This window comes from Coprococcus sp. TM115-187 (genome assembly GCF_027679115.1).
Lineage (GTDB): Bacteria > Bacillota > Clostridia > Lachnospirales > Lachnospiraceae > Allocoprococcus > Allocoprococcus comes.
Window position 1 is genome coordinate 115,344 of record NZ_JAQEKS010000003.1, and the last position, 57,671, is coordinate 173,014.

Genomic DNA, 57,671 nt, shown 5'->3' on the forward strand with positions numbered 1-57,671 from the left:
CACATAAGGAGCTAATTTCTGAGAATAGAACAGTTTCTTCATGGTTTATGTATCCTCCTTCTTAAATTATAGAAAGGGCTGCGGCAGCTTTTGCACGCAACCCCTGAATATTACATTACCAGTTACTTAATTGTAACTTTTTTATTTGCCACCAAATTCATTTTCAAGAGTTTCCTGAGACTGTTCCAATGCCTCTTTAACATCCATTCCTTCTTCAAAAATGTTATTCAGTGTTGTTGTGCAGAACTCGTTATTGATAGATGGATATTTTTCGCTTGTGCAAGAAGCAAGTGAGCCAATGCCATCCTGGAGCTCTAATAATGTATCAAACGGTTTTGTCTTGAAGTATTTTACAAACTGGTTGTCCGGATTCTGAGTAAGATCTGTATCTGTCCATACTGCTGTATTAACAGGGTCAAATCCTAATACATTCCAAACTTCTTTGTTAGCGTCTTCAGACAGTTTGATGTAAGCGAATACTTCTGCTGCAAGTTCTGCGTTTTCAGAAGATTTAACAACTGCTGTACCGGTTCCGCCACCACCGATTGTCTTAACTGCATCGTTGTCACCAAATACCGGAGGTGCTGCAATAGCGATCTTGCCATCAAGGTCAGACATATAGTTTGTGAATCTTGATGTCTGCCAGAAAGGCATAATCTGTACTGCAAAGTTGCCACTGTTGTATTCCGGATAAGCTTCTTCGTTATCCGGCTGTCCACCAGCTACGGTTGCAAGTGCGCCTGCTTCCTGCATATCTTTGATATACTGAAGTACTTCTACTACTTTATCGTTTGTAAGATCAAGTTTTCCATCTTTGTCAAGGTAATCTGTACCTTTCTGAGCTAACATCAGGTTGATCATCCACTGAGCTGTTGTTTCAGCGCAGGCAAATTCTTTACCTGTAGCTTCATGGTATTTAACACCGGCTTCTTTAAAGTCATCCCATGTCTTGATCGTTGTGTAATCAATTCCTGCTTCTTTTAACAGATCATCGTTGTAGAATGCAACGGTTGTACCAACGTGTGTTGGGAAGCCATAATATTTTCCATCTTTCCCATAGATGTCAAGACGGGATTCTACTACATTATCTTTATATGGTTCGATCGCATCTGTCAGATCCATAAGTCCGATTTCACCACTTGTAAATGCCGGGAATTTTCCAAGCTCAATATCAACTACATCCGGAGCACCTTTTCCGGATTCCAGTGCAAGAGATAATTTGTTGTGCATATCATCATACTGCATATTAGAAAGTACTAATTTAACCTTCTTATCCGGATGTGCCTCATTCCACTTCTCTGCCATGTTGGTGTAGAATTCCTGGTGTAACTCGATGAATGTCCATACATTAAGAGTGGTTGCATCTCCATCAACTTCCATCTCTTTTGTTCCGCCTGATTCCCCTTTTGCTTTGCTGTCGGAGTCGCTCTTTTCGCTTCCTGCGCTACAGCCGAGCAACATTGTTGCTGTCATAGCTGCACAAAGAATCACTGACACTAATTTCTTTTTCATATTTCTTCCTCCTTTTGGGTATTTATTTCTCCACAGGGTTGTATGTCCCCTGATAGATTCTTTAATTAAAACATCTCTTTCATCCATACCAGCATCTCACCCGTCTTGCGGTTGTCCCAGCAATGATATGGAACTGCTTTCAGATTTACTTCCTCGAATGCCATTTCCCGGCTATCATATAACGCTCCGTCTTTCCACGTATCCACGTTCAGTTTCTTTCCCTTAAACCGAAGTGTTGTCACGCCTCCAAGAAGTTCCGGTTCAAACATTTCTCTGACTTCCTGTTTCGTATCCACGAAGATAGCCGGAAGATTCTCTCCATTGTCTGTTTCTTCAAGACAGTACACCAGAGGTCCTTTCACCAGTGCAGTTTTTCCCACATCTTCTCTGACATTCGGATTTGCTCTCACAAATCTTGCAGGTACTTCAAAATCAATTACGATCTCGGTCTGTTTGCTGATTCCACCGATCGTAAGATATGCCTGACAGATATCCTGATGCTCTAAAAGTGCCCCGTCTTTCCGGATGGTGTACGCTTTCACATAATCCGGAATTCTGATCGCCAGATTATTTGTGCTTCCTTCATCCGGTGTGACCTTTAATACGATGTGACCGGTATTGATCAGGTCGCTTTCTATCTGAATCTTTGTTGTTCCTTCATCCAGATCGATCTGTGCTTCATTGGAAATATATAAGTTTACATATACTGTGTTCTTATCTGTAAAATAGATGTATTGTCCCATAGATGCCAGTGTTCTCGCAATGTTCGGTGGACAACATGCTACTCCAAACCATTTCTGTCTGACCGGTTTTATATGTTCCTTAGAAGTACGTTCAATACAGTTATCCGGCCATACTTCCAGTGGATTTACATAGAAGAAGCTCTTTCCATCCTGCGCAATTCCCGACAACAGAGTATTGTAAAGTGCTCTTTCCACAACATCCATGTAAGACGCATCTTTTGTGATCTGTGCCATTCTTCTTCCGAAGAGCGCAAGTCCAATCGATGCACATGTTTCTGAGTAGTTACTGTTATTTGGAAGATCGTAATCCGTTGTAAACCGTTCCAGAAGTCCGGATGCCCCGATACTTCCTGTGATGTACATCTGGCGTTTCGTCATATCTTCCCACAATGTCTTACACGCTTCCATCAGCTCTTCATCCTGATACTCATATGCCAGATCTGCCATTGCACAATACATATACACAGCCCTTACTGCATGTCCCTCTGCCGTCTTCTGTTCTCTTACCGGCTGATGGGACTGTGAATATCTCGGATCATATTCGGCAAACTCCGGAAAGATCTGTTTATATTCCGGTTTCTTTTCCTCTTCTAAGAAATAATTTTCACCTACACCTCTGCGGTCGATGAAGTATTTTGCTGTCTCCAGATATTTCTTATTCCCGGTAACATGATACAGACGGATCAATGCAAGCTCGATCTCCTGATGTCCCGGATACCCGTGATTCTGACCTTCTTCCGGTCCAAATGTCCTGCAGATCAGATCTGCAAACTTTTTCATAATATCCAGAAATTCCGTCTTTCCGGTTGCTTTATAATATGCAACCGCTGCTTCTGTCATGTGCCCTGCTGTATATAACTCATGTCCCTCTTTCAAGTTCGTCCAACGCTTTGACGGATCTTTGATCGTAAAATATGTATTCAGATAACCATCTTCGCACTGGGCACGACCGATAAGGTTAATTGTTTTATCAGCAAGGTAAGATAAATGTTCATCCGGCTCTACTGCCAGAGAATATGCTACAGCTTCCAGCCACTTCGCTACATCTGTATCCTGGAATACTGCTCCTTCAAAATCGCCTTCCGCTTCTCCTGCCGCAATCCTGAAGTTTTCAATGCAATGACTGGTTTCCACATCCGGAAGCTTGTCATTTAAGATATCCCACTGATATGGAATCAGAACATCTTTCACAAGATGGGTGTATCTGTTCCAGAACCGATCTGAGATCTTAATCTTATTCAGCGGTACCGTTTTTAGTTTCTTGTCATCCATAATTTTTCCTCGGAATATTAAATACGATCTATATATACTTAATCGTTTAATATTCTTTTTTACAATTTTCCCGTTTTTCTTAAATATGCAATGCTGTTTTTGTTTTTCAGGCTCATATTTTTATTTTATTTACCTGTTTCTTGCTTGTTTTAATTATATACGCACTTTTATTATAAATGCAAGTAGAACTTAAACGTTTAATTTTGTGTATTTTGCACAATCACACAATAAAATAAGCACTTACAGAGCATTTTTCTCTTCTATAAGCGCTTATTTTTTTCTGATTTCTGTTATTTTTAGTGTAAATTCATGAATTTTCTGTAATATTTTCAACCGAGCTCCGCTCTAACATATGACATCCAACACGGTATATTCCTTCCGGCTCTTTTAATCTTTTTCCTTCTACCATACGCATGATCACCTCACTCGCCGTATAACCAATATCATGCAGAGGCAGGGAAATGGTGGTAAGTGGTGGTTTATAATATCCGGATAATTCACGGTTATCATAACCGGTTACTGCAATATCCTTCCCCGGAAGTATTCCGTTCTCTTCCAGACAGTCATATACTCCACCCGCCATCAGGTCATTCATACAACAGATTGCTGTTATCCCCTGTTTCAGAAGCTGCTTCGTTCCCTCATATCCACTTTTTCTTGTCCAATCTCCATAATATACTGCCTGAGGATTATATAATATCTGATTTTCAAAAAGAGCTCTCTGCATACCAAGAAGTCGTTCCTGCATATGGATACTGTCCGGCTTACCAGTAATAATTCCGATACGCCTGTGTCCGTTTGCAATCAGATAATCCACGATCTGATGCGCTCCATCTTCGTCATTCACTACCACTGACGGAATGTCTTTATTCGCTGTATATCCATATGCCATAACGACTGGTATCGGCAAATTCTCCGGAATACAGCGCATAATTCTCTCATGTGCCGTAACATAAATAATCCCCTCTACCTGTCTTGCGATCAGCTTGTCAATCTCCTCACCGACACGTCCATAATAATCATCTCTGTGATAGTAAAAATCATTGTATTTCTTGAACAGTCTCAGATTGATCAGTAGAATCTGATAACTGTTCTCCTCGCAATGCTCTGTAATACCATCTACAATATCCGGGATACTGAAGATCGTCATATCTTCAACAATAACCCCGATTGTTCTGGTATTCTTTGTCTTCAGATTTCTCGCCACAGTATTTGGCTTATAGTTCAGCTCTTTTATCTTATCCATCACGATCTTCCTGGTTTCATCACTTGCGCCAGGTTTGTGATTTAAAATATTTGATACTGTTGCTACAGAAACATTGCATTCCTTTGCAATCTCCTTGATCGTAACCATCTCTTTGCTTCCTTTTCTCCCTTTTTTATTCTTCCGGTCATTCTTCCCATTTATTTTTCTTCTTATTCTCTATCTTAGACTATCCATTTCCGCCTTGTCAATCAGTTAATTCTATGCTAAAATTAATAAAAATCCTTGTTTTCTTATAAATGCAATGCCAAAGGAGGATTTATGAAACAATCAATTACACTTCCTATGGCAGATAAATTCTATCACGATCAGCAGGATTCTGCTTATATACGATCCGTGAATGTCTCATGGGAGATCCCTGAAGAAAATCATTATTATCTCGAATACAGCTACAACCGCAAAGACTGGTACGCCCTTAACGGCGGATTTTCAATCATCCTTCCGTGCGAAGAACTTCCTGTATCCGACGCATTAGCCAATCAAGATCCAAACGGCGAAAAAATTGCTGTCTCCGGTCTCTTTTCTTTACAAAATAAATATGGGAAGCCAGAGCCAGTATGTATACAATCTGTCTCCAAAATGGACGATTCTTCCGCAACCGTACAGGTAACTTATACCAATAGAATGAAGGAACTGCGCAGAATCATCCGCAGCGAAGATGGTATTGGACATATTCAGGACAACGACTATGCAGCACCGATCATCAGCCACCGTGCAGACCCTTATATCTACAAGCACACGGATGGAAAATACTATTTTCTCGGCTCTCATACCGACGCAGGCCATAATTTGAATGGTACTTATCAGTATCTTTACATCATCCTGCGCAGCGCAGACACGCTCGAAGATCTGACTGACAATTCCGGGCGCTACACAGAAAAAATAATCTACGAAAGAAAACCTATCGGTCCTGATCGTGTAAGTCCTCACATCTGGGCTCCTGAGATCCATTATATTCAGGGTGGCTGGTATGTATATTATACCACGACTGTATCTGACCACTCTTCATGGCGGATCCGTCCACACTGCCTTGCCTGTACCGGTGATGACCCGATGACTGATCCATGGATCAGCAAAGGGCCGATCCAGACAACTGTAGAAAATGATATTGCTTTTACAGACTTTTCGCTGGATCACACTTTTTTCCATCACAACGATACAGATTACTTTGTATGGGCACAAAAGACAAACAATATTTCCGATATCTTTATTGCCAAATTATCCAATCCATGGACAATCTGTACTCCATCTGTTCTTCTGACACATCCGGAGTATAACTGGGAGCTCCACGGATTCGCTGTAAATGAAGGTCCCGCTGTGCTAAAGCATGACGGGCGGATCTTCCTTACCTTTTCAGCAAGTGGCACAGATGCTCTTTACAATATGGGACTTTTATATGCCAGCGAAGATTCTGATCTTCTGGACTCTTCTTCCTGGACAAAGCTCCCTTACCCGGTATTCCAGAGCAGTCGCACCACCGGCTTCTTCGGACCTGGACATAACAGCTTTACCCGTTCTACCGATGACACAGAAGATCTGATGGTCTATCACGCACGCCAGGAAGAACGTTATCTGGGTGAAGGAGACTATCAGCCACTTTATGATGCCGGAAGAAATGCTTATATCGGCAAAGTTTTCTGGGATGAAAATGGTATGCCGGACTTTTCCGTTCCAGGCGCTTCTCTTGCAATGCGTAAAGAAGACCTTATATTACCTGAATCCTGGTAAGTATTCATTTCATATATAAATATGCAAAAGAGCAGACATTCCTTGCGGCGGGAAGGCAATGTCTGCTCTTACTACATATTATTATTTCAATTTCTGATATTTCTTTATAACTTTATCTAATAAAATCTCTGCTTTTTTATACACACTTTCTTCCATCTGATTGTACGGGAAGATTGCACGGTCTTCAATTTCTACACCTCTGTGCTGCATCAATTTTTTAAACAGCAATGAGAAATTTGAATCCAGATCATAAAGTGGCATAAGCTCATGCGTCAATTCCGATAACGCCATAACTCTGTCAAAATCTTTTTCCTTTGTTGATTTTACAAGATCACTCCAGATCTCAGGGACAATATTGGAAAGTGCCCCGATACATCCTACTCCTCCGGATGTAAGATTATAAAGGAACTGATCATCAAATCCTGAGAACATCTCAAACTCATGTCCTTCTACTGCCAGCATCAGTTCATTTGTATGATTTGGTTCTGATACGGAGTCCTTTAAGCCTTTAATGTTAGCATTATTTTCCACCAGCTTTTTCAAGGTTTCCGGAGCGATGGAATGTCCACTTCTTGCCGGGAAATTGTAGATATAAAGATTTCCTTTTACCGCTTTTGCAAGCGTATCATAATATACAAAAATCTTTTCCTGATCCAGTGCATAATAGCATGGTCCGATAACCATTGCTCCTTCATAGCCCATTTCATTCACTTCATTTGACAACGCCACAGTATCTTCAAAATTAAGGCTTCCGGTTCCAGCATAAAGCTTTGTGCGCCCTGCAGTATAATCTGCATAGAATTTGAAGAAATCATGTTTCTCCTGTTTCGTAAGTCCTGTAAATTCACCGGACGATCCCAACACAAGAATTCCATCAACGCCTCCTTCAATCAGGAAATCAATTACCTTTTTATTCCCTTCATAATCCGGTTTTTCATTTTCATCAAAAACTGTAACAACTGGTGTAACGATTTTACACATATTTTCTACCTCTCTTCCTATCTTTATCCTAATTCACTTTCTTGTAAAAATCAGACAATATAATTCGTCAGCTGACCAATCCTGTCTATCTCACATGTAACTTTATCACCTTTCTTCAGGAACCTTGGTGGCGTAAATCCCATTCCAACACCTGCTGGTGTACCGGTTGCAATAATGTCACCAGCCTCCAGAGTAATTCCTTTGGACAATTCAGCAATCAGCCCCGGAACTTTTTTAATCAGATATTTTGTATTTGAATTCTGTCTGAGTTCACCATTCACATAACTTTTAATATCAAGTTCTAATGGCATCGGAAGCTCTGTACGGTCTACGATCACAGGTCCCATGATCGTATAATTATCCAGACTTTTTCCCATCAGCCACTGTCCATGTCTGGTCTGAAGATCTCTTGAAGAAAGATCATTAAATACGGAATATCCAAATACATATTCTTCTGCTTTTTCTTCCGTGATTCCTTTTCCTTCTTTTCCTATAATGACCGCTAATTCTGTTTCATAATCCACTTTTTCATCGATATCAAACCGTCCCTGGATCTCTTCATTTGCCCCAAGAATACGGTTTGTTCTTTTTGCAAAATACACGGTACCGGATACTTCATCCGACACAGCTCCTGCCAGATGTTCCTTTGTCTCTTCCAGATGATCTGTGTAATTGACTCCGACACAGAGGATATCGTGAACCGTATGTTCAATCGGTGTCAACATCTCCTGCTCTTCCATTCTATGTACCGATCCATCTGCAGCACAGATCATCTGTGCTGCTTTTTGCGGATCACCATTTACCATATGAACAAAATCTATCAACGTTTTCCCTTTTAATTCCGGGAATAATTCATCCAGAAAAAACACGGTTTCTTCCTTTTCGAAAGCTGCTAGATGAATTTCTCCATTTTTATCTTTTACTCTGGTATAGCGCAATTTTTTCACCTCATTTTTTACATATAGTTACAAACTCTCGCAATTGCCATTTCTGTATATCCAAGAGCTTCTGCTTTTGTCAGCTTGCCATCCGCAACTTCCTTGATTTCTTTCATCAGCTCATCACCAAGTTCTGTCATCGTCTTGGTTCCGTAAATATACGGGCTTGCATCAATATCAATATTATCGGACATATTTGCAAAAGTAACTTTATTACCGGTGATCTTAATTACCGGTGCAAGCGGATTTCCTGTCGGTGTACCACGTCCGGTAGAAAATACGACAATCTGACATCCACCGGCTACCATTGCCGCTACTGATGATGGGTCATTTCCCGGAGTATCCATAATAACAAGTCCCTGTTTTGGTTCTACCTGTTTTGCATAATCATATACTGCTGTTACTTCTGAATGACCACCTTTATGGATACATCCCAATGATTTTTCTTCCAATGTTGTAAGTCCTCCTTCTTTGTTTCCAGGAGAAGGATTTCCTTCACGGATATCATGTCCTACCAACTTAATCGCATGCTCATAGTCATGAACGATCTGGTAAATTCTGTCACTGATTTCTTTTGTCTTTCCACGTCGTGCCAGAATATGTTCTGCGCCAATAAATTCTGTTGTCTCAGAAAGAATCGAAGTACCTCCAAGTTCTACCATACGGTCACTCATCTCTCCGATCAGGACATTTGCTGCAAGTCCTGAAGTCGGATCCGAACCTCCACATTCTGTTCCGATGATCAGCTCAGAAAAGTCAAATTCTTCTTTCTGCAGAAGAGAAGCTTCCTGTGCCATCTCTTTTGCTGCACGGACAGCTTTTTCTACTGTAGAAATCGTTCCTCCATTTTCCTGTATAATGAAATGACGGATTGGTTTATTCGTTCTCTCTTTAATTGCATCTAACACAAGATCCATCTGACAGTTTTCACATCCAAGTGATACAACGACCGTTCCGTATACGTTCGGGTTTGCTGCATATCCGGCCATTACATCCATTGTGAACTGCTGGTCTGACGGAACCTGGGAACATCCATTTTGGTTATTAAATGTAACTGCGGATTCTACCTGGGATGCGATAATTCTCGTTGTATCTGATGCACAGACACTTGCCGGTAAAATTAAAATTTTATTTCTGATTCCAACTCTTCCATCTGGTCTTCTATATCCCCAAAAAGTCATTTTTTCCATTTTTAAATTCCTCCTGTCTTCTTATATTCCGCATTTAAAGATTTTCTCTGTGATTCTGGACATTATGTACATGTACATGCTCGCCAACATGGATGTCACATGCTGCAAGACCAATGTGTTCTCCATATTTTACTACTTCCGTTCCTTTTGGCATTTCCTTGATTGCTACTTTATGGTACATTGGTACATCTGTAGCTGCTGTAATCTTCTGTACATCTCCGTTTCTGTCTCTCCAGATTATTTCATCTCCTGCATTAATCTTTTCAATTGCTACAACGACGGTATCTTTTTCATCAATAATTGCTGCGTTAACTGTTACTGCCATTTTGCTCATCTCCTATTTTCATGTTTAAATGATGTTGTGGTCAAAAGATATTTTGACCCTGGTATCTTTAAATTAATATGTTACAATATATCTTGTTACTTCGCTGCTTCTGTTTTCTTCTCTTCCAGAGGGAATTTCGGACATCCGTATTTATGTGCCCACCAGTTTGTAACAATTGGGACAATAATCGCTGTGATAACTACGGATGCTGCTACCTGAGCAGTTGCCTGTGGTACATATGCTTCCAGACTCTTATCTGCCAGTCCTACAACTGCCGGTACAGCTACTGCATTTCCTGCTGTTGTCGCTACTGCCCATCCGGCATAACCCGGTCGTTTTGAAATCTTCCGATCACATAATACAATAAATGCTCCACCAATAAAAGTAGTCATAAATCCAAGCAGAACTCCTGACGGTCCTCCCTTTATAACTGCGGAAAGATCAATTCCTGCTCCAAGTGTAAGTCCTACAAAAGGAATTAAAATCGGTCCTGCCGGTGCAAGGAAATCAGAAAATGATTTATCAAGATTTCCAAGGATCATACCAACAATGATCGGTGTAATTGCTGCAAGGATTGAAAGAATCGGAATATTTGCAAGTCCTGAAGCTCCCATTGCGACCAGTGTAAAAAATGGACCATCATTCAATGAGAGTAATGCCATTGCGCCACTATCCACTTCATCACCATAAGACTGCATCAGGGAAAGATATACGGAACCATTGCTGTTTGTTACCGCACAGATAATTGCTAATGCAGATAATCCAAGAAATCCATCTGTACCGAACACTTTACCAACAACAATACCAATTACTGCTCCAGCCACAAATTTGGAAATCAAAAGGACTCCGCCCCTTTTTAACACACTTCCGAGTTCATTAAATCTTAACGTTGTTCCAAGACATACCAGCTGAATTCCCATCGCTGTTGCCGCACCTGCATTTGAAAAAGTTGCTGTTGTAAGTGAACCTACCTGAAGTATCGACGAACAGAACGTATTTAAAATTGCTCCAATCAAAAGCGGAACAATCATCATCCCAGCCGGTACTTTCTTCAAAAAGTTCATAATCATAGTTTTTTGCCTCCTCTTTACCTTTTTTCCTTTCGTTTCATTTGCGCGTATATACGTACTCCGTATGTATTTACATACTTCATGCTTTTAAAATAGCACTTATGTATTTTATTGTCAATATATCATTAAATGAATTCATTATTTTTATCATTTTGCACAATTATTCTATATAAATTTCTACATATACGTCAAACAGCTCTGGAATTCCATACAAATATCTGATATAATTTTTATATACTTGATTGAACTTTAGATTATTTCAATGTTAATAAAGGAGATTTAAACCAATGGCAACAACTGAACACCGCCCTACTGAACGGGTGCTCGATATACTGGAGCTTCTTTCCAACTCTGAGGAAGGAATGACTCTTACCGAACTTGCCAAAGCACTGAATGCCCCAAAAAGCAGCATTATGCCGCTTGTTCATACGATGACTGCCCGTAATTTTATTTATATGCAAAAGGATACGCTTCGCTATCGTATCGGAGTTGCTACATATTCTGTTGGTGTAGCCTATAATAACCGCAAGACTTCTTTACAATTCATTCAACAGGAGATGAATAACATTACTGCATTAAGTAACGAAACATGCCAACTTGGTATCCAATCTCGAAACATGGTATTTTATATCGCAAAAAAGGATTCACCTCAGCCAATCCGCCTGATGTCTTCCGTAGGAAAGCAGCTTCCTTTGTACTGTACTGGTTTGGGGCGAGCACTTCTTGCTTATAAATCCGAAGAAGAAATTCGTAGCCTGTTTCCAGAAGTTCTCACTGCATATACACCACACACAATCGCTACCATAAATGATCTACTTAAAGAGCTAGAACTTACCCGTCAACGGGGATATGCCGTGGAACATGAAGAAACGAATTTAATGGTAAATTGTATCGCCGTTTCGCTTGATTACAATAATGCACCAATCGCTGCTTTAAGTATATCCATCCCAACCTTCCGTATTTCCGAGTCTAAAGAAAAAGAAGCTGTCCAGATTCTTTGGGAAGCCAAACAGCGTATTGAGACACATTTTAAAATGTATGGCGTTGATTTTGGAAATTAAAAAATACCTGACAGAAAGCCTTCTATCCTTCTGTCAGGTATTTCTTTATACGCCTTTTCCTTCCCCTGCAAAATATTCTTTTACAAGTTTTACCACAACTCCTGATAACAGGAAGACTGCAATCAAGTTCGGGATTGCCATCAGTCCGTTAAATGTCTCTGCAATATTCCACATCAGCCCAAGATCCATCGTTGCTCCAACGATCGCAACCAGTGAATACAGCACCATAAACGGTTTGTTGACCTTTGTTCCAAATAAAAATTCAATACATCTGGTTCCGTAAAGCCCCCACCCAATAATGGTTGAAAATGCAAAACAGCACATCGCAACCGCGGTAAAGATCGATACCCAGTTCCCATATGTAGAAGTAAATCCAAGAATCGTAAGCTCCGCACCTGCTGCCTCACCGTAACCAATCGGAACCCCACTGCACAGGATTACCAGTGCGGTCAGTGTACAGATTACGATCGTATCTATAAATACCTCAAAGATTCCGAAGAATCCCTGTTTCACCGGTTTTTTTGTATCTGCACATGCATGTGCAATCGATCCGGTACCAAGACCTGCCTCATTAGAGAAAATTCCTCTGGACACACCTTTTTTCATACTGATAAAGAAGCTTCCGACTGCCCCCGGTCCTCCGATCGCGATCGCTCCTGCAACTCCTACAATATTTCCGGTTCCGACCGTTGTCGCGAGTGCCGTACAGACTGCCTGAAACGGCGTCATCGCACCATCTGATGCATCCTTTTTCCGAAGCATGCGTCCGATCGTTACCTTCATGGCGGACGTTTCTTCTTTTTTATGCCTCGTAACGTATTTCTTCTTTTATTTTATCCTGGATTTCCACAAGAACTTCCATTAAAAGCGGATTGAACGCTCCGCACTCTCCGTTCAGGATCATCTTCATCGCCTGCTCATGTGAATACGCATCTTTATATACACGCTTACTCACCAGTGCATCATAAACATCTGCCACAGATACAACCTGTGCCGCAATTGGAATCTGTTCTCCGATCAGACCATCCGGATACCCTTTACCATCATAACGTTCATGATGCCATCTGCAGATCTGGTACGCGATCTTGATCATCTTCTCATCCTTATAATGCTCCAGCTTATCCAGCATAGAAGCACCAATCAGCGTATGCTCTTTCATAGTCTCAAATTCTTCTTTAGTCAGCTTTCCAGGCTTATTCAGAATCGACTCATCAATTCCAACCTTACCGATATCATGAAACGCGGATGCTGTTGAAATCAGATAGCAGTCATCCGGCGTCAAATTATATGCATCCGTATTCTCAACAAGTCTTTCCAGAAAAAGTCTCGTCAATGTATTGATGTGGACAACATGAAGGCCGCTCTCTCCATTACGAAATTCCATAATCTGGCTTAGAACTTCTACCATCATCTGATTGTTCTTTTCCTTTTCATGCATCTGATCGGATACCATGGAAATCAGCCTTCTCTGTTTTGCATACAGCTTGATCGTATTAAATACACGCTGGTATACAACCTTGCTGTCAAAAGGTCTGCTGATGTAATCGGATACTCCAAACTTGAACGCTTTCCGGATATAGTTCTCAGATTCCTCGCTGGATATCATAATTACCGGCACATCTTCAATCCAGTGATTCCGGTTCATATACATCAGAATTTCAAAACCGTCCATAATCGGCATCACGATATCAAGCAGTACCAGTGATATCTCTTTCCCGTATTGTTCTATTAGCGAAACGCATTCCTGTCCGTTCGTTGCTTCAATGATCTCAAAATCATCTTTCAGCATCTCACAGAGAATCGCACGGTTCATCTCTGAATCATCGACAACCAGGATCCGCTGTTTAATCTGGTTATGCTTCTCGTACTGCTCTCTTTCATCTTTCTGTGTAACCACTTTATTCTTCGTAGCCTTCGCCTGATACATCAGCTTGTCCGCTCTGTTCACGGCTTCCTCAATACTGTCTCCTTCCGTCAGCACGCCACCGGCACTGATAGAAAGCCGCAAATTCAGGTATCCCGGAACATTTGCATTATAGATACGCTCCTGTATCAATTGCAGTTTCTGGCTAAAAACTTCTTCCGTAACTTCCGGCATCACAAGAAGGAATTCATCCCCGCCAAAACGGATCAGCTTATCCGTCTTACGGATATTTTTCCGGATAATATCTACAACCGTATAGAGTGCCATATCCCCTGCCTGATGTCCGTAGGTATCATTATGCAGTTTAAAATCATCTAGATCGATCAGTGCAACCCCGGCATTTTTCTTCTTGTTCTTCATCTCATCCTCATAATACCGCCGGTTGTATGCATCTGTCACTGCATCTCTGTATAACCTGTCATTGTAATGTACAAACATATCTATCAAACGCTCATGATTGATCTCTCCAATCGACCAGTCACCATCCAGGCAACGGATCAGCTCGAGTACATATGGCTTCTCATCTACTTCTATATAACGTGCGATCACCTGATAAATCTTGCCATTTACAATCTCCAGCTTTCCTTTTTCTTCTTTCGTGGTCGCTGCACGCATCGCTACACAGTTATCACAGGGTGTTTCCCGTTTCCAATAATGATAGCATCTCTGCCGCTCATTGATTTTTCTCCATTCTTCATCGATATCTGATATATTTCCAATCGGGAAAAGACGGATCTCCTGAAAGATCTTCCGAAAATGTCGGATTTCTTCTTCTAATTGTTCTTTTGTCATTCGTTCTTCCGCGTTCATGTCTTTTCCTCCAGACTTCTACTACGCAGTTTCCTGTTATTTTCATTTCTAATTATTTTACAATATTTACCAAAAAATAAAAAGAATTATCCCGATATATCTTAAAATTTTTTTCTGAAGCATAGGATACATCTGCATTACTGTAAAAAAGGACCACCAAAGCCTGTTTGGTGATCCTTCATGAAATACTTATATAACTATTCTTTTATGTAATTTATTTTCTCGTCATCACACGATTTTCTACCGCTGCAGTCATCGGAACTTCCGCTGTTACTGATGCATTCTCGATTTCCACAGAATAGGTCTTGTGGATCAGACAGTTGATCGGATCTTCTGTCGTGATGACCAGTGCCAGACTATGTCCAGGCTCTACCGTATATCTTGTCGCATTCAGATAAATATGGTAATCATGGTATTCACCCTTTTTCAGTTCGATACTGTTCTGTGCTGTCTCCGGTTCATATCCTGCTTCCGGATTGCACAGATCTGCAAATGCCCGTGTGATCACACGGTATTTCTTATGTACAGTAGCAAACTCCGCTTCATTCCATGCCGGAACCTCTCCTCCGCTGATAATTCCGCCTTCTTTTACCACATTGACCGGAATTGTATTTCTCTGCGGATCTACAGACTGAATGCTGTCAAATTCTTCATCGCACACGTCACAAAGAAGAAGAGTAAGCTTCACATCATCCATACGTCCTGACATTTCATGCATTCCAAGCTTCATCGTCAGAGTATCTGCATCATTACTGTTTACCGGATTGAAATCTGCTTCTGCATCTCCATCTTTTAACGCTGCTCTTAATCTTACGCAAGTTGTTCCCTGTAATGTCACTGCCTCTTTAAACGGATCCGTCACATAACGCTGTGCCATATTGCTTGATCTCACACCCATCACATCATCGAAGTTCTCTGCACTGACACCCGCTGCTTCCCAGTCTGTATCGATTACAGTTGTTCCCTGTTCTTCGCATGTAAGATTCATCTTATATGCTGTCTCCCAGGAATCTGCTGTCTCCCATTTTCTCTGGTCATAGTTCATCTGCACCAGGATTGCCGGTCTGTTCTCTGCACCATTTTCAACTCCGTATAAATAATGAGAAATCCATTCATTGATAATATCATCATAGAATTTACCATCCACAAGGATTCCATATCGCTTCGGCATCGTTGGTGTGATATGTGCACCTTGATGAAGGATTGCTTTTACATTCTTTCCTGCCTCCTGGAAAGATTTGTACATCATCTCATACTGCTTGGTAGACACGTTCTCGTCATTCAGTCCCTGTACGATGAGTGCACTGCATTTGATCCGGTCTGCATGAAGACGATAATTTCCCATACCCCAGAATTCCGGATTATAGTCAAATCCACCCTTGATCTGCTGAAGGCTCATCTCATGATGGAACGCTCCCATGTCATCCCGCTGCTTCTCGGTTAATGTCTCATCATTGTAACGGCTGGAACAAAAATAAGCAAGGAAGCTGTTCAGCATTTCTTTCGGCCAGTACCGCTGTGCGCCCTGCATGTTCTGCTGGCTGTACCAGTCCGCGATTCCTGCGATCGGTACGATTGTCTCCAGTCCTTCTACTCCTGTTGTTGCCACTGCAAACGGCATGGTTCCGGCGTAAGATCTTCCTGTCATGGCAACCTTTCCGTTGGACCAGTCTGCCTTTGTCTCAACCGTTCCTTCACGGTCTGCATATCCGATACGGTCTCCATGCAGCCATTCTACAATTGCTTTGAAAGCGTCTCTTTCATAGTCTGAACCAACATAATTGAATCCGTCAGATCCTTTTGAACCAAATCCCGCACTTAAAACAACTGCAAATCCACGTACAAGATAATAATCAAAGGTGTCGATATTTTCAAAAACCATAATGTTATTATTTCCTTTATCCGGATAATACCAGTCTGCCGGATCTGCTTTTAAAGAAAGATCCATTGCACTGATACATCCCTGCGGAACATGCGCATCCACTTTTTTGTCAAGATCTGCAAAATTAACCGGATGATATTCTTTTTCTGCCACTTCTTTCATATGCGGATATCCATCTTCCTGGACTCCCGCCGCATATGGACGTGCTTCATATAAAGTTGCAGCCTTATAATTCCCCTCTACTGCACTTCTTGGTACCTGGACAACAGCTTTCACAAGATCTCTTTTTCCATCTCCGTCCACATCGTAATCCGTTTCCACATAAACACAATATCTTACGATACTGGATGTTGCCGGATCATACTTTTCTCCTGTCTTTCCATCTGTAAGTGGAAATACCGGCTGTGCAAGTCCGTTCTCAAATACTGGTACTTTGCTGTAATTCTTTTCGTTCATGGTAAACCTCCCAAACATTAAATAAATACTCGGATCTAATCACATATTATTTCCCCAATATTATTGTGATTTCATTTCTCCATTTCCTATTATAACGAGATGCAAGAAGAACTTCAATGAGATTTTTCGCATTATTTTATAGTTTACTATACCTGTTTTCTTTTCTCAATTCTATAGAAATAATCTTTTAAACATGCTATAGTAAACTTATATTTTACATAGATTTATCTGAAATTTAACAAACAAAAAGGGGATATTATGAAAAAGAACATAAAAAAGATATTAAAAGTTCTCGGAATCTTCCTGCTTATCATTCTGGTTGCGCTGATTGCATATCTGATCTATCTCTTTGCAAGCTATCACCGAATTCCGGATAATCAGGCTTTGAAGATCGAGAAAACTTCCGGTGGAACAGCCGCAGCTGACACACTGACAACCGAGAAAGAATATTCCGCTCTGACCTACAATGTTGGTTTCGGAGCCTACACGCCGGACTTCAGCTTCTTTATGGACGGTGGAAAATCTTCCTGGGCAAAAAGTAAGGAAAGTGTCGAATCTGATATTCAGGGTGCCGGAGAACTGGTTGCTTCCAAAGATCCGGATTTCGCACTGATCCAGGAAATTGATCTGAACTCTACAAGAAGCTACCATGTAGATGAATATTCAATTTTAAAGGATACGATTCCAAGTTACAATACGGTATTTGCACAGAATTACGATTCCGCATTCCTTTTTTATCCATTCACACAGCCGCATGGTCGCAGCCGTTCCGGACTTGCTCTTTTCTCCAAATATCCGGTTACGGATTCTCTGAGAAGAAGCTTTCCGATATCGACAAGCTTCAGCAAGTTCTTTGACCTTGACCGCTGTTACAGCATTTCCAGAGTCCCTGTAGATAACGGGAAGGAACTGGTTATCTTCCTGCTGCACATGTCTGCTTACGGCAACAGTGATGCGATTCGCGAAGCACAGATCCGTATGCTGAGTGCAGATATGGAAAAGGAATACGAAGCCGGTAATTATGTACTTTGCGGTGGTGATTTCAACCATGACCTTAAGGCATCCGAAAAAGATGCAGAAAATTGTGAGTCCTGGGCTTATCCATTCCCACGCGAAGAGCTTCCGGAACACTTTTCATTCTGCCTGGACAATCTTTCTGACAGTGAAAAGGATGCTCTCTGGGACAGTGCACGGAATGCAGATATGGAATATGTACCTGGTGTGACCTACACGGTGACGCTGGACGGATTTATTACTTCCGATAATATTGAATACACAGAATATGAAAATGTAAATACCGGATATAGCTACTCGGATCATGATCCGGTGTATATGAAATTCAAATTATTAGATGAATAATATGTAAAAAGGCAGCTGATCTTTTCAGACCAGCTGCCTATGTTTTCGTCTATTTTCTTTCGTCCTACTTCAGATCAATCTTCTCCTGCAATACCACACATCCTGCCATATCACCAATAACATTTACACAGGTTGCTCCCATATCGCAAAGCGTATTGATACTGATATAAACGCCCATAACACCTGCCGGAAGTCCTGCCATCGTAGCAAGTGCCGCAAAGGATGCGATCGCAATACTGGAAATCTGGTTGGAAACACCAAGTTCATTCTCCACACAACTCTTACTGATCGGAATGGTTGCCGAGCTTGAACAGGTTCCGAATGCATTCAGTGCTGCCGGATTTCGTCACCTGCTTTTCACTCTTTCTATATTTTCCGCACTGAGTTTCCATCTTTAATCTTTACCGGAAACCGGTACGAATAATTTTTCTGCTGCCAGTTTGTATCATCCATCATACGCAGAAGGTGTTTTGCTGTGATACGCCCGAGCTGATACTTTGGATGCACTGCTGTCACCAGCTGGATACTGGTACTTGAATCCTGAAGCTCCGCATCATCAAAGGATACCAGTGAAATATCCTCCGGCACATGCAGCCCCCTCTCTTCCAGAAACTCCATGTAATAATCTGCCACTTCATCATTGTAGACCATCATCGCTGTACAATCCTTCGTCCGTCTGTACATACGGAGAAGTCCTTTTTTACTCAGCTTTTCTTCCATATCTTTTGTTGAATACCAGCGGATACAGTCATCATCAAATTTTACACCGTAATCCGACAGACACTGAATAAATCCTTTGTACCGCTCAATTCCCTGCATATCATCATATTTGAAAATTCCACCAATCCTGCGGTGTCCGTTCTCGATCAAAATCCTGGTCAGCTCGTAAGCCGATCTGGAATCCGACATTTCCACACTGTCAAATGGCACATTTTCATAATGATTATGAATAAACAGCGTCGGAATATTTTTTCTTTTGATTTCTTTATAAAGACGAATGTTTGGATTTGGAAATGCAGATCTTGATCCCTCAATGATCAGACCACTAACATTACTTTTCAGCAATCCCTCCAGATAAATTGCCTCATCATTCAGACGGTTCTTCGTTACTGCAACCTCAATTCCATACCCTTTTTCTGTCAGCGAAGCTTCAATCCCATCATATACCCGTGGAAACAGATAATCAGAATAATAGCTCAGAAGAAGACCTATCTGTGGTCTTTCTCCATTTACTCCATTGCTGTCGTAAGAAACATAGGTTCCGCTTCCCCTCACACGGGTAATCAGACCTTCTTCCTCTAGCTGCTGCAGTGCCGTCCTCACGGTCTGTCTGGAATACCCAAACTTCTTCTGAAGACTTGTCTCTGACGGAAATTTATCCATATTTTTAATCACACCACTGGTGATCAGTGTGTGTGCCCAATTATATAATTTTTGGTATTTAAGTCCTTCCTGTTCTGTCTTATGCATAAACTCTCCATTTCTGCCACATAGACCAAAAATCAGGATCCGCAATCTTATTTGGACTGCAAATCCTGACTTCCGATCTGTATACATCCGGAAAATTCTTCTCGTAAACGAGAGCTGTCAGTTCCCCAATATGTAAATTATTATTTGATTACCTGGATAGATTCTCTGTCTGCGAATACTGCCACGAAGATCAGGAATACAATACCCTGAATGAGCTGCATCATCTGTGTTGTGAATCCCATCATTGTCAGTCCACTGTTCAGTACGATGTACAGTAAAGATCCAACAACAATATTTTCAAAACGAACCTTAGCGCCACCGGAAATCGGCATACCACCTAATACCAGCGCGATCAGAATCTGTGTTTCCAGCTGGTTACCACCTGAAGATGTAACCGATCCGACTTTGATTACATTGATAAATGCCGCAAATCCTGTAATTGCACCTGCAAGTACATAGATGAGGAATTTCATCTTATCTGTACGGATACCAGAGAACATTGCTGCTTTTTCACCGGCTCCGATTGCTTTCAGATAAGTTCCGAACTTTGTATAACGGAATGCAATGAATCCAATAATCAAAATAACTACCGTACATGCAACCTTAAGTCCTGTACTGTCATAGTTGATCAGTTTTGCAGAACCTGCAACAGGTGCATTTGTTGTAAGGTATTTGATAAATCCACGGAATAAGAACATGGTACAAATTGTAACAATGAAGGATTTAATCTTACGGAATACATAAAAGTAACCATTCAGAGCTCCAATTGCCGCACCAGATGCAATGCCACCGATAATTGCGAGTGGAATGCTTTTCTGTGAAAGAATACATACAACGATGGATGAAATACCGAGGATAGATCCCTGAGAGAAATCCAGACCTCCCATTGTCATAATGAAGAAAACACCCATAGCTGCAATCATAGTTACATATACCTGTGAAAGTACCAGTGACATATTTCCCATCATACGGAAATCTGTCAGAACATTAAATAACAGGAAAATAACAACCAATCCTACGATTGGCAGGAGCGAACGAATTAAGGTCATCTTAGATGCCTTTTTCAGCTGCTGCTCTTTATCATTTGTTTTTGCACTTACTTGACTTCCCATAGCTGCCTCCTTATACCATCATAGAAATAAGACCATTTTCATCGAGGTTCTTATCTCTATCCAGCTGACCACTGATTTTTCCATCTTTCATAATTATGATACGGTCGCACATACCGATCAGCTCCATCAGCTCTTCTGAAATCATGATAATGGATTTTCCATTTTTTCTCATCTGATTCATTAACTGGTAGATATCCTGTTTAACTTTGATATCAATACCACGTGTCGGGCTGTCCAGTACAACGATGTCAGAATCTTTTCCGATCCATCTTGCAAGAACGACTTTCTGTTTGTTACCACCTGAAAGATTTGATACAAACTGGTTTACATCTACCATCTTTACAGACATCTGTTTTGCATATTTGTCTGCAAATTCTTTACGCTTCTTGTCACTTAAGAGATGTGACTTTCCTGCCAGTTCATCCAGTGATGGGAGGCAGATATTGTCTCCGATACTCTGATTCAGAACAACAGATTCATTATCACGGTCTTTTGATGTGTACGCAATGCTGTGTTTGATCGCAGTCGGAATATCATTAATCTGTGTTCCATCTGCCAGTGTTACGCTACCTGTACGGTCATAAGATGCACCGAAAATAGCTTTTCCGATTTCATGCATACCAGATTCTGAAAGTCCACCGAATCCAAGGATTTCACCTTTATGAAGATCAAATGTTACATCTTCGATCAATCCAGGAACAGTAACATTCTTTACTGATAATACAACTTCGTCAGATACTTTTTCACCATAATCTGCACGATAATAATCACCTGTTACTTCTCGTCCTACCATCAGTTTCTTCAGATCATCTTCTGTTACATCTTTACTCTTAACAGTATCAATGTAAACACCATCCCGAAGGATTGTGATTGTATCCGACTTATCAAGGATTTCCGGAAGGTCATGTGAAATGAAAATAACTGTATTTCCACTCTTTCTGATTCTTTCCATATGTTTGTAAAGCTCTTCACGTCCTTCCTGTGAAAGAGCAGTTGTTGTCTCATCGATAACAACGATCTTCGGATCAAAATAGGTAGCCTTTACGATCTCGACCAGCTTACGGTCTTCGAAGTTGTAATTGTCGATCATGTCAGCTGCTTTAATTCTGTCAAAGCCATATTGCTTTAAAAGCTCTGTTGCTTTTTTGTTCATGGCATTTGTATTTTTAATTCCAAAATGTACGAACTGATCTTCATGTCCGAGGAAAATATTCTCTGCAACTGTAAGTCCTGACAGAGTTCCAAGTTCCTGTACGATGATAGATACACCTTCGTTGTTTGCTTCTACCTGGTTCTTCGGATGAATTTCTTTTCCGTCCAGAATGAACTGTCCGCTTCCAATGCTGTAGATACCTGTCAGCATGTTGGTCAGAGTGGATTTACCAGAACCGTTTTCTCCGATCAGCGCGTGAACCTCTCCTTTGTTTACATTGAAGGATACATTCTGAACTGCTTTTGTAATACCGAAGTTTTTACAAAGATTTTTTACCTGTAATCTTACTTCACTCATTGCTGTCTTCCTCCCTTCATTACTTGACGATTTCGCCCTTAGTAGCCTTTGTTGTCACAGTAATGATAATAAGCAGTGCAAGTCCTGTGATAACATCCTGGATTGCAGTCGGTGCTCCGAGAGCAATGAAACCGAAGAAAATGATGTTGATTACGAACTCACCGATGATGATTGCCGGAAGTGGCATTCCGTATTTCTTAAATGCAAGGCCAAAGAAACATCCCATAGTCGGAACGAAGTTTCGGCTCATAGATGCCATTCCGGTAACAGCTACCATAGAAGAACCATAACTGATTGTCAAGATCGCCATAACCCCAAGGAATGCACCACTTAAGATAAATGCAAGTACTTTATATTTATTTACATCAATACCCATATTCTTTGCAACGAACTCATCACTTCCGATTGCATAGGTATAAGTTCCGATTTTAGTGTAGTTTAAGAATATGTAAGCTACTGCACAAGCCGCTAATGCAAGGATGATATCCCATGGCATCTGACCAAATGCACGAATGTTTGCCGGAAGTGTCTGCTCAACACCGCCTGCAATATAGTTTGCGATTGACTCATAAATAAGAGCCAGACCGGTTGTTACGATCATTGATGGAATACGAAGCTTTACATAGAAGATACCGTTCAGTATTCCAACGATTGCGCCTGTAAGAACGCATCCAATAATAAGTCCAAAATAGCCCATGTTAAATCTGGTTGCAAATACACATCCAACGATTGCGGAAAGCATGATGTTTGCACCAATTGAGAAATCGAACATTCCCATTACCATTACAAAATAGAAACCAACTGCACCTACGGTAGCAATCAGGCTCGCCTGAAAGTAATTGAGCATATTGGAAAAGGAACCGAAGTTATGTGGTGTCAAGATTTTAAAGATCAGCCAGGAAAGTACGACCAGACCGATTAAGATCAGATATCCCATCACTTTCCCTGAAAGTTTTTTACTAGTGCCCATATTATCTACCTCTTCATAATTGTCATTTCTGATTTAGAAAAGGTGGCATCGCCTTTGCGACGTCACCCTTTCTGAGTTAATAGTCGTTATTATTTGTCTATCCTAGTTACCTGCACGTGATGCTGCATCTTCAATAGATACCTTAGCAGCTGTTGCCTTTAAGTCTTCCATGCTGAGTTTAGACATATCAACCAGTTCTTCATCTGTGTATGGAAGCTGGTCTACGAAATATTTCTCATATGCTTTGTAGTCATCTGGTGATGATACATACAGATATGGGAATGGAACATCTTCGAATTTACCACCGAAGTCTTTGTAGTTTCCTTTGATTGCATTGTAAACCATCATGAAGGAAATCAGCGGATCACAGTAATGTCCGCCAGATTCACCAGCCATAGATCCATTTTCAAGTCTTTCTCCAAGGTCTGGGAGGAAGTCTGTAGAAACGATATCAATATCACTTGTCTTGCCTGCACGTTCAACTGCTGCGATTGCTCCCTGAAGTGGATCTCCACCACCACCAGCTGGGATCAGTGCATCAAGATCTGGATCTGCTGCCATTAAAGCTTCTGCTGCTTTTGATCCACCTTCTGAAGTTGTACCTGCATACTGTGGTTCAGAAAGAGTTGCCTTATCGTTCGGGTTTTCTTTATTCCATTTTTCAACGCCTGCTTTGTAACCTTCCCATCTTCCAAGCCATGTAGCATCTCCCTGCTCCCAGCCAATAAGACCGATGTTACGATCTCCTTTTTCAAGAAGGATGTTTACAAGTTCTTCACCGTTTGCCGGTTCATCTTCATGTACAGCTCCGATGTAGTAATCAGAATCTTTAGCTGCCTGATAAATATCTGCGCTGTTCTTTTCACTGATTACACGGAAGAACTGTGCAAGATAAACTTTGTTGTCATTACATGTCTTAATAGCAGATGTCATTTCTGTATCAGATGAGTTACAGATGATGATTCCCTGGCATCCTGCTGCTGCAAGCTGTTCTACAGATGCTGTAACTTTTTCAGAAACATGTCCCTGGTCAACATACTGTACTTCGACATCAAGAGCTTTTGCTGCTTCATCAAGGATTTTCTTACACTGTGATCCAAGTACGTCTGTTGAAGACCAAATAGAAACACCAATTTTGATCTTGCCTGATTTTGAAGCACTCTTGTCAGAAGATCCACTTCCACTACCACCACATGCTGCAAGTCCAACTACCATTGTAGCTGCCATTGTAGCTGCTGTTACTTTTTTGAAAACTTTTTTCATATCTTCTCCTCCATCTCCGTTTTCTTGATGATTTGATTATATTATTTGACTATGGTTTTTTCAAGAAAATACAAGAAAGTTTTCTTCCAAAGTTGTATTGTAACCATATGTTTCACCCATCAAAAACTAGTATTTTTTATCTGTTTTGTGCATTATGCCATTATTCGAACCGATTTTTTTCGATAAAAACCAGTTTTTTGTGTGTTATGTGTAAAATTTTTATGAACTGACAATACAACTTTGGTTTATACATTACTTGTATTGTAAATGTATACAATCCACACAGTTGTATACCTGTTATCTTCTTTTATATTATGCAAAAGCAGTTCTTATTCTTTTATGTAAAGCTACACCTTCTATGCATTATCCACAACTCCCTCATCCTTCACCTGCAAAATTTACGCTTCATCCTTCACCTGCAAAATCAGCGCTTGACATAAGTCCGATTTCAGACTATACTCTTGTAAGTATGATTTCGGACTTACTTTGTATGATCGAAAATTCATTCATCTATATAATTGTATAAATGGAGGAAATTATGGATTCTACTATACTGATCAGCAAATATTTAAAAGAATACAATTGCTTATATAAAGAAGCAAATGAAATTTACCACGAAGCTGCCCGCAGACTGCATCTGTCTGACAGCGCTTTTGAGATTTTCTATGCACTTTTTGATATGGGTGATAACTGTCTGCAGCGTGATATCTGCAAGGCTTCCTGCCTGCCAAAGCAGACGATCAATTCATCCATCCGGAAACTGCAGGCCGACGGATATCTCACTCTTTCTCCCGGAAAAGGACGGAGTATGCATATCCATCTTACAGATTCCGGCAAGAAACTTATTCAGGAAAAGCTGCTTCCTCTCATCCAGATTGAAAATGATACTTTAGCTTCTTTCAGCCCCGAAGAATGTGAACAGCTTCTGCGCCTGAATGCTAAATATAATCATGCCTTACGTTCTAGGCTTTCTAAACTTGAGGAGGATCTATAAACTATGAAAATTCAATTATCCGAACATTTTACTTATAAAAAACTTCTGCAATTTGTTTTTCCATCTATTATAATGATGATTTTCACATCCATTTACAGTGTGGTTGACGGACTCTTTGTCTCCAACTTTGTTGGAAAAAGCGCTTTTGCAGCGGTGAATCTGATCATGCCCTTCCTGATGGGCATCAGCGCTCTCGGCTTCATGATCGGAACCGGTGGTAGTGCCATCGTTGCAAAGACGCTTGGTGAAGGAAAGACAGAAAAAGCCAATGAGTATTTTTCCATGCTCGTCTATATCACTGCTATCGGGGGAATCATTATCGCAATCCTGAGTATGTTCCTTGTAAAACCTGTTGCCATTTTATTCGGTGCAAATGGTGCACTTCTTGACAACTGTATTTTATATGGACGTATTCTTTGTATTTCATTGCCTGCTTTTATGCTCCAGAATGTATTTCAGAGTTTTTTTGTAACTGCCGAAAAGCCACATCTGGGACTTCGCGTAATCGTGATCGCCGGCGTGACAAATATGGTTCTCGACTTTTTATTTGTAGCTGTACTCCACCTCGGGCTTCCCGGTGCCGGGTTTGCGACTGTATGCGGAGAGTTTATCGGAGGACTTTTCCCGTTATTCTACTTTGGACGGAAAAATTCCAGCTTATTAAAGCTCAGAAAAACACATTTCCATGGCAAAATCTTATTAAAAACCTGCACCAACGGTTCGTCCGAGCTTATGACCAATCTTTCCAGCTCTGTTGTAAATGCTCTTTATAATATGCAGCTCATGAAATTTGCCGGTGAAGACGGCGTTGCAGCTTACGGAACGATCATGTATGTCAATTTTATCTTTGTTTCGATCTTCTTTGGTTATGCGATTGGAAGTGCCCCGATCGTCAGCTATCACTACGGCGCCAACAATCAGGATGAACTAAAGAATCTTTTTCACAAGAGTATCAGGCTGATTGGAACCTGGGCTGTTTCCTTATTTATCATCGCGCAGCTCATTGCAACACCACTCGCCACATTGTTTGTCGGTTATGACCAGGGGCTTTTTGAACTGACACGCAGTGGCTTCCGTCTGTACAGCTTTGCGTTCCTGATCAACGGGTTCAATATTTATGGCTCTGCATTTTTTACCGCATTGAACAACGGTCTGCTCTCTGCGCTGATCTCGTTTCTCAGAACACTGGTCTTTCAGATGGCTATAGTCCTTCTGCTCCCGCTTATTCTTGGAATCAACGGAGTCTGGTGTTCAGTTGCAATTGCTGAACTTTTAACTTTATGCGTTACCGGAACTTTTATCGTCCTGAAACGTAATACTTATCATTATTTGTGAACTACTCGGCAACTAAGTTACCAGAGCATCTGAATTTTGGCGGGATACCGCCTTTTTTCAGGGTGCCGTTGCTAGAATCAAACTTTTTGAACCAAAAATAATATTTGTTATTGAACCAAATCATTCGAAGTGCTATAATCAATTTAAGTTTTGAACTTCACTGTTTTATTTTTAAATTGAACTTTTTAGTTTGAAAGGAGATTTTCAAATGACAACTTTCTCAGATAGACTTAAAGAGGCGATGTATGCACAGAACCTGAAACAGATTGATCTGGTTCATATCGCCGCAGAAAATAATGTAAAATTAGGTAAAAGCCATGTAAGCCAGTACGTGAGCGGAAAAACTGTTCCGAGAAATGATATCCTCCATTTTCTGGCAAATACGCTTCACGTAGATGCCGATTGGCTGCTCGGTGACAGTCAGGAAAACTTTACTGCTCGGGAAAACAACTCCGTTGCCCCAAAAGCTCCGTCTACCACTAAGACTTCTGGTTCTGTCGGAACTTCAAACTCTTCAAAAAGAGGAACTACACCGATGAAAAAGACAATAACCGACAAAAATGATAATGCAGGAAGTTCTGCCATGCATATATTCAAAAAATCATCCAAACTCGATAATGTATTATACGATGTCCGTGGACCGGTTGTTGAAGAAGCTGCCCGTATGGAAGAACGCGGTACCCATGTACTGAAGCTCAATATCGGTAATCCGGCTCCATTCGGTTTCCGCACACCAGATGAAGTTATCTATGATATGAGTCAGCAGCTTTCTGACTGCGAAGGATATTCTCCATCTCAGGGACTTTTCTCTGCACGTAAAGCAATCATGCAGTATTCCCAGATCAAAAAGCTGCCAAATGTCACGATCAGTGACATTTACACCGGAAATGGTGTCAGCGAACTGATCAACCTGTGTATGTCAGCTCTTCTTGACAACGGAGATGAAATCCTGATTCCGTCACCAGACTATCCTCTGTGGACCGCCTGTGCAACACTTGCCGGCGGAAAGGCTGTTCACTATATCTGCGATGAACAGTCTGACTGGTATCCGGACATCGAAGATATGCGCCGTAAGATCACAGACCGTACCAAAGCTCTTGTAATCATCAATCCGAACAACCCGACCGGAGCACTTTATCCGAAAGAGGTTCTGCAGAAGATTGTTGATCTCGCAAGGGAACATCACCTGATCATTTTCTCAGATGAAATTTATGACCGCCTTGTTATGGACGGAAAAGAACATATTTCCATTGCTTCACTGGCACCGGATCTGTTCTGCGTCACCTTCAGCGGCCTTTCAAAATCCCATATGATCGCCGGATTCCGTATTGGCTGGATGGTTCTCAGCGGAAATAAAGCAATCGCAAAAGATTATATCGAAGGAATCAAGATGCTTTCCAATATGCGTCTCTGCTCCAATGTTCCGGCACAGTCTGTCGTTCAGACCGCTCTCTGGGGCAATCAAAGCGTCAACGACTACCTCGTTCCGGGCGGACGTATTTACGAACAGCGCGAATATATTTACAAAGCACTAACTGACATTCCGGGAATCACTGCCATTAAACCGCAGGCTGCATTTTATATGTTCCCGAAGATCGATGTGAAGAAGTTCAACATTATAAATGATGAAAAGTTTGCACTGGATCTGTTGCAGGATAAGAAAATCCTGATCGTACAGGGAAGTGGATTTAACTGGAAACAGCCGGATCATTTCCGGGTAGTATATCTGCCACGAATTGAAGTTCTGAAAGAAGCAGTGGGGAAAATTTCTGATTTCCTGAGTTATTATAGACAGGGGTAGTAAAATGACAGGCACCACCTGAAAAGAAACATAGGGTACGGGTTCCGTTGCACTGGGCATTCCGATGAGCTCCCGAAACCGTCAATTGTGTCAGCAATGGCTTCCACAATTGACTGGATCTCATCTCTATAGTGCAAAGTCACCCGTACCCTATGTTTCTTTTCCGGCTCCTTCTGCAATTTTACTGCATCTATAAATATTAACAGAAATAGAATCTTTTGACCTTGGTATCATCATTTACATTTTCATATTTTAATTTTCTTATGAAAGCAATGCTCTCACTGCTTCTCCATCAAACACAACTTCTTTTACATGATTAACCTCAATCTGATACAGTGCATTTGCCGCAATATGTTCGGCTGCCTGCTCCAGATCACGGATTCCTGATGTATTGGAATAAAGTTCAATTATCACATCAAGACCTTCATCTGTCACCGTACACTCGTCCCGACGAAGGCTCATTCTCTTCAGGATCTTCGGAAGTGCAAATCTGGAGAAGATGATCTTCTTCTCTTCCGGTGTATAATCCGGGATATCGATAACTGCAAAACGGGACATGATCGGTGCACTGATCTGATCTTTTTCATTGGCAGTTGCAATCGGATATACGCCAACTGTCGGAACGTTACACTCAATATAGTTATCCGTAAATCCAAGGTTATCAAGGAGTGTCAAAAGTACATCCGCTGGATTCCCATTTCCTTTTCCGGATGCTGCTTTGTCCAGCTCATTGATGATAAATACCAGGTTGGATTCTCCTGCTGCCGCAAATGCTTCCATAATAATTCCCGGTTTCGCATTGGCGTATACACGGGAACTTCCTGTAAGCTGTTCCGGATCGTTAATGGAACTCATATCCAGAGTTGTCCACGGAAGCTTCAGGATACGTGCAATTGCATAAGCGATCTGCGATTTACCGGTTCCGGCCGGTCCGATCAGAAGGATTCCATACGCCGGAAGAGTGTGCGTTCTGTTGATCTGGATGATTGTTTCGATGATTCTCTGTTTGACACGTTCCATTCCGTAAAGCTCTTCATCCAGGATTCTTCTTGCCTCATCCGGATCAATGGATTCAAAATAATTGCTCTTCCACTGAATATTCATCATGATTGAAAGAGCTCTCTGCGCATGTCTTCTTTCTTCCGGTGACACTTCGTGTGATCTTGCAACAGCAAGGTTTCTTCTTGCCCACAGACGGATATTGTCCGGAAGGGTTCTTCCTGCACAGTTCATAAAATCGGTGATACTCTGCAGGCTTGTCAGCTTCATGCTGTCGCCGTCTTCTTCCATTTCCTCATCCACTGCTTCTTCTGTCGGTGCACTGCTTGCGAAAAGACGCTCGATCATGAACTGCAGGAAACCATCTTCAGCTGAAAGCTTGGTTGCCCCACCGAATGCGATCTCCCGGATCTTGTATACTGCATAGCCGTCTGCACGGTTTTCACCGGAAAGACGGACATTGATGTGGTTCTCGCCCAGCCATTTGATCAGGCTTACAAATCTCGCATCGATCTGGAGAATGTCCGCACTTACAGTTCCATCTTCCTCGTCAAATTCAAAGGATGTCTTCTTAATCGGGTTGGTGAAAACACCACAGGAATGATGCTTCCATTTCCGGTTGCTGTTATCCAGAACCAGCATCGGTTTCTCCGCTGTCGCTTCTGTCTCATTCGAGCGGAATGTTGTATAAGTACATTCCTGGGCCTTTTTTTCATCTGGTGTGTGTTTAAAATCAAAAACTGGCATGATTTTTACTCCTTTTTCCTTTTATATTCGCTCTTTTCAAATTGTATATTCTTGCACATTTTATGAATAGTCTGTACCTATCTTAACACACTTGCTGCATATCTGAAAGTCAAAACCATTTCTTCATAGTATTTTTATTCACTTAGATTTTTATTTTCCTTCTGCTCCAGTCCCGCAAAAAACAGCTCATAAAAATCTTCCTCCCCATCCAGCTTCGGCAAATTCTCCCCACCTCCATTGGTGCTCCGCTTCATCTCAGCATGAAGTTTTTCTCCGGCACAGATCAGTCAATCTTAAGTTCCACTCTGCTGCCACCTGATTTTTCTTTTGTAACCACAATCTGTTTATCAATCCTTGCTTTTAATTCCTGTACATGGGAAATGATTCCCACCAGACGGTTGCCTTCCGTAAGACCATTCAGTGCTTTCATCGCCTGTTCCAGTGACTCTTCATCCAGTGAACCAAATCCTTCATCGACAAACATGGTATCCAGCTGGATTCCGCCTGCCGATGCCTGGATCTCATCAGAAAGTCCGAGTGCCAGCGAAAGAGAAGCTTTAAAGGATTCCCCGCCGGAAAGCGTCTTCACGCTTCGCTCAGAACCATTGTAGTGATCGATTACATTCAGTTCCAGACCACTCTGACTCTTCCGGTCATCCGTATCAGTCTGGCGTTTCAGCTCATATTGTCCTCCACTCATCACCATAAACCGCGTATTTGCACGGGCAATGATCCGGTCAAAATAATTGGTCTGGATGTAGGTTTCAAATTTGATCTTTTCTTTGGAACCTCCTTTGATTTTTCCGTTTACCGTATCGGAAATCTCACGCACCTGTGTCCAGTTCCGCTCAAGCTCCAGAAGCTTTGCACTCTGCTTGTCGATCGCATTCCTGATTTTCAGATTGTTTTCATAACGGATCCTGATCTCTTCCATCTGTTTTTGAAGCTCTTTTTTCGCACCTGATACTTCCTGTCGTGCCTGGACAAGTTCTTCCATATCGGTTTCTTTATTACCTGCAATCTGCTTCTCCAGCGTTTTCTTCTTCGTCTTTGCCGCTTCTACCGACTGACTGCAGTCCTGGAATGCCTTCTGGGCAGCACTCAGATTCTTATCAATCTCTTTTTTCTGCTTATCCAGCTCTTTGATCTTCTGTTCTGCTTCTGTTTTCTCCGGAAATTCCAGTTTGCCACGCACCTTCACAGCCTGCTCTTCTGCATTTGCTTTATCTCTCTCAGACACAAGGAGCTGATTCTTTCGCTCCTGTTCTTCCTCCTGAAGCTTTTTCTGCATCTGCTCCACTTCCGGGATCTCAGCTTCCAGTTTCTGCTTTTCTGCCACTGCTTCTTTAGCTACTTCCAGCTTTTTCTGTAATTCCTTTTCTGACTTTTCGAGGACATCCATCTGTTGACCGATCAACGCCAGCGATTTTTCAATCTCTTCTTGTATGCTGCTGTCAAAACTTTTCACACTCTTTTGGATTTCTTCTCCCAGCGCTTTTAACTGCACCAGCTTTTCATTTGCCTTAAAGCTTGCATCATTCGTCTTTTTCTCCACATCTGCAGTCTCTTTCCGGTATTTTTCAAGCTCTTCTTTTTCCGGTGCACCTTCCGTCATCTGTGCCGGACATGGATGGTGGACCGATCCGCACACCGGACACGGCTCTCCCGTTTTCAGAACCTTTGCAAGAATCCCCGCCTGCTCATCCAGAAATGCCCTCTCCATCCAGGCAAGCTGTGTCTTTCGCTCTGTACATTCCTCCTGCATGACAAGGTATGCCTTCTGCGCCTCTTCCACACTTTTCTTCTGTCTTTGGTATCTTTTATATTGAATAAGAATGTCTTCTGCCGCTTCTTTTCTTACTGAAACCTCTTTCTGTTCTGCTGTAACTTTCAGAACTTTTATTTCCGCATCCTTCAGCTGTTCCAGTAAATTCCTTTTCTGTTCCAGCTGTACCTGCATCTGCGCTTTCTTTTCCTGATATCGGCTTTCCCGGTCCTTTAATATCTCAATCTGTTTCTCAAGCTCTTTGATCTGTTTCTGAAGTTTTTTCAGCTCGTCATACTCTGCAAGCTTTTCCTGCCTCTTTCCGATCTCTTCTGTCAGCTGCTCTCTTTCCGGCACTTTTCCCTGTTCTTTCTTCAGTGCCATCTCCAGTTCTTTCAGCGTTGGTGTCTTCTCTGCTATCGTCTGCTCAGCTTTTTCCAGTTCCTTTTTTGCACGGATCACTGCCTCTGCCTTTCCGATTCTCTGGTTCAGCTCTTCCAGATCTTTCTCGATCTTCGTTAAATTCTTCTTCTTTTCTTTCACCGAATCTGCATCCTGATTTGTCAGAATTTCCAACACTTCCAGAACCTTGTCCGCATGAACCACCGCTTTGCTCTCACGGATCTTTTTCACATCCGTAGCAAGCACGTCATCCTCTTCGCAGCTGATATCCTTCATGTACTGCAAAATGCTTTTGCTGACATCCTCGTACTGTTCCTGCAATCTGCCGCTTGCATTTTTCATTTTCTCCTGAAATGCAAGATACGGTCTGGTATGGAAAATTTCCCGGAAAATTTTGCTTCGCTCCTCAGTTTTTGAAAACAGAAGCTTCATAAAATCTCCCTGCGCCAGCATTGCGATCTGAGTAAATTGTCCGCGGTCGAGCCCGATCAGTTCTGTCACTGCTTTCGTGACCTCTTTTGCCTTTGTGACCGGAAGCCTGTCATCCGGAAATTCCAGTACCGCATCCGCTCTTTGCAGCGTCATGCCCTCGCCCCTGTCCTTTGGACGCATGTACTCCGGATTTCTCCGGATATGGTAGTTCTGCCCCTGATAGAAGAACTCCAATTCCACAAAGGTCGGCGTCTTCGGATCCGCATATTTACTCCGAAGCATCCCCGGCTCTCTTTCATTTCCACTCGCTTCCCCATAAAGTGCAAATGCGATTGCATCAAAAATCGTGGTCTTTCCGGCACCGGTATCACCAGTTATCAGATAAAGCCCCCGCTCTCCAAGTTCATCCAGAAGGATCTCTGTCTCTTTTGCATACGGTCCGAATGCAGAAATCGTAAGTTTTATCGGTCTCATCTCTCATCCTCCCATATTTCTTCCATCATTCCTCTGGCAATCTCTTCCTGCTCATCCGTCATAGACTGGTTGTTCTGAAGCTCATAGAACTCTCTTAAAAGCTCCATCGGGGATTTCTCCTCTACTTCCGCCGTTCCTCTCACTGTCACTGCCGCTCTTGTCCGCAGATTGTCATAAGACAGCTTCATGATATTCGGGTAAATTGTTCTGAGTTTCCCGATCGCATCCGGGATATCCTCTTCATCTGTCAAAGTGATATGAAGATAGTCATCCGTTTTCATATCCTTGTAAAAATCCAGTGCAGTCACTTCCATATACGTGCCTCTGATCTCCCGCATATCATGTTTCGGCAAAAATGGAATCTGCTGAATATTTATTTTGCCTTTTTCTTCTACATCAACGATGACTGCTGCTTTTTTGTGATTGGTTTCAGAAAAAGAATATTTGAGCGGCGTCCCCGAATACCGCACTGTCTCTTTCCCGATCTTCTGCGGGCCATGGAGATGTCCAAGCGCCACATAATCAAATCCTTCAAATACAGCTGCGTCCACATCATCCACACCGCCTACAGAAAGCTCTTCTGAATCACATCTTGCCGCACCGGTCACGAACTGATGCGCAAGCAGGATATTTCGTTTGTCTGTGTCAATCTGCATATGCTGCACTGCCGCATTTACAGCATCCTGATAGGTGATGATTTCTTCCTCCGGATACACTCTTTTTACCAAAGACGGCTTCACAAATGGAAGCATGTAAATATTGATCTCACCGTACCGGTCACTTATCGTTATCGGTTCTACATCCGACTCAAATACCGGTGAAAGATAGATCTGTCTGCTGCTCATCAGTCTTGAACCGAAAGCAACTCTTTCTGCAGAATCATGGTTTCCACTGATCAGAAATACCGGCAACTCCCTCGCGGCAAGCCTTGTCAGGAAATCATCCAAAAGTCGCACTGCTTCCGCAGGCGGAATCACTTTGTCGTAAACGTCACCCGCGATCAGAACCGCTTCCACCTTCTGCGCATCGATAATGTTCAGTATCTCTTTTAAAATATATGCCTGATCCTCCAGCATGGAAAATTCATTCACACGCTTACCGAGGTGCAGGTCTGATAAATGAAGAAATCGCATGGTTTTCTTCCTCCATAAATGCCTGATTAAAGAATAATCACTTCTATTTTACAGGTATGTTCTTTCGTTGCTTTTTTGTAATTAATTCCTACAAGGTAATATCCAGATAAATCACATCGTAATGATTGAGATATTTTTCAAAAGTTGCATCCTCCGGTATCATCCAACGCTGTCCTTTTTTTTACTGCACCATATATTTATCCGCTTTTGCACAGCGCATTTACCTGACGTTTTGAAAGATTCCATTTATCTGCTGCCTGTAGAGATGTTATATATTCCATTGAATCCATCCTTTCTGACTTAATTTCTGTTATTCCAATTATAACCGGGAAGTGGGAAGTAAGCAACGCTCGCTTCCCACTTCCCTATATATTTCTTTCTTTATAAATTCATGCATGATATACTAAAGAATAACTGTATTTCATTCACAAATATTATCACAAAAAGGTACACTCATGAAACCATTTTATAAAAGCAAAAACTTACTTTTTTACACACTATATACGGTACTAACTTCCATCGCCCTGACCCGCGGAATTTTTCTGCTGTTTTTAACCCACAAAGGTTTAAGCGTTTCCGAAGTGGCACTTTATTCCATTGTGTTAAATATTTCCATCACCATTTTTGAAATACCTACCGGCTATTTTGGTGATAAATTCGGAAAACGGAACTCCCTGATGCTCGGATGCTTTTTACTCGCACTTCATTCATTTACAATGATAATCTCCAAAAAACCGGTTGCTTTTATGATTCTGGCAGGATTGGAAGGATTTGCCTACACATTTGTCACCGGTAGTAACAGTGCATTATTATATGATATTTTAAAAAGAGAGCATACTGAAAATGACTATTTGAAAATAAATTCAAAAGTTCTTTCACTTGAATCACTGACAATTGGTATTTCAATCTTTATCGGTGGAGAACTGGCTGCATATTCATGGAATCTTGTTTATGGTATTCAGATAATTACCATGCTCTTTGCAATTGTATTTTTAAAAAATATTGATGAACCGGAACATAATTCCAAAACAGTTCATCTCAAAACCGATTTCAAAAAATACAGACCTGGAACAATCTTATGCTTTTTCATTCTCATTTCCAGCATAACAGATGGTATATTTTGCGGATATTATAATATGAATCAATTGTTTTTAGATCGAATTCACATTACTGTTGCAACAATCGGACTTTTCTTTTCCGCATCGTATTTTATCAATTCAGCAGCCTACCTGTTAGTTGGATTTATTTTGAAAATATTAAATCGGAAACAGATATTTATATATGGTTTATTCATACAGGGATTTCTGTTTCTGCTATTGATGCGCATGAAAAATCCTTCTGTTTTCCTGATTTTTACAATTATTGCCTGTTTTATACCGGAAATACTTTTTGCTGTTTCTGACAGTATTATCCAGGATTATATAGACTCCAAATATCGTGCCACTATCTTGTCCGTTGTTTCTATGCTGCGCACTTGCACCACTGCTTTGTGCTATGGAATTATGGGAAAGGTATTTGATCAGATTTCTCTTGGATTTTTCTTTTTGGGACTTGCTGTTATTACACTGATTTTTGCGGGGTTGTCAACTATTGCCTGTTTTATACTAAATGATTCAATTTTTCATCCTTGACCTAACAAAAAAGCATAACCGCAATTTTCTGCAGCTATGCCTCTTGGCATTTGACCTTTCTGTTCTTATATACTTTGAAATGTAATTTCCCAGTATATAAAACAAACGGAACATAACTTTTTGTTATGCCCCGTCGCGTTTAATAGGGTGTAATTATAATTAGACAATTTTTATTTGTCAAACAAATTTTACAATACTTTATTTCCTTTTGTTTTAAACGTCTTTTGCTTTTTATTTTTAATTTTTTATAAGAAATCCTTTATTTTTTTATCCGGTTCTTCTTCTCTGAGTTTTTTCATCTTTCTGAAATACGAACTCATCTCATCTGCCACTCCCGAAAGCCTGTTCAGCAGTCCGGAAAACTCCGTCAGCATCTCATCATCCTTGTAATACGGATACACAATATCATGATCAATCTCGCTCCATCCTTCTTCAAAAAGCGTTCTGCCCTGGATTTCCAGATAGTATCCGTGATACTTGATGATATAATGCAGTGAACGGTAATACCCGCCTGTCCGCACTTCAATCTGCGTACTGTCATAAATCCTCGTATCTCCGGAACGCTTGTATACTTTTGGACGTTCTGCGATATAGCAGTGCTCCGGATCCTCATCAAAATCCCGCAGCCTGTCCTCTACATAATTGTTCGGATTATTTTCAAACATCGAAGTGATGAACTTATGAAAATGGATCCAGTCCTCCCGGTAAAGGAAGAAAACCCTGATACCAATCAAATCTGTGATGTATTTGTGGTAATTCGATTTGTTGATATGTTCAAATTTTGCATAATTTTCTTTCCGCTTCCGGATAATCTTTTCCAGAAGGTGCATTGGATTCTTGGTTCTGTAACGGTAGGAATGGATTCCTGCCCGCTCAATATCATAAATATATTCATCTACAAATTCTTTTCCCAGATGACGGAACAATTTCGTTTTTGACATATAATCTTCATAGATCTCTGTCAGCTCCTCCCAGGAAATCCGGGCAGCCGTAAGGTCATCCTCTGTCAGATTACAGGTTTTCAGAAATTCCTCTTTATTGATCATTTGCTTTCTCACCCAATTCTTTCCGGCCCATGCGGACCTCTTCCATATGACCGGCAAGCTCTCTGTCCATATGATCGAACAGATAATTTTTCGCACTCTCTTTGTGAAGCTCCCATTCTTCCTGAATCTGCCGGTTCACGATCTTCACCTCTTCCAGGAACTCCCGGGAAGATATGATCGTACCTCCCTGTCCCTGTGTGATCACCTGTTCCACACCATCTGATGTAACTACCGTCACATGATACTTTCTTCCGACTTCATGTATTACCTTTTCAATGTACATATCCGCCGTCTCAGCTTCTTTTGTATACACAACATGAATGTTGTGGTATTTGAAGATTTCCATTGCTTCGCCTTCAACCTTGTAGGCATCAAATACCAGGATCAGAGGATAGTTCTTGAACCCCTGATAATTGCAAAGCACATCCATCAGTTTATTTCTTGCTGCTTCAATATTCTCTTTTGCCAGTTCTTTCAGATCATCCCATGCGAAAATAACATTATAACCATCTACCAGCAAATATTCCTGTACGCCTTCTTCATCTTTCTTTGCTTTTGGCGTTTTCCCTGCAGTCACAGTCTTTGGAAGACGATCGGCTTTTCTCTCTACCCGTCCGTAAGTCCGGATAAAAATCTCTTCCAGTTCCCTGTCTTCTCTGGCATTACGCGCATAATGCCTGCCGCCTCTGGCTGCTGCTTCTGCTGATCCGCTTTTCTCCTTGCGTAAATTTACCGGTACAGTCTCATCCAGACTTTTTTCTGTCTCTCCTGCCAGCCTTTTCCGCTCTTCCAGGATCTTCGGAAGCTGTGCCTCAATATGCATATGTTCCGGCACTTCCTGCCACGGTACATTATATCCTGCTCCATGAGCACAGAATACAGAGCCCGTCGGATTCTCCACATCCCGCTCCGGATCGTAACCAATCGCCTCTACAACCTCGTCCTGGTTATGGCATGGAAAATATCCCTTCAGCGTACAGAACAATTTTCCTCTTCCTCTGCTGTATGTGGTTACTTCTCTCTGATAATCCTGCATTTCAGACACCGGTGCACTTCCGGTGACAACAGCCATATCATCTTCCGTCTCCGGTCCGTCAAATTCTCCATTCATCCGCTGAATATCCGTAAGTGCACGGCCTGTCATCTCTGACGGAATTTCCAGACGAAATGCATAATACGGTTCAAGCAGTACATTCTCTGCCTGCATCAGTCCCTGGCGGATCGCACGGTACACAGCCTGGCGGAAATCTCCGCCCTCTGTATGCTTCAGATGTGCACGTCCACTGGCAAGTGTGATCTTCACATCAGTAAGCACCGATCCCGTCAGAACGCCCCGATGCTCTCTTTCCAGCACATGCGTCAGGATCAGTCGCTGCCAGTTCTTGTCCAGCACATCCTCACTGCAGATCGTATCGATCGAGATTCCACTTCCCGGCTCTCCCGGTTCCAGTATCAGATGCACTTCTGCATAATGACGCAGCGGCTCAAAATGCCCTACTCCTTCAACTGTATTTTTAATCGTTTCTTTGTAAACAATATTCCCACTTCCAAAAGAAATATCCACGTCAAACCGTTCTTTTACAAGACTTTGCAGAATCTCCGTCTGCACTTCGCCCATCAGCTGGACCTGAATCTCTCCTGCCTCTTCATTCCAGACTACACGGAGCATCGGATCTTCTTCCTCCAGTTGTCTGAAATTCTGCAGCATCCGGTGGATATCACAGCCTTCCGGCAGCTCCACCCGGTAATTCAGAACCGGCTCCAGTATCGGTGCCGAAGAACTTTGCTGCATCCCAAGCCCCTGTCCCGGATAAGTCCGGGTAAGTCCTGTCACAGCACAGATACAGCCTTTTTCTGCTTCCTGCACCATCTCGTACTTGTCCCCGGAATAAATCCGGATCTGGTTGACTTTCTCCTGCAAAAGTTCTTCCTCTGCCATATATTCCAGGATCTCTTTGACCTTCAGTACTCCGTTTGTGATCTTCATATGTGTCAGGCGGCTGCCCTGTGAATCTCTGGATATCTTATATACCTTCGCTCCAAAAGCTTCTTCAGCATGCGTCCCGCTTACCGGTCCGTCCATGTATTTTTCCAGTCCGTCCAGTAATTCCTGCACACCTTCCAGCTTCAGTGCAGAACCGAAATAGCATGGAAATACCTTTCGTTCCCGGATCAGCGTCTGAATCTGACCTGTCGTGATCTTTCCATTTTCCAGATAGCTTTCCATTACCGTCTCATCGCACATAGACAGCTCTTCCAGAAATTCTTCACCCGCTTCTGTAAAGTCCACACACTCTCCGCTGAGCTTCCGCTTTAATTCAGCAAGTCTGTCCTGTCTGTTCGTACCGTCCTGATCCATCTTATTTATGAAAATAAAGGTCGGAACCTGATACCTTGCAAGAAGATTCCACAGGGTTCGTGTATGTCCCTGCACACCGTCCGCTCCGCTGACAACCAGGATTGCATAATCAAGAACCTGCAGGGTACGCTCCATTTCTGCTGAAAAGTCCACATGCCCCGGTGTATCAAGAAGAGTCACCTGCTTGTCTCCAAGCGCAAAATTCGCCTGCTTGGAAAAAATGGTAATCCCCCGGCTTCTCTCCAGCGTATACGTGTCCAGAAATGCATCTCCATGGTCAACTCTTCCAAGCTTCCTGATCTGACCGGTAAGATAAAGGATTCCTTCCGAAAGCGTCGTCTTTCCGGCATCCACATGCGCCAGGATCCCGACAGATATATATTGTTTTGGCTTATTTTCAGATGTTGCTGCCATCGAAAAAATGCCCCTTTCTGCTCATAATAATCTCTTGATTATCATATCACAGAAAGGGGCATAAGTCGACACGCGAATCTTTTTATCTGTCCTGCTTTTCATTTGACATTTTCTGCGGTAAGATACAATTAGAACAAATTTCTAAAAAAGGAGAGTGCCATTTACTCATGAAAAATACTGACTTAACCAATACTTACCGCGAACTTGACAGAGAACTTGCCATTTTGCATGACCAACTCGAAAGCCACCGTTCTTTTGAAAATATCCTTTTTCTCCCGACTCCCGAAAAGATCAGATCGGTCCGCGAAAAATGGAACGATTTAAAAACACAGGTTGAAAACCTGGATACACCTGACAATGTCTATCGTCTGGTGAAGCATCATCTGAATGACTTCCTGGATTCTCTTAAATTTACTATCGAAGAAAAAGAACACAATCCGGAAGCACCTCTCCTGGATTTTGTCTATTATCTTCAGGAAATCGCTCGCTGTGACCGGCGTTCTAATGAAGTACGTCTCGATGTCCTGACCAGAAAATTACAGGCATTTCATGAAAATCAGGATTTGATCCTTAATCTGATCCACACACAATACGGAGAAAATGAAGCTTCCCTTTCTTCTGCCTTTGCCCGCGCAAGGCTGGATATGCAGCGCGACCTGAAACTGTTAAATGAATATTTCCCGGATTTCACAGAAGAACAGATTGCGTCTTTATCACAGTCCTTCCGGATTTTTATCGATCAGCTTCAGGAAATGGCAGATTTACTCGGTTCAGACTGCCAGTCTGACTCTGAAGAATTATTAAAGGATGATCTCTCAAAGACCATCAAGATGGATCCGGAAGCTTACCGCAGCCTTCTGAAAAACCGTCTTGGTGTATCTCTCGACGAACTGCTTGCATGGCATAAAGAAGAAATTGAAAAGACCCGTGCTGAAGTATTCGAAATCGCCTCCAAATTAGAGCTTCCGGAAGGAACTCCGAAGACAATGAAAGAAGTCAGCGATGTGCTTTTCCGTTATGCCGGTCCTTGTGACAGTGCCGAGGAAATGTATACACGTGCCAGAAATTATCTGAAACGTACCCGTGCTGTCGCTCATGAATATGTACGTCTTCCGGAAGATGAAACCTGTCTGTGCGTTCCTCTTCCGCCTTGCTATAAGGATTCTTACCCTTGGGGCGGTTATGAGGGTGGTGATTTCCGTGTCAAACCGCTCCGCGGCCAGATGTTCCTGAATCAGTATAATTATCAGAACATTACCGATGGCTGGATCAAGATGAATACCATGCACGAAACTTATCCGGGACATCATGTCCAGTTTATCCGTGCAGCGCTCGATCCAACACCGGAAACTGTAAAAATAGGAGCAAAAAGTGTACCTCTGGAAGAGGGAACATGTATTCGGACTGAACGCGCATTTACCTTTATCTTTGCAGAAGACCCGTTCTTCCCTCTGTTCGTTGCATTCCGCCGTCATCATGCCTCTGTCCGTATCCTGGTTGATCTGCAGCTGTATTATTTTGGAGCGACACTGGAAGATGCTGTAAAAATCTACGAAGAAGAGCTTGGCTTTGACCGCGTAACTGCCCGCGCCCAGGTACAGGCACACCAGAATGCGCCGGGATATTTCACCTGCTATTATTATGGAATGAAGAAAATCTGCGACTGGGAAAAAGAGTATGGATATACGAAATGGGATTATACGGAACTGCTGTTCTCAGCCGGGAGGATCAGTATGGAAAGCCTGGAGATGCTGGTTAAGATGACCAAAGAAGAGCAGGGACGTTTCTTTACGGAGTTCCGGAGCTTGCTGATGGATGAATAGGGTTTAGGTTGTTGAAGGGATACGAAAAAACGGATAAATAAATGGATCGGGTCTGCTTCCCACGCACTGGGCATTCCGATGAGCCTCTGAAAGCGTATATTGTGTCAGCAATGGCTTCCACAATATACTGAGTCTCATCTCCATAGTGCTCAAGGGAATCTGACCCGATCCATTTATTTATCCGTTTTTTCTGGTACTCCTGCAACTTGAAAATTTTCCCTTATGGAACATCAGCTCGCTGCGCATGGCTAATGGTAATTTGTTTGTCTAGGGTTTTAACCATATTCATAAATTTGAGTATAATGATTTGTTTTAGTTTTTAAAAATTTGTATCTTTAAAATATTTCCAACAACACATTATTATAAAGATATAAGTCTACCAAGTTCTTCACGTTTCTTTTCAGTTATGCCATAGATATTTATGTGATTCAGGTCACCGCTGCGGTCTGTAAAGGTGGGGAAGAGGAAGCCGGATGTTGGGGATCCGGGTTCGTATTCGCCGACAAGGGGACAGATGGCGCAGATGAGGTAAGAGAACATCTCTTCGGATTCTCCGAGGCGTTCTTTGTCGGTGGCTTTGGCTGGGATATCGTAGTTATCATGGAAAACATAGATCGCATAAGGGGTGGTGATCCGGATGTTTTCCATGATGATATCATAAAGAGTATCCATCAGGGCATCGTTTTTGAGTTCACAGTCTCTGAGCGCCATCAAAAGCTGCCACATACTTCCGGCTTTCTGATTTTCCGGCTGGATCTCGTATTTTTTCAGTTTTGTGTTTGTCTCTGCAAATGGAATCGTTTTGGCGATTGCGAGATTTTTTGTTTTTTCTGACGGAGAGAGTTTGAGGAAGTTGATGTTAAAGCTTCCGTCAAAATCTCCGTCTGCATCTACATAACAGCCTGCTATTCTTGTGAATGATGTTCTTGCAGGCGTCATCCGCCGCGTCAATTCCAGCATATCTTCTCGGTTGATCATTTGTCATTCTCCTTATGCAAAATTTACTTTTTCTTCAAATATACTACAAAAAGCCTTCTCTCTGCAAATCTACTCTGCAAAGCAAAGGCTTTCCTTCTACTTAAAACTGCATAAAAACTCTGCGATAAGTTCTATACATCCTTCTACATCCTTCATATCCGCAACCTCACCTGGATTATGCATATTCCGAAGTGGTATCCCTGTAAAAACCACTGGAACACCTTTATTAGAAAAATGAATTTGATCCGCATCTGTAAAACTTCTTGAACTTGCCGCTTCTCTCTGAATACCAATACCTGCTCTTTGAGCACATTCCACCATCTTTTCATTAAGCTGTTTAGTTGCTATTGGACTATTGCAAAGTGCTGGACCATTTCCCAGAACAATATCTCCTGAAACGGCTGCATTTGGGAATCTACTATAGTCTGTACAATTTGTAACATCAACAACTACTGCAAGTGCCGGATCAATCTGCGCACTACACCAAAATGCACCATTTTTCGTTGTTTCTTCCCCCACTGTGGCAGCAGCATAAACACCTGTGCTACAGCCTTTTTCTCTTGCACGTTTAAAAGCCTCCATGATAACAAATACCCCAATTCTGTCATCCATTGCTCTCGCTGTTATTCGATTATGTAACAACTTTCTGATTCCAGAATCCAGTACAACTGTGTCTCCTAAAGAGACATGCTGTAGCGCATCTTCCTTTGATACTGCGCCGATGTCTATCAATAAGTCTGCTACTTTTACCGTTTCCTTTTTCAATAATTCTCTGCTACATTCTACAACACCGTACACGATGCCTTTCTTTGTGCAGATTTGGACTTTTTGACCCGGATAATTATGTGTCATTATTCCACCGCGTTCAATTGCCTGAATTCTTCCTTCTTCTGTAATTCTTGTTACTACAAGGCCAATCTCATCTGCATGTGCAGAAAGCATGATTCTGACAGGGCTTTCCGGATTTAATACACAAATCACATCTCCTATTTCATCGGTTCTTATTTCATCTGCGTATTGTTCCATATATTCCCTTAAAACACGCTGCCCGTTTTCTTCACTTCCAGATACGGAAATCTGATTTAATAAATTCTCCAAAAATTCTATATTCATTTTCTTCTCCATACCAAAACATTATCTTCCTTGCACAATTTCATCATAATGAGCTTTCACTCTGTGCAAAGCTTTCTCCAGATACTCTCTGGAAGTTGCAATATTCACACGAATAAATTCCTCGGTATGCTTTCCATACCGATCACCCATATATACTGATACTTTAGCTTTTTCAATGAAGAATTGCTCTAAAGCTTTTGGACTGATTCCTAATTTACTCGTTTTAATCCATGCCATGTACGTCCCTTCTGAAGGAATTACTTCAAATTCTGGCATATGTTTTTGCAAATACTTAGCAAGAAAATTATAATTTCCTTCCAGATAAAAGTTTACCTGTTCCAGCCAGTCATCGCATTCTGTATAAGCTGCTTCCATAATGCCCGCAGCAAAAATATTCGGATTATGAAGCCCCCATCGGTCAATTGTTTCTTTTACTTTTTCGCGGATTCTTGTATCCGGAATAATCATATTCGATAAAATTACTCCCGGTACATTAAAGGTTTTTGTAATCGAATTGCATACGATCAATCGTTCTTTCAATTCTGTTCTTATCTTTAACGTAGAAACAAATTCTTTGCCTTTCTTTAAAAAATCTGCATGAATCTCATCAGCTACCAACATTAAATTATAATCCTTACAGATTGATGCAATTTCATCAAGCTCTCCTTTGTTCCATACACGCCCGGTTGGATTATGTGGATTGCACAGCAACATAAGACTTGTATGGATTCCTTTTTTCAGATTATCGTCCAATGCTTCTCTTAACTGTTTAAAATCCATTCGATATCTTCCATTTTCTAATACTAATGAGCTTTCAATCATCTTCCGATCATATTTTTCAATTGCATTTTGCAAGGCAGTGTATGCCGGTGTATGCAGTACGATTCCATCTCCAGGATTGGTAAATGTCTCTACCACCATATTCAGAGCCATATTGATCCGCGGTGAAAAAACAACCCATTCTGGATCTATTTTTTCATGATATCTGCGTAGCATCCACTGACATACCAAATCTTGATAATTGTCCGGTAAAATCGTATACCCAAATACACCTTTTTTTACAATTTTCTGCATCGCATTTAAAATAGGTTCCGGGGAACGATAATCCATATCTGCCACACCAAGATGCATGACATCACTTCCAAATAATGCATCCATTTCATCAAATTTTGCACTGTTTGTATGGCGTCTGTCAATGATTTCATCAAAATTATATTCCATATCCTATCCCTTTACTGCACCTGACATTGAACTTTCCAAAATTTTCTTTGAGCAGAACATAAACAAAAGCAATATCGGCACTACTGAAAGTGTAACGCCAAGATATACTACTCCATAATCTGTTTTGTATACTCCCTGCATCTGCTGTACCAGAATCGGTAATGTAAACTTTTCTTGTGAGAACAGCAATATAGATGGCTGTACATAAGAGTTCCAACAACCAACAAATGTAAAAATAGCCTGTGTAGCTACTCCCGGAATAATTACTGGGAAAATAATTTTATTAAATATTTTAAACTCATTGCAACCATCAATACGTGCACTTTCAAGCAATTCATTTGGAACATATGCATCAATATACTGGCGAATCCAATATACCATAACTGGTGTGGCAAAACTCGGCATTAAAATAGCAATGTAATTATCTAACAATCTCAAATTATTCATTTCCTGGAAGTAACCAATAATTCCGAGCTGTCCAGGAAGCATCATTGTTGCAAGGACGATCCAGAATAAAACTTTATTCCCTTTGAATTTGTATTTTGCAAAACCATAGGCGGTAAGTGCTCCAATATAAGTAGAAATTGCCGTATATATCACGGAGATAACAACACTGTTTGCAAGACCTCTCCAAATATTTACATTATCTTGAAGCCGATGATAATTATCGAGCAAATGTTTTCCTGGAATCATCTGAAAACTGGTTGCTAAAGCGGCATTATCATGAGTACATCCAATAATCATATTATAAAATGGTACTATACTGATAATGGCAAGAAAAATTAAAAATATGTACGTTAAGGTGCGATAAAGTTTACCATGACCTTCTTTTTTACTTTGCATACTCATTTAATACTGCTCCTTCTTTCCTGTTGTATATTTCATGAAAATAATTGAAAATACAATAATAATTACAAATAATCCATATGAAATTGCTGCACCATATCCATAATCTAAATTTGTAAATGCGATATTATACATATACATTACCATGGTTAATAATGAAGCTTTTGTTCCTCCCATTGCACCACCAAAAGTATACGGTAAATCGAAAATCTGAAGACCACCAATAATTGATGTAACAAATGCAAACGTCATGATTGGACGCATAAGCGGTAGTACAATCTTAAAAAATGTCTGTACTTTTGAAGCTCCATCCACTTCAGCAGCTTCAAAAAGTTCATATGGAATTCCTCGAATACCCGCTGTAAAAATAATGGTATAATATCCAAAATACTGCCAAAATAACACCAATGCAACAATGAGCTGTGACAGTAAAGGGCTTCCCTTCCAGTTAATCGGATCCTTAATAATATGTAATGTCATCAGAACCTGATTCACACTACCTGCTTTCCAATCGAATAACAAGCTAAAAAGTACACCAAGTGAAACAGCTGTTACAAGATTCGGAAAATAGAATACTGTTTTAAAGAAATTACTTCCACGTAATTTCTTCTGATTCAGTAAAAACGCAAGCACCAAACCAAATACCATCTGTGGAATCATTGCTAAAAGTGCAATAAAAATTGTGTTTCCGATAGATTTTATAAACATTTGATCCTGAAGTAACCTCTGATAATTCGCCAATCCTATAAACTGCTGTTCCCCAAATCCATCCCAGGACATAAAACTTAACTTAAATGTATATAAAATTGGATATAAGGTAAATGTTAAAAAAACGATAAAATATGGTGCAATAAAAAAATATCCTGCATTATCTTTATTTATTTTGTTTCTTTTCCGCTTTCCGCTTACTGCAGCCACTTTTTGTAGCCCTCCTTTTCTATTTAAAAAGCTGCTCCAGGGAAGGTACTCCTCCGAGTACTTCACTGAAGCAGCTTCCTTTATCTGACATCCATACTCATTTTATGGACTAATCAATTTCGATTTCCGGATAAATATTCTTCATATCTTCTTTGAATCCTTGTACTGCCTCTTCCGGTGTAATCTGTCCTGTCGCAATAAGATCCATCTGTGCGCCTGCACTTGTCCAAGCCTGACGGTCATATTTTGTCATTGGATCACCTTTAACTTCTTTCGCTGTTTCATAGAAGTCTGCGAAATACTGCTGATCGCCAGTTACAATATCTGTATGACCTTCTTCGATACATTTTTCGATTGCCGGAATATATCCCGGGAAATCTCCCCATGTATTAGCAAGTCCATTTACAAGATAATCTACATTAGATGTCATAGTTTTAATCCATGCCCATGCTGCATCTTTATTTTTAGATTTTGAGTACATTCCATACCATGTACCACCATTCTGATAAGGAATTGGTGCCTGCATGTATCCCCATGTGTTAGCTGCCTTGTCCATTTCATCATCCGGAATTCCTGGTTTAATACAGAAATTAAGTCCCCATGTCGGTAAGCATGTAAGAATAAACATATCTTTTGAGTACATTCCTGATGTCCATCCTGCTGACCACATATCTGCTTCTGCATCTACTTTGTTTGAAACAACTGTTTCCATCATTTTGTACATTTCAAGCATATAGTCGTCACTGATAATATGGTTGTTATCATCTACCCATGGCTGACCTTTGTAAGAAGCATACAGCTGTAATACCGATTCAACATCATCTAATAATGCGATCTTTCCATCGGATTTTTCGTAAACCTGTTTTCCTACTTCTACGATTTTATCCCAGTCAGATAACATTGCAGCTAATTCATCCGGATCATCTGTTCCAAGATATTCTTTAGCAAGAGCTTTCTTATACCAGAATCCTCCTGGTGTTGACTGCCATGAAAGACCTCTGATATCACCTTCCTTATCTCTTGAAAGCTCATCTACATATGGAATCATATCTTTTGAAATATCTTCTGCACCATATTTTTCTTGGCTTAAATTCTCAAGCATATCTGTTTCTTTATATACACCAAGATCCGAAATCTCAAATGTTGCCACGTCTGGTGCATTTGTTCCTGTACGGAATGCATTCTGAAGTTTTGTTCTGTACTCTTTGGATGGCATAACTGTTACTTTTACCTTCACACCAGGAACAATTTTGTTGAACTCTTCAACATAAAAGTTCATCTCTTCCTGACTCAGATTTGTCCAAACCTCGATTTCACCTTCCGTCTTTGTAACGTCTTCTGTAATCTTCTGATCATCCGATTTCTTGGAACTATCAGATGTTTTCTGCCCACTGTTGCCCCCACAACCTGTGAGCAAGGTTGCTGCGCCTAATGTCACAGCAAGAATTCTCGCTAATCTCTTTTTCATTTTCTTTCCTCCTACTCATATGAGTTTGTTTCTTGTTATTTTGAATTATAACAATCTTCATATCTTGTTTCTACCACTATCTTAACCTCACAATGTCACATTCTTGTCATTTTCTACTATTTTCTGGTTTTTTTGATATATTTTTAGTGCATTTTTGATTTTTTGTATTGCTTTTATTTTTATAAAACCATCTAATTGTATATTTTTTTTGATTTACACAATCTTTTTTATGCACATTTCCGCATTTGACAATTCAACGGGTCTCACAAAAAAATTTTGTAAGGCCCGTTGATCTATTGCTTCATTCTTTTTCTATATTCACTTGGAAGAATATCATTTTTCTTTTTAAATGCTTTTGCAAATGCTTTACTATTTGCAAAACCATTATTAATAGCAATATCACCAAGCATATGATTACTTCCTATTAGGAACACTGTAAATACAAGGCTTTTCGGAGCCTACAAACCAGAAAAAATAATATTTGATCTATCACATTACGCAAAAAGCCGTCCGGCATGAAAAACGGGCGGCTTTTTTGCGTGGATAGACGGAAAGGAGGCACAAAAATAACTACAAAATTTTAGCGCTCAAATTTGTGCAACTTTAACGAAAAGGAGGATCGTAAATGGCCGATGAAAAACTGAATACTGGCCTTGCGGAGAATATTTCCCCGGAGGCCGCCGAGCCTATCTCCACACCCGAACAGGCCGCAGCATCTGAACCCCAGCAGGAACAGACCGGGCCTGCCATACCTGAGCCCGGCGATGTGGTTGTGTCCTTTGACAAAATCAATGAGCTTATGGCGGAAAAGAGGCAGAACGCCCGCGCCGAAGTCGAAAAGGCGGAAACCCCCGAAACGCCAGAGGCGGCAGCCCCCGGAGAAACACCGCAGCCCGCCAATACGGAGGAACCGAAAAAGCCGCGCCGTGGCCGTCCGCCGAAAGCGGAAAAGGCTGCGACTGAAAATCATAAAGCGGAGAAATCGGCTGGGGCCCGCAAGGGCCGCCCACCCAAGGCGGATAAGGCGGCCCCTGACAAGCCCAAGCCGTCCAAACGAGACAAAGTGTCCCGAAGTGACGGAAAGGCCCCGGATGCCAAGGAGCCCGTAAAGTCCACACAGGATACGGCACCGAAGGAAGCTGCTGTGGAACAGACGGCTCCCGAGCCGACCACACCTCCCCGCCCGGTTGAGGAAGGCAAGCTGGTTTATCTGAAACTTTCCGAGGTTCATCCGTTTCACACATTCCGTCCGCACCCCTTTAAGGTACGGGACGATGCAAAGATGCAGGAAATCGTTGCTTCTATCCGCGTAAACGGTGTAATGGTTCCCGGTCTTGCCCGCCCGGAGAAAGACGGAAACGGCTACGAAATTGTAGCGGGCCATCGCCGCACCCACGGTAGCGAGCTGGCCGGGTTGGATGAAATGCCCTTTATCGTCCGTGAAATGACCGACCACGAAGCGGTTCAGGCCATGAAGGACAGCAACAAGCAACGTGACGGGATGCTCCCCAGCGAATTGGCCGCGCTGCTGGAACTCGAGGTTGAGGACATCAAGCATCAGGGCGGGCGGCTGAAAGGTGTTGCGGAAGGCGATGTCGGGAAACGCTCAGTTGAGATTGTAGGCGAGGCGCATGAAATGAACTATAAAAAGGTCATGCGCTACTTGCGGCTCAACTCCCTTGTGCCGGAGCTTCTGGATAAGGTAGACGATAAAAAGATGGGCTTCATGCCTGCCGTGGAGCTTTCCTACATCAAACCGAAAAATCAGAGGCTTATTGCTGTTTCCATTGACGGGGAGCAGGCTTCGCCCTCGCTGGCCCAGGCTAAACGGCTCCGGGAGCTGGATAAGGAAGGCAAGCTTAACGGCGATGTCATTGACGGTATCTTATCAGAACAGAAAAAGGAGGATCGAGGCGTGATTATTTCTACTGCGGAACTGGAAAAGTATTTTGGCAAGGAGGTCACTCCCGCCAAAATGAAAGAACAGATTATGTCCCTGCTGGATGACTGGAAAGAAAAACAGCCGCCGGAGCTGGCAAAAGCCCCGAAAAAGCAGGAACTTGACAAGTAACAACTTCGAGACACTTTGTCCCGAGGGCCCCGCCCTCGCGCAGAGGCTCTGGTGGTATATATCCCCCGTCGCCGCCTGTTTTTTAGTACAGCCGGGAGTGGGCCGTCAAGGGTGCAGCGCACCGCCGTTTTCGGCGGCTCGCCCTTGACGGTCTGCCCCGGCTGTGCTATTTCCCCGGCAAGCGGCGGGGGTATATCCTTCAGAGCCGCCCCCTTTCCCAAGACTGGGAAAGGGCGTGGGGTTTGGGTTGAACTTTCTTATTAAAATATCGGAGGTATGAACGATGAAACGACCCCTTGCTTATATCACCGCTGCATGGCTCGGCGGCGATAGCGAAAACGCAGAACTGGCGGCGCAGTATTGCCGCACCGTGTATGAGGCAGGCTTTTCTCCTATTTGTCCGCCTTTGTACTTGCCCCTGTTTCTCAACGATGCTGTTCCCGAGGAGCATAAAAGCGGCATCGACATGAGCCGTGACCTGCTCCGCCGTTCTCATGTGCTGGTTGTCTGCGGGCACAGTATGACCGAATCCATGAAAAATGATATTGCCGTGGCCCAGCGGCTGGGAATTACGGCAACAACCCTTGAGGGTATCCTGACCGTCAAGGGGCAGGGCCGTCGCTGATGGCGACCCTGTTTGAAGCCTACGTTACCAACGCCGGAAAGTACAGCGAGGGCCAGCTTGTGGGTGAAACACTGAAATTTCCCACAACCGCCCAGGATGTGGAGGCTCTCTTAAAACGGATCGGCGTGGATGGCGTCCGCTATCAGGAAATTTTTATTACCTCTTTCGATGGGGATGTGCTGGGGCTCTATGACCATTTGAGCGAGTATGAAAATCTGGACGAGCTTAATCATCTGGCCTGCCTGCTTTCCGAGCTTACCTCATCGGAGCTGGAAACACTGGAGGCCGTCCTCGACAGCGGTGATCACTGTTCTTCGGTGCGGGACATCATCAATCTGACACAAAATCTGGACTGTTACGGCTTTTACCCCGGCGTATCCGATGAGGAAACGCTGGGGCGTATTTATGTGGACGATCTGGAAATGTTGGATGTGCCGGATCAGGTAAAACCGTATTTCGATTATGAGGCGTATGGCCGGGATGCCTGCATCCACGAAAACGGCCATTTTGCCCCGGGCGGCTATGTTGTCAAAGAAAGCGATCATTTCGTGGAAGTGTATCACGGCTTGCAGGATATTCCCAAGGAGCATAAGGTATTCTCTTTCCCGAAGCTCTCTATCCGGGAGCAAATGGCCGCTTATCAGGAAATCATAGACGGGTCTTCTTTGGAGGGCTACCGTCAAATGCAGAAAAAAGACCGTGGGGATCGGTGATGGCACTTCGAGACAAATTGTCCCAAGGAAGGAGGCGGTGTAACTGATTGATGAAGATATTTCCCGGCGCACGATAGCCATATCCGTAAAAACAACCAAGCTGACGGCGCGGGGACTGGCGTATGTGCTGGGCATGGTGGGCCGGAAGATCCGTAAGGCATACCGTGGACGGCAAGTGCCGCACGGCAAACAAAGTGTGCGAAAGCTCATGGCCCACGGCACAGCCACAAACAGCATTGAGCTATCCGGGGATGCCAAGTCCTTTGACCGCGTGGCCCGGAAATGGAATGTAGACTATGCGTTCTATAAAACCGGGCCGGACAAATACCTGCTGTTTTTCAAGGCTGGACAGGCAGACGCAATGACCGCCTGCTTTTCTGAGTATTCCCGGAAGGTGTTAAGCAAAGCAAAATCGAACCGTGTTCCCATCCGGGAACAACTGCAACAGGCGGTGGATCAGCTTTCCAAAGAAAAGCCGAAGCAGAAAGAACGTGCAAAGGAGGTGGCCCATGAGGACAGATAAGATCAGAAAATATCTCATTCCGAACATTCCCTATCTGTTCATCCTGTGGGCGTTCCTCAAGCTGGGAACGGCCTACCGGCTGGCGGCGGGTAACGATTTTGCACATAAGCTCATCGGACTGGGCCAGACGATTGGCCCGGCCTTTGCTGACTTTGCACCCGGTCTTGCCCCGCTGGATTGGCTTGTTGGTATTGTAGGCGCAGTTGGTTTCCGGCTGCTGATCTATTTCAAAAGCAAGAACGCTAAGAAGTTTCGGCGGGATGCAGAATACGGAAGCGCCCGCTGGGGAACGGAAAAAGACATCAAACCGTTTGTTGATCCAAGGTTTGAAAACAACGTGATTTTGACCGGGACGGAGTTTCTCACGATGAACACCCGCCCTAAAATCCCCGCAAATGCCCGAAACCTGAATTGCTGTATTATCGGCTCATCCGGCTCCGGCAAAACCCGCTTCTGGCTTACGCCCCAGCTTTTACAGGCCCATTCCTCTTATGTGGTGGTCGATCCCAAAGGTGGTGTGCTGGGACAGGTCGGGGCTTTCCTGCAAAAACGCGGGTACAAAATCAAGGTATTCAACAGCATAGATTTTTCAAAATCCATGCACTATAACCCGCTGGCGTATATCCGCAACGAGGCCGATATTCTGAAATTCGTGGATGCCCTGATTTCCAACACCAAGGGCGAAGGCAAGGAAGGAGATCCATTCTGGACGAAATCGGAAACGCTTTTGTACTGTGCTCTGATCGCCTACATCATTTTCGAGGGGCCTGCCGAGGATCGGAACATGAATACCCTTGTGGATATGATTTCCGGCATGGAGGTCAAGGAGGATGACGAGGATTTTATGAACGCGGTGGACTATATGTTTGCCGGTCTCGAAAAGCGCAAGCCGGATTGCTTCGCGGTCAAACAGTATAAAAAGTACAAATTGGCCAGCGGCAAGACGGCAAAAAGCATTTTAATTTCCTGCGGTGCGCGGCTGGCTCCCTTTGACATCCCGCAGCTTCGTGAAGTCATGGCCTATGACGAATTGGAGCTTGACCGCATCGGAGATCGGAAAACAGCGGTATTCTTCATCATTTCCGATACCACGCAGACCTACAACTTTTTAGTGGCGCTTGCTTTTTCGCAGATGTTCAACCTCCTGTGTGAACGGGCGGACAATGTTCACGGTGGCCGCCTGCCGCACCATGTACGAGTGCTGTGGGACGAGGCAGCCAACACGGGACAGGTGCCCCAGCTCGAAAAGCTGGTCGCGGTTATCCGCTCCCGCGAGGTGAGTCTTTGCCTGCTGTATCAACAGTTGGCACAGTGCAAGGCCATTTACGATAAACACGCCGAGACAATCCTCGGCAACATGGACAGCGTGGTGTTCCTCGGTGGTCGCGAAGCCAGCACCATCAAGGAAATATCCGAGAACTGGCTGGGAAAAGCCACAATCAGTATGCAGACTGACAGCCGCTCCCGTGGTCAGTCGGAAAGCTACAGTCAAAATACCCAGCGGCTGGGCCGGGAACTGATGACCCCAGCCGAACTTGCAACCATGCCGGGAGATAAATGTATTTTGCAGCTTCGGGGCCTGCCCCCGTTCTTCTCTCCCAAGTATGATCTGAAACGGCATCCGAACTACCGTTATACAGCGGAGGCCGATAAACAGAAAAACGCTTTTGACCTCGACAGGCTCATTAACCGCCGCAGGCGGCCCGGTCTGAACGAGGTGTGTACGATGTATGAGGTGGCTGTGCCGGACGATGCACTCACGGAAGAGGACGAGGACATCCTCAACTATGATGACATCGACGATCCAGACGCCTTTGCATAAACGCTTCGAGACAAAGTGTCCCGAAGTTTGTAACCTGCCGCCTGCAAGGGCGGCTTTTTTGTTACCGGGAAAATCCCGGAGAAATGGAGGTTTATATGGCATTTTTCTCATCTGCAATCGACACTTTACAGACCCTCGTTATTGCTCTCGGTGCTGGCCTTGGCGTGTGGGGCGTGGTTAATCTGCTGGAGGGCTACGGCTCGGATAACCCGGGCTCCAAGTCCCAGGGCATGAAGCAGCTCATGGCGGGCGGCGGCATCATCGTCATTGGCACCACACTGATCCCTCTGCTGTCTGGCCTGTTTTAAGGTAGGCGCTTATGGATTTTCTCACCGACTGGCTCACAAACTGGCTCAAAGAGCTTCTGATTGGCGGGATCATGGGAAACCTCGAAGGGCTTTTTGATACCGTCAATACCCAAGTCGGAGAGATTGCGGCACAGGTAGGGACTACCCCGGCGGCGTGGCACGCCGGGGTTTTCTCCCTGATCCGACAGCTTTCCGAAACGGTGATCCTGCCGATTGCCGGAATGGTGCTGACCTTTGTTGCCACTTATGAGCTCATACAGATGCTTTTGGAAAAGAACAATATGCACGAGGTTGACGTTGCGAACCTCTATAAATGGATGTTCAAAACAGCCTGTGCAATCCTGATCCTGTCAAACACATTCAATATCGTCATGGCCGTGTTCGATGTCTCGCAGAGCGTCATCGCGCAGGCAGGCGGGCTCATTCAAGGCTCTACCGATGTTTCGGCGGATATGCTTGCTGAACTGGAAACCTCGCTGGAGGCGATGGACTTGGGGCCGCTTTTGGGGCTGTGGCTGCAGTCTGCGCTCATTGGCTTCACGATGAAGGCAATGGGAATTATCATTTTCGTTTTGGTGTATGGCAGGATGCTGGAAATCTATCTGCTGACCAGCCTGGCCCCCATCCCCGTTGCTACGCTTTCCAACCGGGAGCTTGGCGGCGCCGGGCAGAACTACATCAAGTCCCTGTTTGCCGTGGGCTTTCAAGGGCTGCTGATCCTTGTATGTGTTGCAATTTACGCAGTGCTCATTCAAGGCATCGCAACAGGCGACGATCCCATTGGGGCGATTTGGGGAACTGTGGGCTACACGGTTCTGCTTTGCTTCATGCTCTTTAAGACCGGGAGTATTGCCCAGCGTATCTTTGGCGCTCATTAACAGGAGGTGGTGCTTATGCCGAGAAGATACGGGGCAGACGGAACGCGCTTATGGAATGGAAAAACGCCGGAGGAGTTTACTGAGGCAGACGCTTACCGCTTTATGGCGGAAACAGAGGCCGTCCTGCAAAGAAAAGAGTTGATGGACGACCCCGCCCAGCCTGCTCCGGCAAGCGGAAAGGAGGAATTTTATCTGAGTAAGAAAGACGATGTATTGCTGACCCCGGAGCAGATTGCTGCGGAGGAACGGCGCTGGCTGTTTGATGCTCCCATCGCGGAGCTTGCAGAAGTCAAGGGCGTTAGCATTGATGAGGCAGTAAAAATGCGGACAGATGCTGTCTGGCAGGAGGCGGTTGTTCCGATCACGGTATCTGTCCGCCCGATTGAGCCGCAGGGAAAACTGATCGGCTTCGCCAGCGTCAATTTTGGCGGTGTGGTCATCGACGATTTTAAGGTTGTGGACGGGAAAAATGGGATTTTCCTCGGCGCTCCCTCTAAACCTGATCCTGCCAGCCGGACGGGATACCGGGCTACGGTTCGGATTCCTGACCGAGCCACACAGGAACGGATCAATGCGGCTGGTGTGGAGGCGTATCATGCGGCGGTGGAACAGCTTGTTGCACGGGCCCAGGCGGTACGGCCTGCCCCGATCAAGGAGCAGATGGCCGGGGCTGCAAAGCAAGCGGGAAAAGAAAACGCTGCCCGGCCTGCGCCTGCCAAGGCAAAGGAGGCCCGTAATGACCGATAGCCGCACTTTGGGACAAAGTGTCCCGAAGGAGGGCTTGTTTCTCATGGACGGCATCGAGGGCCTGCGCTCCCTGCCCAAACATAGCGTGGATATGCTGTTGACTGATCCGCCTTACGGCACAACCCGGAATTATTGGGATGTGCCCCTGCCGCTCCCGGAGCTGTGGGAGGCGGTGAAATGGGCGGTCAAGCCGAATGGCGCAGTGCTGTTTTTCGCACAGTGCCCCTTTGACAAGGTGCTGGGCGCATCTAACCTCGCCATGCTCCGCTATGAGTGGATTTGGTACAAAGAGCGCGGAACGGGCTTTCTCAATGCAAACCGGGCTCCACTGAAAAAGTCCGAGAATATCTTAGTGTTTTACCAGAAGTCCCCGGTCTACAATCCGCAGTTTACTTATGGCAAGCCTTATACCCGTGTTCATTCCCGAAGCGGTACAAGCTCCAACTATGGGAAATTTGAACGGCAGGGCTCCGAGTCCAACGATGGCCGTCGCTATCCCGGAAATGTGCTTTTTGTGCCTACGGTGTCCGGCGGCATCCATCCCACACAGAAGCCCGTGGAGCTTTGTGAGTATTTGATCCGCACCTATACCCGCCCCGGCGAATTGGTCGCGGACATTTGCGCGGGCTCCGGCACAACCGCGATTGCAGCTATCAACACAGAACGTCGCTTTGTATGCTTTGAAACGGCCCCGGCCTTTTATGCCGCAGCCAGTGAGCGTATTCGTGCGGCGCAGGCAGTAAAAAGTTCTGGCGAGAAAGGAGTGTAATTATCCAGCAGTATTCTATCATTTACGCCGATCCCCCTTGGCGCTACTCGGCTAAGAAAGTACAGGGCGCGGCGGAAAACCATTATCCCACTATGAGCATTGAGGAGTTATGTGCGTTGCCTGTGGCTGATCTTGCAGCCCCGGACAGCGCACTCTTTTTATGGGCTACTTTCCCGCAGCTCCCGGAGGCGCTCCGGCTGATCGAGGCTTGGGGCTTCACCTATAAATCCGTTGCTTTCGTCTGGCTGAAAAAGAACAAGAAGGCGGATAGCTGGTTTTACGGCCTTGGCTTCTGGACAAGAGGCAATGCAGAAATTTGCCTGCTGGCAACCAAGGGCCACCCGAAGCGGCAGGCTGCCAACATCCATCAATTTATCGTTTCCCCGATTGAGGCCCACAGCAAAAAGCCGGACGAGGCCCGCGACAAAATTATTTCCCTGATGGGCGATCTGCCCCGCGTGGAGCTCTTTGCCAGG

General features: G+C 43.1%; 46 protein-coding genes and 2 pseudogenes (2 of these 48 cut by a window edge). 18 read left to right on the top strand and 30 right to left on the bottom strand.

Annotated elements, in window-relative coordinates:
- The 4 genes from PGW42_RS03690 to PGW42_RS03705 form a co-directional block, all read right to left on the bottom strand.
- Positions 1-42: the 5' end (the start) of a carbohydrate ABC transporter permease gene (locus PGW42_RS03690; RefSeq protein WP_117557372.1), read on the bottom strand. 843 nt of this gene lie to the left of the window's left edge; 42 of the gene's 885 nt are visible here — the first part of the coding sequence; its start codon is at positions 40-42; the stop codon falls past the left edge of the window.
- 99 nt (positions 43-141) lie between these two features.
- Positions 142-1,512 carry an ABC transporter substrate-binding protein gene (locus PGW42_RS03695; protein ID WP_118218358.1) on the bottom strand — a complete coding sequence of 457 codons (1,371 nt, stop codon included), beginning with the start codon at positions 1,510-1,512 and terminating at the stop codon, positions 142-144.
- Between the two features lie 65 nt (positions 1,513-1,577).
- A complete protein-coding gene (locus tag PGW42_RS03700) occupies positions 1,578-3,527 on the bottom strand; it encodes a glycoside hydrolase family 127 protein (RefSeq protein WP_270203011.1) in 1,950 nt (649 codons plus the stop codon).
- 307 nt (positions 3,528-3,834) lie between these two features.
- Positions 3,835-4,881 carry a LacI family DNA-binding transcriptional regulator gene (locus PGW42_RS03705; RefSeq protein ID WP_117557366.1) on the bottom strand — a complete coding sequence of 349 codons (1,047 nt, stop codon included), beginning with the start codon at positions 4,879-4,881 and terminating at the stop codon, positions 3,835-3,837.
- 171 nt (positions 4,882-5,052) lie between these two features.
- On the opposite strand from PGW42_RS03705, the gene PGW42_RS03710 reads away from it, so the two are divergent.
- On the top strand, positions 5,053-6,519 hold the full coding sequence (locus PGW42_RS03710; RefSeq protein WP_117557364.1) for a family 43 glycosylhydrolase: 1,467 nt from the start codon (positions 5,053-5,055) through the stop codon (positions 6,517-6,519).
- 81 nt (positions 6,520-6,600) lie between these two features.
- Here the strand turns inward: PGW42_RS03710 and PGW42_RS03715 are convergent, their stop codons facing one another.
- The 5 genes from PGW42_RS03715 to PGW42_RS03735 form a co-directional block, all read right to left on the bottom strand.
- Positions 6,601-7,500: a dihydrodipicolinate synthase family protein gene (locus tag PGW42_RS03715; RefSeq protein WP_117557362.1), complete on the bottom strand. Its 900-nt coding sequence runs from the start codon at positions 7,498-7,500 to the stop codon at positions 6,601-6,603.
- Positions 7,501-7,550: 50 nt separating this feature from the next.
- Positions 7,551-8,438 carry a fumarylacetoacetate hydrolase family protein gene (locus tag PGW42_RS03720; RefSeq protein WP_243002803.1) on the bottom strand — a complete coding sequence of 296 codons (888 nt, stop codon included), beginning with the start codon at positions 8,436-8,438 and terminating at the stop codon, positions 7,551-7,553.
- Between the two features lie 17 nt (positions 8,439-8,455).
- Positions 8,456-9,628: a UxaA family hydrolase gene (locus PGW42_RS03725; protein WP_330586005.1), complete on the bottom strand. Its 1,173-nt coding sequence runs from the start codon at positions 9,626-9,628 to the stop codon at positions 8,456-8,458.
- A 34-nt stretch (positions 9,629-9,662) separates the two neighbouring features.
- Positions 9,663-9,953 (bottom strand): UxaA family hydrolase, encoded by a 291-nt coding sequence (locus PGW42_RS03730; RefSeq protein ID WP_243002802.1) that lies wholly within the window; start codon positions 9,951-9,953, stop codon positions 9,663-9,665.
- A 95-nt stretch (positions 9,954-10,048) separates the two neighbouring features.
- Positions 10,049-11,023: a 2-keto-3-deoxygluconate permease gene (locus PGW42_RS03735; RefSeq protein ID WP_270203012.1), complete on the bottom strand. Its 975-nt coding sequence runs from the start codon at positions 11,021-11,023 to the stop codon at positions 10,049-10,051.
- A gap of 287 nt (positions 11,024-11,310) precedes the next feature.
- Here PGW42_RS03735 and PGW42_RS03740 point away from each other — a divergent pair, with 287 nt between their 5' ends.
- Positions 11,311-12,084 (top strand): IclR family transcriptional regulator, encoded by a 774-nt coding sequence (locus PGW42_RS03740; protein ID WP_117834594.1) that lies wholly within the window; start codon positions 11,311-11,313, stop codon positions 12,082-12,084.
- A gap of 45 nt (positions 12,085-12,129) precedes the next feature.
- Here the strand turns inward: PGW42_RS03740 and PGW42_RS03745 are convergent.
- The 3 genes and pseudogenes from PGW42_RS03745 to PGW42_RS03755 form a co-directional block, all read right to left on the bottom strand.
- Positions 12,130-12,870, bottom strand: a pseudogene (locus PGW42_RS03745) (alanine:cation symporter family protein); the annotation flags it as partial.
- A gap of 16 nt (positions 12,871-12,886) precedes the next feature.
- Positions 12,887-14,818, bottom strand: a complete 1,932-nt coding sequence (locus tag PGW42_RS03750) for a diguanylate cyclase domain-containing protein (protein WP_173825259.1) — start codon at positions 14,816-14,818, stop codon at positions 12,887-12,889.
- Positions 14,819-15,032: 214 nt separating this feature from the next.
- Positions 15,033-17,156 carry a CocE/NonD family hydrolase gene (locus PGW42_RS03755; RefSeq protein WP_270203013.1) on the bottom strand — a complete coding sequence of 708 codons (2,124 nt, stop codon included), beginning with the start codon at positions 17,154-17,156 and terminating at the stop codon, positions 15,033-15,035.
- A 258-nt stretch (positions 17,157-17,414) separates the two neighbouring features.
- Between PGW42_RS03755 and PGW42_RS03760 the strand changes: the two genes are divergently transcribed.
- A complete protein-coding gene (locus PGW42_RS03760) occupies positions 17,415-18,515 on the top strand; it encodes an endonuclease/exonuclease/phosphatase family protein (RefSeq protein ID WP_270203014.1) in 1,101 nt (366 codons plus the stop codon).
- 64 nt (positions 18,516-18,579) lie between these two features.
- On the opposite strand, the gene PGW42_RS03765 is transcribed toward PGW42_RS03760, so the two are convergent.
- The 6 genes from PGW42_RS03765 to PGW42_RS03790 form a co-directional block, all read right to left on the bottom strand.
- Positions 18,580-18,846: a cation:dicarboxylate symporter family transporter gene (locus PGW42_RS03765; RefSeq protein WP_330418901.1), complete on the bottom strand. Its 267-nt coding sequence runs from the start codon at positions 18,844-18,846 to the stop codon at positions 18,580-18,582.
- Between the two features lie 35 nt (positions 18,847-18,881).
- Positions 18,882-19,985, bottom strand: coding sequence for a GntR family transcriptional regulator (locus PGW42_RS03770; protein ID WP_270203015.1), 1,104 nt, complete (start codon positions 19,983-19,985; stop codon positions 18,882-18,884).
- Between the two features lie 140 nt (positions 19,986-20,125).
- Entirely contained in the window at positions 20,126-21,097 is a 972-nt protein-coding gene (locus tag PGW42_RS03775) for an ABC transporter permease (protein ID WP_117557348.1), read from the bottom strand.
- 10 nt (positions 21,098-21,107) lie between these two features.
- A complete protein-coding gene (locus PGW42_RS03780; RefSeq protein ID WP_118218637.1) occupies positions 21,108-22,607 on the bottom strand; it encodes a sugar ABC transporter ATP-binding protein in 1,500 nt (499 codons plus the stop codon).
- Positions 22,608-22,626: 19 nt separating this feature from the next.
- Positions 22,627-23,577, bottom strand: a complete 951-nt coding sequence (locus tag PGW42_RS03785) for an ABC transporter permease (RefSeq protein WP_173825247.1) — start codon at positions 23,575-23,577, stop codon at positions 22,627-22,629.
- A 102-nt stretch (positions 23,578-23,679) separates the two neighbouring features.
- Entirely contained in the window at positions 23,680-24,840 is a 1,161-nt protein-coding gene (locus PGW42_RS03790) for a sugar ABC transporter substrate-binding protein (protein WP_173825245.1), read from the bottom strand.
- 538 nt (positions 24,841-25,378) lie between these two features.
- Here PGW42_RS03790 and PGW42_RS03795 point away from each other — a divergent pair.
- The 3 genes from PGW42_RS03795 (at position 25,379) to PGW42_RS03805 (ending at position 28,970) form a co-directional block, all read left to right on the top strand.
- On the top strand, positions 25,379-25,834 hold the full coding sequence (locus PGW42_RS03795) for a MarR family winged helix-turn-helix transcriptional regulator (protein ID WP_117824464.1): 456 nt from the start codon (positions 25,379-25,381) through the stop codon (positions 25,832-25,834).
- 3 nt (positions 25,835-25,837) lie between these two features.
- Positions 25,838-27,169 (top strand): MATE family efflux transporter, encoded by a 1,332-nt coding sequence (locus PGW42_RS03800; RefSeq protein WP_270203016.1) that lies wholly within the window; start codon positions 25,838-25,840, stop codon positions 27,167-27,169.
- 208 nt (positions 27,170-27,377) lie between these two features.
- Positions 27,378-28,970 (top strand): aminotransferase class I/II-fold pyridoxal phosphate-dependent enzyme, encoded by a 1,593-nt coding sequence (locus PGW42_RS03805; RefSeq protein WP_270203017.1) that lies wholly within the window; start codon positions 27,378-27,380, stop codon positions 28,968-28,970.
- Between the two features lie 261 nt (positions 28,971-29,231).
- Here PGW42_RS03805 and PGW42_RS03810 read toward each other — a convergent pair whose 3' ends face one another.
- The 3 genes from PGW42_RS03810 to PGW42_RS03820 form a co-directional block, all read right to left on the bottom strand.
- Complete coding sequence (locus PGW42_RS03810) at positions 29,232-30,716, bottom strand: AAA family ATPase (protein ID WP_118218629.1); 1,485 nt, start codon at positions 30,714-30,716, stop codon at positions 29,232-29,234.
- A gap of 283 nt (positions 30,717-30,999) precedes the next feature.
- Positions 31,000-33,789, bottom strand: a complete 2,790-nt coding sequence (locus tag PGW42_RS03815; protein ID WP_270203018.1) for an SbcC/MukB-like Walker B domain-containing protein — start codon at positions 33,787-33,789, stop codon at positions 31,000-31,002.
- Entirely contained in the window at positions 33,786-34,922 is a 1,137-nt protein-coding gene (locus PGW42_RS03820) for an exonuclease SbcCD subunit D (protein WP_270203019.1), read from the bottom strand. The genes PGW42_RS03815 and PGW42_RS03820 overlap by 4 nt, the downstream gene beginning before the upstream one ends.
- A gap of 455 nt (positions 34,923-35,377) precedes the next feature.
- Here PGW42_RS03820 and PGW42_RS03825 point away from each other — a divergent pair, with 455 nt between their 5' ends.
- On the top strand, positions 35,378-36,553 hold the full coding sequence (locus tag PGW42_RS03825; RefSeq protein ID WP_270203020.1) for an MFS transporter: 1,176 nt from the start codon (positions 35,378-35,380) through the stop codon (positions 36,551-36,553).
- 245 nt (positions 36,554-36,798) lie between these two features.
- On the opposite strand, the gene PGW42_RS03830 is transcribed toward PGW42_RS03825, so the two are convergent.
- Positions 36,799-37,599: a GTP pyrophosphokinase gene (locus PGW42_RS03830; RefSeq protein WP_270203021.1), complete on the bottom strand. Its 801-nt coding sequence runs from the start codon at positions 37,597-37,599 to the stop codon at positions 36,799-36,801.
- Positions 37,589-40,372, bottom strand: a complete 2,784-nt coding sequence (locus tag PGW42_RS03835) for a translation factor GTPase family protein (RefSeq protein WP_270203022.1) — start codon at positions 40,370-40,372, stop codon at positions 37,589-37,591. Before PGW42_RS03835 ends, PGW42_RS03830 begins: the two co-directional genes overlap by 11 nt.
- A gap of 167 nt (positions 40,373-40,539) precedes the next feature.
- Here PGW42_RS03835 and PGW42_RS03840 point away from each other — a divergent pair, with 167 nt between their 5' ends.
- Positions 40,540-42,195: a DUF885 family protein gene (locus PGW42_RS03840; RefSeq protein ID WP_270203023.1), complete on the top strand. Its 1,656-nt coding sequence runs from the start codon at positions 40,540-40,542 to the stop codon at positions 42,193-42,195.
- Between the two features lie 360 nt (positions 42,196-42,555).
- Here the strand turns inward: PGW42_RS03840 and PGW42_RS03845 are convergent, their stop codons facing one another.
- The 7 genes and pseudogenes from PGW42_RS03845 to PGW42_RS16225 all read right to left on the bottom strand — a co-directional run.
- Positions 42,556-43,173, bottom strand: a complete 618-nt coding sequence (locus tag PGW42_RS03845; RefSeq protein WP_270203024.1) for a DUF4317 family protein — start codon at positions 43,171-43,173, stop codon at positions 42,556-42,558.
- Between the two features lie 96 nt (positions 43,174-43,269).
- Complete coding sequence (locus PGW42_RS03850; protein WP_270203025.1) at positions 43,270-44,286, bottom strand: M20/M25/M40 family metallo-hydrolase; 1,017 nt, start codon at positions 44,284-44,286, stop codon at positions 43,270-43,272.
- Between the two features lie 21 nt (positions 44,287-44,307).
- Entirely contained in the window at positions 44,308-45,507 is a 1,200-nt protein-coding gene (locus tag PGW42_RS03855) for a MalY/PatB family protein (protein ID WP_270203026.1), read from the bottom strand.
- A 3-nt stretch (positions 45,508-45,510) separates the two neighbouring features.
- Positions 45,511-46,356 (bottom strand): carbohydrate ABC transporter permease, encoded by an 846-nt coding sequence (locus tag PGW42_RS03860; protein WP_055155463.1) that lies wholly within the window; start codon positions 46,354-46,356, stop codon positions 45,511-45,513.
- Positions 46,357-47,271, bottom strand: a complete 915-nt coding sequence (locus PGW42_RS03865) for a carbohydrate ABC transporter permease (RefSeq protein WP_055155464.1) — start codon at positions 47,269-47,271, stop codon at positions 46,357-46,359.
- A 109-nt stretch (positions 47,272-47,380) separates the two neighbouring features.
- Complete coding sequence (locus tag PGW42_RS03870; RefSeq protein WP_195255909.1) at positions 47,381-48,739, bottom strand: ABC transporter substrate-binding protein; 1,359 nt, start codon at positions 48,737-48,739, stop codon at positions 47,381-47,383.
- A 293-nt stretch (positions 48,740-49,032) separates the two neighbouring features.
- Positions 49,033-49,149 (bottom strand): annotated as a pseudogene (locus PGW42_RS16225) (AraC family transcriptional regulator); the annotation flags it as partial.
- A 215-nt stretch (positions 49,150-49,364) separates the two neighbouring features.
- Here PGW42_RS16225 and PGW42_RS03875 point away from each other — a divergent pair.
- From PGW42_RS03875 to PGW42_RS03920, 10 genes are all read left to right on the top strand, one after another.
- Entirely contained in the window at positions 49,365-50,810 is a 1,446-nt protein-coding gene (locus PGW42_RS03875) for a ParB/RepB/Spo0J family partition protein (RefSeq protein ID WP_270203027.1), read from the top strand.
- Positions 50,811-51,093: 283 nt separating this feature from the next.
- Positions 51,094-51,435: a DUF7768 domain-containing protein gene (locus PGW42_RS03880; protein ID WP_118533151.1), complete on the top strand. Its 342-nt coding sequence runs from the start codon at positions 51,094-51,096 to the stop codon at positions 51,433-51,435.
- A complete protein-coding gene (locus tag PGW42_RS03885) occupies positions 51,435-52,148 on the top strand; it encodes an antirestriction protein ArdA (protein WP_257319247.1) in 714 nt (237 codons plus the stop codon). The genes PGW42_RS03880 and PGW42_RS03885 overlap by 1 nt, the downstream gene beginning before the upstream one ends.
- Positions 52,149-52,263: 115 nt before the next feature.
- Positions 52,264-52,671: a PcfB family protein gene (locus tag PGW42_RS03890; RefSeq protein ID WP_330676985.1), complete on the top strand. Its 408-nt coding sequence runs from the start codon at positions 52,264-52,266 to the stop codon at positions 52,669-52,671.
- A complete protein-coding gene (locus PGW42_RS03895) occupies positions 52,658-54,493 on the top strand; it encodes a VirD4-like conjugal transfer protein, CD1115 family (protein WP_270203028.1) in 1,836 nt (611 codons plus the stop codon). The genes PGW42_RS03890 and PGW42_RS03895 overlap by 14 nt, the downstream gene beginning before the upstream one ends.
- A 95-nt stretch (positions 54,494-54,588) precedes the next feature.
- Entirely contained in the window at positions 54,589-54,801 is a 213-nt protein-coding gene (locus tag PGW42_RS03900; protein WP_044963257.1) for a Maff2 family mobile element protein, read from the top strand.
- 11 nt (positions 54,802-54,812) lie between these two features.
- A complete protein-coding gene (locus PGW42_RS03905) occupies positions 54,813-55,679 on the top strand; it encodes a VirB6/TrbL-like conjugal transfer protein, CD1112 family (protein WP_270203029.1) in 867 nt (288 codons plus the stop codon).
- 15 nt (positions 55,680-55,694) lie between these two features.
- A complete protein-coding gene (locus PGW42_RS03910) occupies positions 55,695-56,426 on the top strand; it encodes a septation protein SpoVG family protein (protein ID WP_270203030.1) in 732 nt (243 codons plus the stop codon).
- The gene (locus PGW42_RS03915) at positions 56,416-57,195 is read left to right on the top strand and encodes a DNA-methyltransferase (RefSeq protein ID WP_021738873.1); all 780 of its coding nucleotides are present in this window, start codon (positions 56,416-56,418) and stop codon (positions 57,193-57,195) included. Before PGW42_RS03910 ends, PGW42_RS03915 begins: the two co-directional genes overlap by 11 nt.
- Positions 57,196-57,197: 2 nt before the next feature.
- On the top strand, positions 57,198-57,671 hold the 5' portion of the coding sequence (locus tag PGW42_RS03920) for an MT-A70 family methyltransferase (protein ID WP_330419065.1). It continues 96 nt past the right edge of the window; the window shows 474 of its 570 coding nt (coding positions 1-474); it begins with the start codon at positions 57,198-57,200; its stop codon lies off the right edge, out of view.

Coding starts and splice junctions, on each gene's coding strand:
- PGW42_RS03700 (WP_270203011.1), bottom strand. CDS start 3,527: ATGGATGACAAGAAACTAAAAACGGTACCGCTGAATAAGATTAAGATC.
- PGW42_RS03850 (WP_270203025.1), bottom strand. CDS start 44,286: ATGAATATAGAATTTTTGGAGAATTTATTAAATCAGATTTCCGTATCT.
- PGW42_RS03775 (WP_117557348.1), bottom strand. CDS start 21,097: ATGGGAAGTCAAGTAAGTGCAAAAACAAATGATAAAGAGCAGCAGCTG.
- PGW42_RS03885 (WP_257319247.1), top strand. CDS start 51,435: ATGGCGACCCTGTTTGAAGCCTACGTTACCAACGCCGGAAAGTACAGC.
- PGW42_RS03795 (WP_117824464.1), top strand. CDS start 25,379: ATGGATTCTACTATACTGATCAGCAAATATTTAAAAGAATACAATTGC.
- PGW42_RS03770 (WP_270203015.1), bottom strand. CDS start 19,985: ATGCATAAGACAGAACAGGAAGGACTTAAATACCAAAAATTATATAAT.
- PGW42_RS03780 (WP_118218637.1), bottom strand. CDS start 22,607: ATGAGTGAAGTAAGATTACAGGTAAAAAATCTTTGTAAAAACTTCGGT.
- PGW42_RS03710 (WP_117557364.1), top strand. CDS start 5,053: ATGAAACAATCAATTACACTTCCTATGGCAGATAAATTCTATCACGAT.
- PGW42_RS03860 (WP_055155463.1), bottom strand. CDS start 46,356: ATGAGTATGCAAAGTAAAAAAGAAGGTCATGGTAAACTTTATCGCACC.
- PGW42_RS03870 (WP_195255909.1), bottom strand. CDS start 48,739: ATGAAAAAGAGATTAGCGAGAATTCTTGCTGTGACATTAGGCGCAGCA.
- PGW42_RS03820 (WP_270203019.1), bottom strand. CDS start 34,922: ATGCGATTTCTTCATTTATCAGACCTGCACCTCGGTAAGCGTGTGAAT.
- PGW42_RS03785 (WP_173825247.1), bottom strand. CDS start 23,577: ATGGGCACTAGTAAAAAACTTTCAGGGAAAGTGATGGGATATCTGATC.
- PGW42_RS03830 (WP_270203021.1), bottom strand. CDS start 37,599: ATGATCAATAAAGAGGAATTTCTGAAAACCTGTAATCTGACAGAGGAT.
- PGW42_RS03725 (WP_330586005.1), bottom strand. CDS start 9,628: ATGGAAAAAATGACTTTTTGGGGATATAGAAGACCAGATGGAAGAGTT.
- PGW42_RS03880 (WP_118533151.1), top strand. CDS start 51,094: ATGAAACGACCCCTTGCTTATATCACCGCTGCATGGCTCGGCGGCGAT.
- PGW42_RS03815 (WP_270203018.1), bottom strand. CDS start 33,789: ATGAGACCGATAAAACTTACGATTTCTGCATTCGGACCGTATGCAAAA.
- PGW42_RS03900 (WP_044963257.1), top strand. CDS start 54,589: ATGGCATTTTTCTCATCTGCAATCGACACTTTACAGACCCTCGTTATT.
- PGW42_RS03755 (WP_270203013.1), bottom strand. CDS start 17,156: ATGAACGAAAAGAATTACAGCAAAGTACCAGTATTTGAGAACGGACTT.
- PGW42_RS03730 (WP_243002802.1), bottom strand. CDS start 9,953: ATGGCAGTAACAGTTAACGCAGCAATTATTGATGAAAAAGATACCGTC.
- PGW42_RS03840 (WP_270203023.1), top strand. CDS start 40,540: ATGAAAAATACTGACTTAACCAATACTTACCGCGAACTTGACAGAGAA.
- PGW42_RS03715 (WP_117557362.1), bottom strand. CDS start 7,500: ATGTGTAAAATCGTTACACCAGTTGTTACAGTTTTTGATGAAAATGAA.
- PGW42_RS03800 (WP_270203016.1), top strand. CDS start 25,838: ATGAAAATTCAATTATCCGAACATTTTACTTATAAAAAACTTCTGCAA.
- PGW42_RS03845 (WP_270203024.1), bottom strand. CDS start 43,173: ATGATCAACCGAGAAGATATGCTGGAATTGACGCGGCGGATGACGCCT.
- PGW42_RS03805 (WP_270203017.1), top strand. CDS start 27,378: ATGACAACTTTCTCAGATAGACTTAAAGAGGCGATGTATGCACAGAAC.
- PGW42_RS03905 (WP_270203029.1), top strand. CDS start 54,813: ATGGATTTTCTCACCGACTGGCTCACAAACTGGCTCAAAGAGCTTCTG.
- PGW42_RS03790 (WP_173825245.1), bottom strand. CDS start 24,840: ATGAAAAAAGTTTTCAAAAAAGTAACAGCAGCTACAATGGCAGCTACA.
- PGW42_RS03825 (WP_270203020.1), top strand. CDS start 35,378: ATGAAACCATTTTATAAAAGCAAAAACTTACTTTTTTACACACTATAT.
- PGW42_RS03910 (WP_270203030.1), top strand. CDS start 55,695: ATGCCGAGAAGATACGGGGCAGACGGAACGCGCTTATGGAATGGAAAA.
- PGW42_RS03760 (WP_270203014.1), top strand. CDS start 17,415: ATGAAAAAGAACATAAAAAAGATATTAAAAGTTCTCGGAATCTTCCTG.
- PGW42_RS03705 (WP_117557366.1), bottom strand. CDS start 4,881: ATGGTTACGATCAAGGAGATTGCAAAGGAATGCAATGTTTCTGTAGCA.
- PGW42_RS03735 (WP_270203012.1), bottom strand. CDS start 11,023: ATGATTATGAACTTTTTGAAGAAAGTACCGGCTGGGATGATGATTGTT.
- PGW42_RS03875 (WP_270203027.1), top strand. CDS start 49,365: ATGGCCGATGAAAAACTGAATACTGGCCTTGCGGAGAATATTTCCCCG.
- PGW42_RS03915 (WP_021738873.1), top strand. CDS start 56,416: ATGACCGATAGCCGCACTTTGGGACAAAGTGTCCCGAAGGAGGGCTTG.
- PGW42_RS03695 (WP_118218358.1), bottom strand. CDS start 1,512: ATGAAAAAGAAATTAGTGTCAGTGATTCTTTGTGCAGCTATGACAGCA.
- PGW42_RS03855 (WP_270203026.1), bottom strand. CDS start 45,507: ATGGAATATAATTTTGATGAAATCATTGACAGACGCCATACAAACAGT.
- PGW42_RS03895 (WP_270203028.1), top strand. CDS start 52,658: ATGAGGACAGATAAGATCAGAAAATATCTCATTCCGAACATTCCCTAT.
- PGW42_RS03835 (WP_270203022.1), bottom strand. CDS start 40,372: ATGGCAGCAACATCTGAAAATAAGCCAAAACAATATATATCTGTCGGG.
- PGW42_RS03750 (WP_173825259.1), bottom strand. CDS start 14,818: ATGAACGCGGAAGAACGAATGACAAAAGAACAATTAGAAGAAGAAATC.
- PGW42_RS03810 (WP_118218629.1), bottom strand. CDS start 30,716: ATGCCAGTTTTTGATTTTAAACACACACCAGATGAAAAAAAGGCCCAG.
- PGW42_RS03740 (WP_117834594.1), top strand. CDS start 11,311: ATGGCAACAACTGAACACCGCCCTACTGAACGGGTGCTCGATATACTG.